Genomic DNA, 56,557 nt, shown 5'->3' on the forward strand with positions numbered 1-56,557 from the left:
CGGGTAAAGCCGCCGGAGGCGATCGCCACTGTCCAGCCAGCCTGCTTGAGGGTGTCGACCATCAGCTGCAAGCCGGGCATCCAGGGCATGGCGGCCGCCACCTCATCGAGGATGACGACAGGGGCGCCCTTCAGCAGGGCGACCCGGCTGCGCAGGCTGTCGGCAAACTCCAGCTTGCCCTGCATGGCCGCCGCCGTCACGGCCGCCACCTGCTCACCCACCCCGGCCAGACGGGCTATCTCGTCGATGCACTCGATCTGGATAGCGGTGGAATCCATGTCCATCACCAGCAGCCCGGGAGCCCCCAGGGTGGGCAAGGTGGCGAGATGGCAGGCATCTATGTCCCACTCCTGCCCCTTGAGGGCCAGCACCAGCTCGGGGGAGAAGCGGCTAGCGCCGAGCAGCAGCAGGGGCACACCGGCCTGATCCCCCACGGGGTAGAGGCTGGCCTCGACCCTATGGTCTGCCAGCAGCGTTGCCACCTGTGTCAGGTGGCGGGCACCTAGCGCCTTGCCAAACAGCACCAGCCAGGCGCCGTCATGGGCACTGGCCGCGGGCAGCAGGGCTTCGGGGGAGAGCTGCCAGCAGGGAGCACCGCACAGAGCCTGGGACCAGTCGTGCGGGGAGCGGGGAAGTTGGGACAACAACATAAGAGAGACGCCTTCCTTGGGGATCATGGGGTTCATCATGCGGGCCCAGAGTAGCGTATTGCTTTTTGTACAGGCAAGCGCCAAGATCCCGCCACCATTGTCCATTCACCCCAAGAGGCTCAGCGCTGTGCGTCATCTCCCCATCAAACGTGTTATCAGCCTGGCAGCGGGGATCCTGCTCGGTCTCTGGGTGCTGGTGCTGATGATCCACATGCAGGGAGCAAGCCAGGCCGCATTGCACAGCGCGGCGCGGGATAGGGCTCAGGCGCTGGTCGCCTACGCCGCCCGGGACATGCGGCGCTGGATCAAGGAGGACAAGGAGAGCGAGCTGGAGCGCCTGGCACAGGATCTGGCCGCCGAGCCCGACATCCTCGACGTCACCCTCTACGACGCCCGCGGCATCCCCCTCGCCCAGTCGGATCAGGCCGTTCCCCTCGAGAACCTGTTGCCCATCGGCACCGACAACAAGTCACTGCCGGAGCAGGGCAAGGGGCGCACCCAGTTCGTGCAGGAGATCCAGGAGGGAAACCTGACCCTGGGCTACCTGAGGATCACCCTGGAGGAGCAACGGCTGCTCGCCGCGCAGGATACCCATCTCAAGGTGAGTCAGGAGAAACAGCGGCTGATGCTGCTGGTGATGCTGCTGGCTGGCCTGCTCATCTCCTACGGGGTGCGCCGCAACTACATGCGGGTCCGCAAGCACAAGAAGAGAGCTGTGCAGAGCCAGGCCTCCGCCGACAACGCCCCGCCGCCCGGCATCGAATAAGGCGCCGTTCGCGAAACGCCTTGCTCTTGTTATTACCCCCAGCGGTTCGAGTAGCTGATCGAGCAGAGTATCGAGTAGCTTGGTTCCGCCGTCGTCGCTGAAGCGCTCGTTGACCAAGTGGCGATCCACGATCACTTCATGCCGCAGTTCCTTGACCCGCCTGTCCAGCCATTTGCGCTGCATCCGCAGTCCCATTGTGCTGCGCCTAGATCCTCTCCATCCCCAAGTACATTGGTTGAATCTCTAGCGCCACCGAAGGCGGTATCCCATAGCCCTTCACTTCTCAGATTTGTCCATCTGATTTTGGTCACGTTAAGGTGTTCAGGGGTAGCTTGAGACAGAAGCAAACGAATTTTTCACGCCTTTCCAGCCGGTTTTGGGTGTGATCTCGATTAGTGGTTTATGTTTTCGGTATGAAACGCCCGCATTGAATGCATTGAGATACAACATTTGTGGAAATCATCAGGCAAGAGGCGCATCAGCCACTCCAGCAGAAGGAAGCAAGATCATGAAGCAACCCCTATTTCGCCGTAGCGCGTTGGCGGCCGTGATCGCCCTCAGCACGGTATTGGCTGCATGCAAAGAGGACCCCCCCCCCGTCGCGCAAAGCGTCCAGCCCAGCGCGGCCGCCAGCACAGCCAGCGCTGCGGTCGCACCGCAAGCGCAGCCTCAGCCGATTAACACACAAGCATCGAAATATACCCCAGAGGCTCTCGAGACCCTGCTTGCGCCCGTAGCCCTTTACCCTGATGCGGTATTGGCTCAGGTGCTGGCCAGCGCCACCAATCCGCAAGAGGTGCTCGATGCCGGCAACTGGCTGGTCGCCCATCCCAATCTCAAAGGGAAAGAGCTGACCGCCGCCATTGCGCCGCTGGGCTTTACACCGCCCACCATGTCGCTGATGCACTTCCCGACCGTCATGGACATGATGTGCCTGAAGATGGAGTGGACGACTGAGCTGGGCAGCGCCTTCCTGGCCGATGAACCGGGCGTGCTGGCAGCCGTTCAGCGCCTGCGTCAACAGGCGATGGAGGTGGGCAACCTGAAAGACTCGGAACAAATGAAAGTGGCCAAGGATGAGCAGAACAATCAGCAGATCGTCACCATTGCGCCTGCCAACCCTGACGTCGTTTACGTCCCGCAATACGACCCAACCGCCGTCTATAGCGCGCCAGCTGCCGGGCCGACCTCAGCACCGGTGACCACAGCAACCACGACAACGACTGTGCCTGCGGCAACGACCACGACAGTGGTGGACGACAACGATGATGAATACGACCGCGGTGATATGGTCGTGACGGGCTTGCTCGCCTTTGGTGCGGGCATGTTGGTCAACGAGGTCTTCAACGACGATGATGATGAGGGCGATTATTATTACCCGCGGTGGGGATCTGATTATCCCGGCGGTTACGCTCCCTATCGTTATAACCCCAACTATGGCAATGGTTTTCGTCCCGCCAATGGCTACAACCGTCCGGCCAACTATCAGCGGGGCTCCAACAACAATATTTATATCAATGCCAAGGGGAACGATTACTTCAACAAGTTTGAGCGCGGCCCCAATAACTACCTGCGCCAAGCCGACAGCCCCATCACAGCGGCGCGCCCCCAGCGTGCTGAGCTGGCTACCCTGGAGCCACGCTCGCTGAATAACGAGGCAGGGGGCCGACGAGATGCCACACCTAAGGGGACTTATGCGGGGGCCAATCGCCAACCTAAAAGCGAATACGCCGGCGCACCACGCGCAGTCAATGAGGTGAACAGGGAGGCTCGCGCAACAGCACCGAAGGGGAGCTATGCGGGAGCCAACCGCCAGCCCAAAAGCGAAACTGCCAACGCAACACGCGACGCTAGACAGGTGAGCAGGGAGGCGAATGTGGCTCAACGCACGCCGCGCCAGGGCAACTACGCAGGAGACAAGGTCAAGCGGCAGCAAATCACTCCACAGACAGCTGGGGCTCGTGATCGCGGCCATATCCAGCCACGCGCTACCCACAGCAAGAGCGCAACACAGACGGCGACACGCAGAGCACCAGCAGCCTCAAAGAGTGCCTTCCAAGGGGTGCAGAATTCGGGCAGAACCGAGCGCGCCGCCAGCCATCGTGGGCGTGAAAGTGTGGCTAGTAGCGCGCATGCCGGGCGCAACACTCAACCCAGACGGAGTACGCGATAATGAAGCGTTTGTTGAAATGGAGTTGGGCCCCCTCATGGGGGTTGGCCCTGCTGGCCCTGACCGCTGCCTGCGACGCAAGCGCCATGGCGCAACGCACCTTCGCCACCCCGGATGAGGCGGTGCAGGCCCTGATCACGGCCCTGGAGCGGAACGATGTCACCGCACTGACGCTGTTGCTCGGAGAAAATAGTGAGGAGGCCATCACCTCGGGGGATGAGGTGGCCGACGCCAATGATCGCACCGCCTTCGTCGCGAGCTTCAAGAGCAAGCACCAACTGGTGGCCGAAGGTAAGGATAAAATGATCCTGGTCGTGGGAGAATCGGATTGGCCACTGCCCATCCCCCTCGTGGCCGCAGATGGCAAGTGGTATCTCGATGGCGCCGCAGGTGCCAAAGAGATCGCCTATCGCCGCATCGGTCGGAATGAGTTGGGGGCGATTGCGGTGTGCCGTGGCTTTATCGACGCACAGATAGAGTACGCCGCCATGGGGCATGATGGCCAAACCGCGGGACTCTTCGCGGCCAAACTACGCAGTGATGCAGGACAACAAAATGGACTCTATTGGCCTGTGGGCGAGGGTGAACCAGCAAGCCCGGCCGGAGAGGAGGTCGTCAGTGCCGCGGCAGAGGGCTACAAGGCCGTGGTCGGTCAACGCACTCCCTATCATGGCTACTATTACCGTATCTTGTATGCTCAGGGAGCCGCGGCCAATGGGGGGAGTAAAGAGTACTTTGTCGACGGGCTGTTAAGAGACGGTGTCGCCCTGATTGCCTGGCCGGCCGATTATGCCAACAGTGGGGTGATGACCTTCATGGTGAATCACGAGGGGCGGGTTTATCAAAAGGATCTGGGGGCAGACACGGCAACGGCCGTTGAGGCGATCCAGCTGTTCGATCCCGATGAGAGCTGGTCGCTGGTGGTTAGCCAAGAGGGTGATTAGGGCTCTTTCTCTACCATAGAATCTTGGCGAATAGCAGGGGCCCAGAGCGGCGTGATTGAGATCAGAGGTGGTGATGCGGGGCCAGCCGCCCCCTCGCTGGCCCACGCGATGTTCGGCATCAGAATGAAGATCAGCTGAGTCAGGATATGCATTGGTTTCATGGTGCTGCTCTCGCGGTGCGCAACCAGAGTGTATAGACGGCACACCAGGCCCTCCGGGCTGACTCCCCAAATGAAGCATAAAAAAACGGCGACCCGAGGATCGCCGTTTTGCATGATGTGAATGGGGATTACTTGTCGCCCAGCAGGACGGAGTCCAGCGCGATTTCGATCATGTCGTTGAAGGTCAGCTGACGCTCTTCGGAGGTGGTCTGCTCGCCGGTACGGATGTGATCGGAGACGGTGCAGATGGTCAGTGCACGGGCACCGTACTCTGCGGCCACGCCGTAGATGCCGGCGGCTTCCATCTCGACACCCAGGATGCCGTATTTTTCCATGACGTCGAACATGGAGGGGTCCGGGGTATAGAACAGGTCGGCGGAGAAGATGTTACCCACGCGCACCGGAGTGCCCTTGTTCTTGGCGGCTTGCACGGCGTTGGCAACCAGATCGAAGTCGGCGATGGCGGCGAAGTCGTGATCCTTGAAGCGCAGACGGTTGACCTTGGAGTCGGTGCAGGCACCCATGCCGATCACCACGTCACGCAGTTTGACGTCTTCACGCACGGCGCCGCAGGAGCCCACACGGATCAGGGTCTTCACGCCGTAGTCGGTTATCAGCTCTTTGGCATAGATGGAGCAGGACGGGATGCCCATGCCGTGGCCCATGACGGAGATGCGACGGCCCTTGTAGGTACCGGTGAAGCCGAGCATGCTGCGCACGTCACACACCTGCTCGACGTTCTCCAGGAAGGTCTCGGCGATGTACTTGGCACGCAGGGGGTCGCCCGGCATCAGCACTGTGTCAGCAAAGGCGCCATCTTTTGCATTGATATGAGGAGTTGCCATTCTCTTGATTCCTTCACACTAGGTTGAGTTTTATTGTTTTTAAAATTGCCCGCCGCCGAAGTGGCGGGCGGGTCAGTTACAGGAAACTGGTACCGTATTGCAGCTTGGGCAGACCGTGGTAGGCCGCAATGCTCTGGCCGATGTCGGCGAAGGTCTCGCGACGGCCGACGGAGCCAGCCTTGACCGGCTTGCCGTAGAAGAGCACAGGAATGTATTCACGGGTGTGGTCGGTGCCGCTCCAGGTCGGATCGCAGCCGTGGTCGGCGGTCAGCACCACCACATCGCCATCTTGCAGTATCTCGAACAGCTCCGGCAGACGGGAGTCGAAATACTCCAGCGCATCGGCGTAGCCCTTGACGTCACGGCGGTGGCCGTAGGAGGAGTCGAAGTCCACGAAGTTGGTGAAGACTATGGTGTTGTCACCGGCGGCCTTCACCTCTTCCAGGGTTCTGTCCCACAGCTCGGTCAGGCCTGTGCCCTTCACCTGCTTGGTGATGCCCTGCTGGGCATAGATGTCGGCAATCTTGCCGATGGAGACCACCTGGCCACCCGCATCCTTCATGTAGTCCAGCACGGTCGGCGCCGGCGGCAGCACCGAGTAGTCGTGACGGTTGCCGGTGCGCTTGAAGTTGCCCTTGCCGCTGCCCACGAACGGACGGGCGATGACCCGACCGATGTTGTAGGGCTCCAGCAGCTCGCGCACTATGTGGCACAGCTCATACAGCTTCTCGAGGCCATAGGTCTCTTCGTGGCAGGCGATCTGGAACACTGAGTCGGCAGAGGTGTAGAGGATCGGCTTGCCGGTCCGCATATGCTCCTCACCCAAGTCATCAAGCACCTGGGTGCCGGAGGCGTGGCAGTTGCCGAGGTAACCCGGCAGGCCCGCCTTCTCGACGATGGCGTCCAGCAACTCCTGGGGGAAGCTGTTGTGGTGATCGTGGAAGTAGCCCCACTCGAACAGCACAGGCACGCCTGCGATCTCCCAGTGGCCGGACGGGGTGTCCTTGCCGGAGGAGAGCTCCTGGGCGAAGCCGTAGGCACCGACTACCTCAATATCTTTCTTCAAGCCTGCCGGGAAGTAGCCGGAAGCCTGCTCCCCTGCATGGCCCAGGCCCAGCTTGTTGAGGTTGGGCAGGTTGAGGGCACCACGGCCTTCAATCTCACCGGCGGCGCAGGCCTTGGCGATATGGCCAAGGGTATTGGCGCCCACATCTCCGAACTTCTCGGCATCGGCGGCAGCGCCAATACCGAAGGAGTCCATCATCAGAATAAAGGTACGTTTCATGGGTCTTCCCCTTGTTACAAATCGGCCAGACCGATGCGACGGTAAACCTCGGGCAGTGCCTCTGGTCGGGTGTCACCGATCTTGACGGCAGCCTGCACCATGCGGGCGGCCTCGGCAAATTGAGCTTCTGTCTGAGCGTGGATCAGCGCGAGCGGCTTGTCAGCCTCGACGCTCTGCCCCAGGCGGATAAAGTCGGTCAGACCGACCGCATAATCGAGTTTGTCCCCGGCGGCGCGGCGACCACCACCCATGGCGACCACGGCCAGGCCCAGTTCGCGGGTATCCATGGCGGTCACGAAACCGCTCTGCGCCGCATACACGGGGCGCACTATGCCGGCCTTGGGCAGATAAGCATCGTAACGCTCCATGAAGTCCGCCGGACCACCGAGGCCGGTCACCATGCGACCGAAGATCTCGGCAGCCTTGCCGTTGTCCAGCACCGCCTGCAGCTTGGCACGAGCGTCTTGCTCGTCGCTCGCAAGCTTGGCGGAGATCAGCATCTCGGCACAGAGCGCCATGGTCACTTCGTGGATGCGCGGGTTGCGATATTCACCGGTCAGGTAGCGTACCGCCTCGCGCACTTCTACCGCGTTGCCGGCGCTGGAGGCCAGCACCTGGTTCATGTCGGTCAGCAGAGCAGAGGTGCGGCAACCGGCACCGTTGGCCACGGCCACTATGCTCTTGGCCAGCTCTTCCGAGGCCTCGAAGGTCGGCATAAAGGCACCTGAGCCCACCTTGACGTCCATCACCAGGGCTTCGAGCCCGGAGGCGAGCTTCTTGGAGAGGATGGAGCCGGTGATCATGGCGATGGATTCGACGGTGGCCGTGATGTCACGCACCGCGTAGATACGCTTGTCGGCCGGGGCCAGATCGCCGGTCTGGCCTATGATGGCTACGCCCGCCTCTTTCACCACCTTCAGGAAGCGATCGTTGTCGACCGAGGTCTGGTAGCCGGGAATGGCGTCCAGCTTGTCCAGGGTACCGCCGGTGTGGCCCAGGCCACGGCCGGATATCATGGGCACGAAGCCGCCGCAGGCGGCGACCATGGGGCCCAGCATCAGGGAGACCACATCACCCACGCCACCGGTGGAGTGCTTGTCGACTATGGGGCCACCCAGGTTGAGGTGATCCCAGGTCAGCACCATGCCGGAGTCGCGCATGGCGCAGGTCAGGGCGACCCGCTCATCCATGGTCATGTCCTTGAAGTAGACCGCCATGGCCAGGGCCGCTATCTGCCCTTCGCCTATGCTGTTGTTGGTAATGCCCTGGACGAAGAATTGAATCTCTTGGGTACTGAGCGCTTCACCGTTGCGCTTCTTGCGAATAATTTCTTGAGGCAAAAACATCTTTCATTCCCTCCGTGCGCCTTGCACGAACACAGACCGAACAGGATCCGAAGAGGGGGCGGCAGGCCGCCCCCTGTCACCGCTTAGTAACCGCTGGTATTGGCCGGCTTGTCGCCGTGGCCCAGGGTCGCCAGCAGGCTGGCCAGCAGGCTGGAGGCGCCGAAGCGGAAGGTGCGCGGGGAGACCCAGTCCTTGCCCAGGATCTCTTCGGCCATGGCCAGGTACTGACCGGCAACGGCTGCGTCTTTCACGCCACCAGCAGGCTTGAAGCCCACCTTCGGGTTCTTGGCCTTGATCACTTCCATCATGATACGGGCCGCTTCCGGGGTCGCATTGACCGGCACCTTGCCGGTGGAGGTCTTGATGAAGTCGGCACCGGCATCGATGGAGATCTCGGAGGCACGACGGATCAGCGCCTCTTCTTTCAGCTCACCGGTCTCGATGATCACTTTCAGCAGCGCCTTGTCACCACAGGCTTCCTTACAAGCTTTGACCAGGCTGAAGCCGACCTGTTCATTGCCGGCCATGAAGGCGCGGTACGGGAACACCACGTCCACTTCATCGGCACCGTAGGCGACTGCGGCGCGGGTCTCGGCCACGGCGATCTCGATGTCGTCGTTGCCGTGAGGGAAGTTGGTAACGGTGGCGATGCGCACGTCGGCGGCGCCGATCTCACGCAGGGTCTTGCGAGCAATAGGGATGAAACGGGGATAGATGCAGACGGCGGCGGTGAGGCCGGCCGGAGACTTGGCCTTGCGGCACAGGTCGATGACCTTCTGATCGGTGTCGTCATCGTTCAGGGTGGTCAGGTCCATCAGGTTCAGGGCGCGTTGGGCGGCCAGTTTCAGATCAGTCATGCTATGTCTCCAAAGTCTCGATAAGTCCCCTCAGCCGCGATCCGCCGCCACCGAACACACAGGATCGGCAAACGAAGATCCCAGGCGAAAGGGATATGGAATTACAGCGCAAATGCACAGGCAATACGGCTGCAAATAAGGCAAGAGCCCTGTCACTTTCTTACAAAAGTGCGGACTTGGTTCCATGAAGACTTGAGAAAGGCCGACAACCGCAGACCCGACTTCCCAATCAATTCCATTTGACCGCCAACACCCACCTCATGTGGGCATTAGTCAATGCCAGCACCCTGCTGGCATCGCCTATTTCAGCCGAGATACCCCGTGTTTGCAAGCCGGATTTGCCAATTTCAGAGGTACCTCACACCCGGCAAATCCAGCACTGGAAGGTGCTTAAGAGAAGAAGCGGGTCAGGATCCAGGAGTAGGCAATCCCCCCCAGATAGACCCCCACAATCCCCATTACCCCGGACAGTACGGGAGGTGCCGGGATCGGCAACTTGAGGAAAGAAAACAACACGCCAACGATAAAGCCGGCAGCAATCGCCAGTAGCACTTCATTCATAAAACCTCCGATTTGACTCATTTTATTATTAGTCTAGAAAGGAAAACGGTTGTCACCGCCCCAAACGAGAACGCCACAGCTTTTCGCTGTGGCGCTCGTTTCAACTTGTCTGTCAGACAAGCATTACATGGCTGTCAGTGCCAGGAAGAAGCCTGCGATGGTGGCAGACATCAGGTTGGACAGAGAGCCGGCCAGCACGGCCTTCAGGCCGAAGCGCGCTATGGTGCCGCGACGGTTCGGTGCCATGGAACCCAGACCACCCAGCAGGATGGCAACGGAGGACAGGTTGGCGAAGCCGCACAGGGCGAAGGAGATGATGGCCTTGGTGTGGTCGGACATGGCCACGCCGTTGATCAGCACTTCATCCTTCAGGTAGGGGGCGAAGTTCAGGTAAGCCACGAACTCGTTCACCACCAGCTTCTGACCGATGAAGGAACCGGCCACCACGGCTTCGCTCCAGGGCACACCGATCAGGAAGGCCAGCGGGGAGAACAGCCAGCCCAGCAGCAGCTCCAGGGAGAGCTCAGGCATGCCGAACCAGCCACCCACGCCGGAGAAGATGCCGTTGATCATGGCGATGAGGCCGATGAAGGCCAGCAGCATGGCACCCACGTTCAGGGCCAGTTGCAGACCGGCGGAGGCACCGGCAGCGGCGGCGTCGATCACGTTGGCAGGCTTGTCGTCCAGCTCGCCATCGGCGGAGTTCTCGTCGTAGCTCGGGGTCTCGGTTTCCGGTACCAGCAGCTTGGCGAACAGCAGACCACCCGGGGCAGCCATGAAGGAGGCGGCGATCAGGTATTCCATCTTGACGCCCATGGAGGCGTAACCGGCCAGCACGGAGCCGGCAACGGAGGCCAGGCCACCACACATGACGGCGAACAGCTCGGAGTCGGTCATCTTGGAGATGAAGGGACGCACCACCAGCGGGGCTTCAGTCTGGCCGACGAAGATGTTGGCAGTGGCAGACAGGGATTCGGTACGGGAGGTACCCAGCACCTTCTGCAGACCACCACCCAGCAGCTTGATTACCCACTGCATGATACCGAGGTAATAAAGAACCGCGATCAGGGAAGAGAAGAAGATGATGACGGGCAGTACACGGAAGGCGAAGATGAAACCACCGCCACCGAACACTTCGAACATCTTGTTGCTGACCAGACCACCGAACAGGAATTCGATACCGTTCTGACCATAACCGATGACGCTGGAGACGGCATCGGACACGCTCACCAGAATATCCCGACCAACCGGGACATACAGCACGAAGGCACCCAGACCGGCCTGAATTGCGAAGGCACCACCCACGGTGCGGATTTTGATTGCCTTGCGATTGCTGGAGAACAGCACCGCGATAAGGATGAGCGTCGCCATCCCTACCAGACCCATTATCAGATTCATTATTAACACTTCCTCTTTAGTAGCACCTGCCAGCTTGTTAACGTTTTGTGTATGAAAGCCGCTAATCAAGGGTGCGCATTATACTAATTACGGTGCGACAAAATAGAATACTGGTCACATTTTATAAGCCTGAAATGGGCTGAACGTCGTTTAATTAGACCGCAAACGATTTTTATGGGTCCTGTTTTTTATCACACCGGCATCTGGCGTTAATCATCTGTTAAATTCGTGGTCGACCGCGGGAAAAGCCGCAGAGTGGATTCATGTAACACCGAAATAACATCCGCCAGCGGCTGCTGCCGTAATTGCGCCAACAGCCGGGCTATGGTCGGCAGACTGGCCGGGGTGTTGATCTCCCCCTGGCATCCCTGCAGCGGCATGTCGGGGGCGTCGGTTTCCAGCAGCAAGGCCTCCAGCGGCATGGCACGGATCGCCTCCCGGGTCTTGTTGGCCCGCTCATAGCTGATGACCCCTCCTATTCCCAGCCTGAAACCCAGCTGCCAGAACGCCTCGGCCTGATGCAGGGAGCCGCTGAAGGCGTGGATAACGCCCCCCCTCGCCGGTTTGAAGCGCCGCAGGATCTTGGCGACAGTGTCGTTGGCCCGCACCGAGTGGACTATGAGGGGCAGATCATGGGCCATGGCCAACCTCACTTGCGCCTCGAACAGCTCAAGCTGCCCCTCCTGGGGCACCTGGGTGCGCAAGTCCAGCCCGCATTCGCCGATGGCCACCAGCCCCCGGGGCTTGCCCGCCAGCAGGGCCTCCAGCCTTGTCAGCGCCCCCTCCGTCTGGGCCCCCACATACCAGGGATGCACCCCCAGACCATAACGAATGTCATGATGACGCTCGGCCAGCGCCATCACCCGTCCCCAGTTTTCCTCTCCCACGGCGGGGATGATATACTCGCCCACCCCCAGCTGGCGCCACTGGGCCAGCAATGCCTCCCGATCGGTATCGAAGACCGGAAAATCGAGGTGGCAGTGGGTATCTATCAGTTCCATGTCGCGCTTACCTGTTCGTCGTACTCAATGGGTTGATTCCATGCCAAAACACCTTTCCCACGGCTTTACCCTGCTAGAACTGGTGCTGGTCATCGTGGTGCTGGCCATACTGGCTGTCACCGCCCTGCCCCGCTTCATCAACATTCAGGATGATGCACTCAAGAGCAGCGTCTCGGCGACCGCGGGCAGTTTTGCCAGCGCCGTGCAACTCGCCCATGCGGGCTGGGCGGTCAAGGTGAAGGGGGAGCCGCTGGCACTCTATAACTTTAGCGGCATGGGCAAGCAGGATCTCGACATCAACAGCCACGGCTGGCCGGTGGGCACCAAGGAGGATCAGGGTGGTCAACTCCCTGATGCAGTCTTCCCCGGTGGCGACAGCGATCAGATCTCCGTCAGCAGCCGGGATGACTGCGAGAGCCTGTTCGGCGCCCTGCTCGATACCGATCTGACGGCGGCCGATGAGCTCGATACCGATTCAAAGAGTGACTACATTTCCCGGCTCATCCCGGTAGACGGGCAGGCTGATGGCAAGCTTCGCCACGACAACTGCCGCTATACCCTGCGCGACTCCATCGGCCGCTTCCCCGCTTATCCGGACGGGTTGGGATTTGAGTACAACAGCGTTAACGGGGCCGTGACGCGCAATTTTCAGTGAGGCCAGCCTCGCCCCTGTCTGAGGCTTTCTCGTCCTCATCATGTCGCACCGGCGCGCAGCAGCGCCGGTTCTCGGGCACCAGTCCCCACTCCTGGCACCAGGCATCGTAGCGAGCCAGCCAACGCAGCAATATCCCCTTCACGGGCCCTCCTCGTCTCTATTATTCTCCCGATACAGCCTGCCTCAATCGCGCGCGCCGGACCAGCCTCACGGGCCCAGCGGCGTCATGGGGCCATGAACGGCAACAGCAGCCCCATGCTGATCTCGTCGACATAGCCCTCGTCCAGCCGATACGCCTGCCGCCGCAGCCCCTCATCCCGGAAACCGCACTTGCGATAAAGTGAATGAGCCACCTCGTTATGGGCCATCACCCCCAGCTCCAGTCTGCTGATGCCGCAATCCGGCGCGCTCGCGATCAGGGTTCGCAGCAGCCGCTCGCCCCAGCCCTGGCCGCGCGCACTCGACCGCAATCCCATCACCACCAGGGCGCAGTGGCGGTTGCGCGCCAGGCCGCCTCCGATGAGCACGGCAAACCCCTGCACCTCTCCGGCCAGCACCAGCAGCCACATTCGCTGGTTGGCCGTTCCCTGCATGGCGGCCAGACGCTGGCGCTGCCCCTCGATATTTGAGGGGCGCTCCCCCGCCTCGTGGAGCATGAAGCGGGTCTCCCGATCCAGTTGTCCAAAGAAGTGATCCAGCGCCGCCGCATCCTCCACGTCCGCCAAACGAATCATCACCCTGCTCTCCCTGCCTGGTTGTCATGCCGGTCCACGGCCATAAAAAAACGACTCCAACGGGAGTCGTTTTATCAGAGCCATCTGGCTAATGCCATGCCCTCATGGCGCAGCAGCCTGCTCAGTCTTTCGCTGGCAGGCTCAGGCGGGCGACTGCTTCCACGTGCATGGAGTGCGGGAACATGTCCACCGGCTGTACCTCGTCCAGCACGAAGCCCTGCTTGACCAGCCAGGCGAGATCCCGGGCCAGGGTCTGGGGGTTGCAGGAGACATAGACCAGACGACGCGGCGCCATGGCGACCAGGGTCTGCAGCACCGCCTTGTCACAACCCTTGCGGGGCGGATCCATCACCACCACATCGGCGGTCACGCCCTGGGCGTGCAGCTCGGGCATCAGTTGCTCGGCCTTGCCCACGTGGAATTCGGTGTGCTCTATGCCGTTCAGGGCGGCGTTGCGGCGGGCATCGCTGATGGCGCTCTCCACCGACTCTATGCCCACCACCTTGGCGGCCTTGCCAGCCAGGAACAGGGAGATGGTGCCGATGCCGCAATAGATGTCGAACACAGTCTCGTTGCCGGTCAGCTCGCTGTATTCCAGCGCCTTGGAGTAGAGCACATCGGTCTGGCTCGGGTTGTTCTGGAAGAAGGAGAGGGGCGAGATCTCGAACGCGAGCTCGTGGATCTTGTCGCGGATCACCCCTTCCCCCAGCAGCACGCGGTTGCTCGTTCCCAGGATGCGGTTGGTGCGCTCGTCATTGATGTTCTGCACCAGGGTGGTGATGGGCAGATCGCTTAAGATAGCCAGCAGTTCGGCCTCGAAGGGCAGCGCTTCACCCAGGGTCACCAGCACCACCATCAGCTCGCCGCTCTTGAAGCCCTTGCGGGTCATCAGGTTGCGCACGCAGCCGGTGTGGGCCACCTCGTCATAGGCGGCGATGTCGTGCGCGCGCATCCAGCTGCGCACCCGGGCATTGAGCTCCACATGCAGGGAGTCCTGCACCGCGCAGTCGTCGGCGGTGATGAGATCATGGGAGTGCTTGCGGTAGAAGCCTATTTCGGCGCCGGCCTCGCTGCCACGCACGGCGTACTGAGCCTTGTTGCGGTAGGCGAACGGGCTGTCCATGCCGAGGATGCGGTTGACCTGGGTCTCACCCAGGCCGACCTGCTCCAGCGCGCTCTGCACCAGGGACTGTTTCAGCTTGAGCTGGGCCGGATAGGCCAGCGGGCGCACCTGGCAGCCGCCGCACTCGGTGTTCGGGCAAAAATCGGCGACCCGATCGGCGGACGGCAGGGTCAGCTCGACCAGCTTGCCGTGCAGATAGTTCGGCTTGACCTCGGTCAACTCGACCAGCGCCTGCTCACCGGGCAGCAGACCCTCGACAAACAGGGGGCGATCGAACAGGCGACCCTTGCCATCCCCCTTGTCGGTCAGTTCCTGAATATCGATCTGATGTTGGTGTCCCACTAACGGCATGAGCGGCTCCGAAGGCATAGAAGAAAGGGTGGAAGCAGGGCTGACCCGGCAACCCCAAATAAAGGGTGGCAGAGTTTAGCGGAGATCCGGCCAAATTGCAGGCATAAAACATCCCTTGAAGGAAATAACAACGGCGGGATCTGGGGACTCTGGATGGGTGGCGCCTCATGGGTCGCCATAAAAAAACCGCCGGACAAGGCCGGCGGCAGGTGGTCAACGGTAGCCTGAGGGGATCACAGGCTGTAGGCTTTCTCCCCATGACTGGTGACATCCAGCCCTTCCCGCTCGGCATCTTCCTTGACCCGCAGGCCAATCAGCAGATCCACCAGCTTGTAGGCCACGGCGGAGACCAGGGCAGTCCATGCCACAGTCACCAGCACACCGATGACCTGGATCTTCACCTGGGTCAGGATGGAGTAGCCCTCGGCCACCTGATTGGTCACATAGTCCCAGACCCCGGTGCCACCCAGATCCGGGCTGGCGAACACCCCGGTCAGCACGGCCCCCAGGATGCCGCACACCCCGTGCAGGCCGAACACGTCCAGACTGTCATCGGCCCCCAGCAGGCGCTTGAGACCATGCACGCCCCACAGACCGGCCACGCCGCTCAGCAGACCTATGATGAGGGCACCACCGACACCGACGAAACCGGCGGCGGGGGTGATGGCCACCAGGCCCGCTACCGCACCGGACACGGCGCCCAGCAGGGAGGGGCGACCCTTCATCACCCATTCGGCCAAGGTCCAGGAGAGCGCGGCACCGGCCGGCGCCAGCCAGGTGTTGACGAAGGCCAGGGCGGCCGTGCCGTTGGCTTCCAGCGCGGAGCCGGCGTTGAAGCCAAACCAGCCGAACCAGAGCAGGGCGGCCCCTATCATGGTCATGGTCAGGCTGTGGGGGGCCATGGGATCACGACCGTAGCCAACCCGCTTGCCGACCATGAAGGCACCGACCAGACCGGCGACAGCCGCGTTGATGTGCACCACAGTGCCGCCGGCGAAATCGAGGGCGCCGTGCTGGAACAGATAGCCTGCGGTGGCACCGGCAGCCTCGGCGGCCGCGGCATCCGTGTAGGCATCCGGACCGGCCCAGTACCACACCATGTGCGCCATCGGAATGTAGGCGAAGGTGAACCAGATCACGGCGAACAGCAGTACGGCCGAGAACTTCATCCGCTCGGCGAAGGCACCGACGATGAGCCCGCAAGTGATGGCGGCAAAGGCCCCCTGGAACACCACATAGATGAACTCGCTGATCCCCACCCCTTTGCTGAAGGTGGCGGCGATCGACTCAGGTGTCACCCCGACCAGCAGCAGCTTGTCGAAGGAACCGTAGAAGGCCCCGCCCTCGGTGAAGGTCAGCGAATAACCGTAGATGACCCAGAGCACAGTGATCAGGCAGAACAGGGTGAACACCTGCATCAGCAAGCTCAGCATGTTCTTGGCGCGCACCAGGCCACCGTAGAACAGGGCCAGCCCCGGGATGGACATCAGGATCACCAGGGCGGATGCCAGCATCAGCCAGGTGTTGTCCCCCTTGTTGATGGTCACGGTCGCGGCAGCCTGCACCACCTCGGCCTGCGCGGCCACCTCTTCTGCCCAACCTGGGGCGGCCATGGTGGCGCCCAGCGCCAGCAGACCAGTCATTACGAGTCTCTTGAACATACAGCCCTCTCCTTGTCGTCCCGGCGCCCGGCCGGGTCCATTTCCTGATATGAATGTCAAACTTGGCCACTTGCACGCATCGTCACATCCAGCTTGCCCACCACCTCGGGCATGACTCGGCGGGCTCTTCATGGCGACCTAGCTTATCTAAAGCATAAAGCAGGCCAAAAAATATAAACCTTTATTTTCAATTAGTTGACTTTGGCTGCGCGATTTGATGCACCATATTGGCGCATCCTGCCCACTATCAGTAAGGGGGGCGCACTTCGGCTGTGCAGCGCCGGGCAACTGCACCAAGATGGCACCTAGGCATGCCAAACGGGGAGGATCCCGGGACAATGGGGGCCCGGCTGACCCGTTTTGCCCTCGAGATCATTTATTGAACAAATGAAAGATGCGTTTGCATTAAATAATCAAATGATGACAGAGGGGGGAGCTCACCTATCCGAGGGGAAGGAGGGGATCACAAAGGGGGATGCAGCACCTGATCTGGCCTGTGCCCGATCTTCCGGGCCATACTGGCGCAACCAGGTTTGCCCTGTCACCCGAACGAGGAACCCATGCCCAATCTCACCGTGACCGAAATCAAGGCATTCGTGCCTGCCCGCGACTTCAGCCTCTCCAGGCAGTTCTATCAGGATCTCGGGTTCACCCTGGCCTCCGACGGCGACGGGGTGGCCTACTTCCATTTCGGGGAGGTGAGCTTCCTGCTGCAGGACTATTACCACGAGGCACTGGCCGAGCACTTCATGATGCATATCCTGGTGGAGGACCTGGCCGCCTGGCGGGCCCAGGTGGAGGCGAGCCAGGTCGTCTCTCGCTACGGCGTCAAGGTGACCGAGATCGCCACCCAGCCCTGGCGCATGAAGGAGTTCTGCCTGTACGACCCCTCCGGCGTGCTGTGGCGCATCGCACAAAATATCGACTGAAGGGCCGCGAGCGCAGAAAAACAAAAGGCCATCCGCGAGGATGGCCTTTTGTCATGGAATCTGATGGTGCCCGGGGTCGGACTCGAACCGACACGTCTTGCAACGGCGGATTTTGAATCCGCTGCGTCTACCGATTTCGCCACCCGGGCAACTGCGAGGGATTATACGAATGGCGTTTTGGCATGCAAGGTGTTTTTCTTGCGCGGCCACCGTTTGCTCAATTATTCAACGCCTTGCCGATGTTCGGCCAGTTACATAGAATGCCCGCATCATATTAATGGAATAATCATCATGGCCAAGCGCAAGACCCCCTCCTCTCTCCAGCCTCCCCCCCAGCACCAGCACCCTTCGGCCGGCCTGCTGCGGCGCCTGGGTGCACTGCTCTATGACTACCTGGTGGTCATCGCCTTGCTGATCATCGCCGGTTTCATCGGCATGGGGGTAGCCTACCTGCTGCTGGCCACCGGGATGGCGACAGTCCCCGAGGGCAAGGATGCGGCCTGGCTGCTGACCAGCCCCCTCTACAGCGCCTGGCTCGCCCTGGTGATCTGCGGCTTCTACACCTGGTTCTGGACCCGTGCCGGCCAGACCATAGGCATGCGTGCCTGGCGCCTGCGCATCCAGAATCTGGACGGCAGCAACATTCGCATCACCCAGGCCCTGATCCGGCTCGCGACCTCGGCCTTCGGCCTCGGCAACCTGATGTGCGTGTTCAATCGCGAGCGGCCCCGCGCCTTCCAGGACATCTGGGCCGAGTGTGAAGTGGTGGTGCTGAGCAAGCAGGAGAACCTGGAGCAGCTGAACAAGTGACCCAGTGAGTACGAGATGAGAAACAAGAAGGGCACCCACTGGGTGCCCTTCTTGTTGGCCAATACAGGCCGCTACTGCTTGCGGTTCAGGATGTAGAAGGAGATGCCGCCAAACAGCAGGCTGGGGGCTATGGCCGCCAGCATAGGGCTGGCACCGCCGCACTTCTCCTTCTCTCGCTACTGCTTGCGGCTCAGGATGTAGAAGGAGATGCCGCCAAACAGCAGACCGGGGGCTATGGCCGCCAGCATAGGGTTGGCACCGCCGCACTTCTCATTCTCTCGCTACTGCTTGCGGCTCAGGATATAGAAGGAGATGCCGCCAAACAGCAGACTGGGGGCTATGGCCGCAAGGATGGGGGGCACCGCATACACCAGGCTGACGGGGCCGAATACCCGATCGCTCACATAGACCGCGAAGCCGGTCATGATCCCCATCAGCATCCGGGCCCCCATGCTCACCGAGCGCAACGGGCCGAAGATGAAGGAGGAGGCGAGCAAAATCATGGCCACCACGGAGAGCGGCGACAGCAGCTTGCGCCACATCTCCAGCTTGTAGCGCCCGGCATCCTGCTTGTTGGCATCCAGATAGCCGATGTAGTCCCGCAGCCCCGAGATGGGCAGGTTCTCGGGGTCTATGCTCACCACCCCCAGCTGCTTGGGGGTCAGCTCGGATTGCCACGCCATCTGGGCATGTTTCTCGTCCAGGATCTGCTTGGGATCGTCGAAACGGGTGATGTGCACCTGCTTGAGCAGCCAGTGATGCTGCTCGAACACCCCCTCCTGCGCCTGGACCACGTCGATCAGGTTGCGAGACGGGGTGAAACGATACAGGGTGATGCCGGTGAGGGCGCCGTCGTTGCGCACCCCGTTGATGTTGACGAAGTTGTTGCCATCCCGCGCCCAGACCCCGTAGGCCGAGACGGTCAGCCGCCCTTCCGACATGGCGCCCGCCTTGATGTCATCCGCCATCCGCTTGGCGGCCGGGGCCACGTATTCGCCCATCAGGCCCACCAGCAGCATCAGGGGAATAGCCGTCTTGAGCGCCGCCATGACGATGCTGATCTTGGAGCGGCCCGATGCCTGCATCACCACCAGCTCCGAACTGGTCGCCAACTGGCCGAGGCCGATGAGCCCCCCCAGCAAGGCCGCCAGCGGGAAGAAGAGCACAGCCTCCTTGGGCATGGAGAGCAGCACGAAGTAGAGGGCATTGAGCATGTCGTAGTTGCCCTCCCCCACGGCCCTGAGCTGCTCCACATATTTGATGAGCGCCGCCAGCCCGACCAGGGTCAGTTCGCACAGCAGGATCGACATGAAGATGACCCTGCCGATATATCTATCGAGAATGCCGAACATCAGCAGAAACTCCCAGGTTGCAGCATCATGCTGACTTGCCTTTGACAAAGTGGCCCTTGACCCCGTTCCACCAGCTGGTGCCCTGCAGGTTGAGCGGCACCCCGATCAGCAGCAGATAAATCAGCGGCACCAGGAACATGCCAGGCCAGTGGGGCAGACGCCCGCTGTCGATGGCCGAACGAGCGGCGCTGAGCAGCAGGAAATAGGAGAGATAGAGCAGTATGGCCGGCAGCAGCTTGGCGTAACGCCCCTGGCGGGGGTTGACCCGGGCCAATGGCACCACCAGGAAGGTGAGCACCAGGATGGAGAAGGGCAGCGACAGGCGCCACTGCAACTCGGCCATCAGCTGGTTGTCCTGGGTGCCGAGCAACTCCAAAGTCGGCTTGGCCGCCGCCTTGCGATTGGATCGCTCCATCTCCTGCTGACGGATCACCAGACTGTATTCACTGAAATCGGAGACCTGGAACTGCTTGCCGGTGAACTGGCCCTCGTAGCGGGAGCCATCCTTCAGGGTCAGCCACTGCAGACCGTTGCTGTCGGCCGTCACCTGCCCCTCGTTGGCCACCACCACTGAAGGGGGCGAGCCCCCTTCGGCGCGCTGCAGCACGAAAATCTTCTGCAGCTCGGAGCCCTTGTCGTTCAGATCCTGGATGTAGGCCACCAGGCGCCCCTTGTCGAGCTCCATGAAGCGACCGGCCTGCAGGAAGGAGATACCCGGATCGGCCTTGAACTCGTCGATCACCTGATACTCGCGCTCCTTGGCCTGGGGGGCTATCCAGCCGGTGTTGAAGGCCGCCACGGCGGCCGTCAGCAGGGCCAGCAGCAGGGCGCTGCCCATCACGAAACGGTGGCTGAAGCCCACCGCATGCATCACCGTCATCTCGCTTTCCGCATACAAACGACCGTGAGCAAACAGAATGGCTAAAAACAGACTGATAGGCAGCATCAACAGGGCCATATTCGGCAGGTTGAGCAGCAGCAGGGTGGAAACCAGGCGCGTCGGCACCTCGCCATCGGCGGCGTCGCCAATGATCTGGATAAATTGCTGGCTGACGAAGATAAGCAGCAGTACGAACAGCACCGCCAGCTGGGTTTTCAGGGTCTCCCTGAACAAATATCGGAAAACGATCACAGTCATTCCCAAGTAAACTTGTGTTTTTAGTCGAATGCCTGAAAAATAGGGCCCTATATTGGATTTTTACCAGTTTGAACTGCGGAGCCTGTGGCTGTTCGCTCCGCCTCTGATACCCCAACAAGCACCGCATTATTCAATAAATGGTGCCTTTTGTCTTTAGGATGTAGGAGATTCCATGGAGTTCAGTGTAAAGAGTGGCAGTCCTGAGAAGCAACGCAGCGCCTGCGTCGTGGTCGGCGTTTTTGAGCCTCGCCGCCTCTCTCCGGTTGCCGAACAGCTGGACAAGATCAGCGACGGCTACCTCAGTTCGCTGCTGCGCCGCGGCGATCTGGAAGGCAAACCAGGCCAGATGCTGTTGCTGCATCAAGTACCGGGCGTGCTCAGCGAGCGCGTACTGCTGGTCGGTTGCGGCAAGGAGCGGGAACTCGACGAACGCCAGTACAAGCAGATCATCAACAAGACCATCACCACCCTGAACGAGACCGGGTCCATGGAAGCCGTCTGCTTCCTGACCGAGCTGCACGTCAAGGGCCGGGATACCTACTGGAAGGTGCGTCAGGCGGTGGAAACCACCAAGGCGGGCCTCTACAGCTTCGATCAGTTCAAGACCAACAAGGCCGAGCCGCGCCGCCCGTTGCGCAAGCTGGTATTCAACGTGCCGACGCGTCGGGAACTGACCATAGGCGAGCGCGCCATCACCCACGGCCTGGCCGTGGCCAAAGGGGTTCGCATCTGCCGCGACGTGGCGAACATGCCGCCCAACGTCTGCAATCCGGCCTACCTCGCCTCCCAGGCCCGCCGTCTGGCGGATGCCTATGACAATATCACCACCAAGGTGATCGGCGAGCAGGAGATGGCCGAACTCGGCATGAACTCCTACCTGGCGGTGGCCCGTGGCTCCGAGAACGAAGCCATGATGGCCATCATAGAGTACAAGGGCAATGCCGACGCCAAGCCCATAGTGCTGGTGGGCAAGGGGCTGACCTTCGACTCCGGCGGCATCTCCATCAAGCCGGCGGATGGCATGGACGAGATGAAGTACGACATGGGCGGCGCCGCCTCCGTGCTCGGCACCATGCACGCCCTGGCCCAGTTGCAGCTGCCCATCAACGTCATAGGCGTGCTGGCGGGCTGCGAGAACATGCCGGGCGGCAACGCCTATCGCCCGGGTGACATCCTCACCACCATGTCCGGCCAGACCGTCGAGGTGCTCAACACCGACGCCGAGGGTCGCCTGGTGCTGTGCGATGCCCTCACCTATGTGGACCGCTACGATCCCGAAACCGTGATCGACGTGGCGACCCTGACTGGCGCCTGCATCATAGCCCTGGGTCACCACACCTCGGGTCTGCTGGCCAACCACAACCCCCTGGCCCACGAGCTGCTCAACGCCTCCGAGCAGGCCGGTGATCGCGCCTGGCGTCTGCCGCTGTTCGACGAGTATCAGGAACAGCTGGAGAGCCCGTTTGCCGACATGGCCAACATAGGCGGCCGGCCGGCCGGCACCATCACGGCCGCCGCCTTCCTGTCGCGCTTCACCAAGAAGTACAACTGGGCCCACCTGGACATCGCAGGGACCGCCTGGAAGAGCGGCAAGGATAAAGGCTCCACCGGTCGCCCCGTGCCCCTGCTGACCCAGTTCCTGCTCAATCGAGCTGGCGTGGCAGACGTTGAGGATAAAGAGTAAAACCATCCTTGCCCGACAGTCCGTTGCCCCTGCCGAGCCAGCATTTTCCTGCTCAATCGAGCCGGCGTGGCGGATGTCGAAGACAAGGAGTAACCCCTCTCTTCGGATGCCCGCATCAGGGGAATGGTACCACAAGGAAGAGGCCTGCCTCTTCCTTGTTTCATTGAGAGAATCCGGGAAGACCGTGCCTGGCACGGCTCCCCGCAGACGGCCAATCGCTGTCCGTCACAGCCAAACGGGACCAACCTGATGAGCCAAGTGACCTTTTACCTGATGAGTGAGCCGGACGATGCGCAGGCGTCTGCGGTCGAACGGCTCGCCTGCCAGCTGGCGGCCGATGGCTGGAGTGCCAGCCACCTCTATCTGTTTTGCAACGACGAGGCCCAGGCCCTGCGCCTGGACGAGCTCTTGTGGCAACTGCCACCGGATCGTTTCGTGCCGCACCAGCTGCAGGGGGAGAGCGGCCAGGCCCCGGTGGAGATAGGCCATCAGCCACCGAAGCGGCGCTATGCCCGCCTCATCAACCTGGCCGAGCAGACACCTTTGTTTGCAGGACACTTCGCTCAAGTGGTAGATTTTGTCCCCACTGACGAAACGCAAAAGCAGCAAGCCCGCGAGCGCTACAAGCACTATCGCCAGGCGGGCCACACCCTCGAGATGAGGGATCAGCCCGTCCTTGCCGCACCGGATCCGGCGCAGCCCTGACTACGCCACCCTCGATCCACGACGAATCAACACCAGAATCCATCCATCCAGAATACGGCGAGACCATGGAAAAGACTTTTAATCACAACGCCATCGAACAGGCGCTCTATCAGCACTGGGAAGCCCAGGGTTACTTCAAGCCCCACGGCGACACCAGCAAAGACTCCTTCTGCATCATGATCCCGCCGCCGAACGTCACCGGCAGCCTGCACATGGGTCACGCCTTCCAGCAGACCCTGATGGACACCCTGATCCGTTACAACCGCATGCAGGGCAAGAACACCCTGTGGCAGGCGGGCACAGACCACGCCGGTATCGCCACCCAGATGGTGGTTGAGCGCAAGATCGCCGCCGAAGAGGGCAAGACTCGCCACGACTACGGCCGTGATGCCTTCATCGACAAGATCTGGCAGTGGAAGGAAGAGTCCGGCGGCACCATCACCCGCCAGATGCGCCGCCTCGGCGACTCCGTGGACTGGGAGCGCGAGCGCTTCACCATGGATGAGGGCCTCTCGGCGGCCGTGCAGGAAGTCTTCGTGCGTCTGTATGAAGATGGCCTGATGTACCGCGGCAAGCGTCTGGTGAACTGGGATCCCAAGCTCAACACCGCCATCTCCGATCTGGAAGTGGAAAACCGCGAGATCAAGGGCCACATGTGGCACCTGCGCTACCCGCTGGCCAACGGCGCCAAGACCGCCGAAGGCCAGGATCACCTGATCGTCGCCACCACCCGTCCGGAAACCATGCTGGGTGACACCGCGGTCGCAGTGAACCCGGAAGACCCGCGCTACAAGGCGCTGATCGGCCAGCACATACTGCTGCCGCTGGTGAACCGCCTGATCCCCATAGTCGCCGACGAACACGCCGACATGGAGAAGGGCACAGGTTGCGTGAAGATCACCCCGGCCCACGACTTCAACGATAACGAAGTGGGCAAGCGCCACAACCTGCCGATGATCAACATCTTCACCCTGGACGCCCACGTGCGCGCCGAGGCCGAAGTGGTCGACACCAACGGCAACCCCAGCACCGCCTATGACGCCGCCCTGCCGAGCGAGTTCGCCGGCATGGAGCGCTTCGCCGCCCGCAAGGCCATCGTCGCCAAGCTGGACGAGCTGGGTCTCTTGGCCGAAATCAAGGATCACGTGCTGCAACAGCCTTACGGCGATCGCGGTGGTGTGCCCATCGAGCCCATGCTGACCGACCAGTGGTACGTGCGCGTGGCCCCCATGGCCAAGACCGCCATCGAGGCGGTGGAAGATGGCCGCATCCAGTTCGTGCCCAAGCAGTACGAGAACATGTACTTCTCCTGGATGCGCGACATTCAGGACTGGTGCGTCTCCCGTCAGCTCTGGTGGGGTCACCGCATCCCGGCCTGGTATGACGACGCCGGCAACGTCTACGTGGGCCGTGACGAGGCGGAAGTGCGTGCCAAGCACAGCATACCGTCCGTGACCACACTGCGTCAGGACGAAGACGTGCTCGACACCTGGTTCAGCTCCGCCCTGTGGACCTTCTCCACCCTGGGCTGGCCGAACAACACAGAGGCGCTCAAGACCTTCCACCCGACCGACGTGCTGATGAGCGGCTTCGACATCATCTTCTTCTGGATTGCCCGGATGATCATGATGACCATGCACTTCATCAAGGACGAAAACGGCCAGCCGCAAGTCCCGTTCAAGACCGTCTACATCACTGGCCTTATCCGCGATGAAGAAGGGCAGAAGATGTCCAAGTCCAAGGGCAACGTGCTGGATCCCCTCGACATGATCGACGGCATCTCCCTGGAAGATCTGCTGGAGAAGCGCACCGGCAACATGATGCAGCCGCAGATGGCCGAGAAGATCGGCAAGCGCACCGCCAAGCAGTTCCCGGAAGGGATAGAGGCCCACGGCACCGACGCCCTGCGCTTCACCCTGGCGGCGCTGGCCAGCACAGGTCGTGACATCAACTGGGACATGAAGCGCCTGGACGGCTACAACAACTTCTGCAACAAGCTGTGGAACGCCTCCCGCTACGTGCTGATGAACACCGAAGATCAGGATTGTGGTCTGCACGGTGGCGAGATGCAGTTCAGCCTGGCGGATCGCTGGATCCAGTCCCAGCTGCAGGTGGCCATCCGCGACTTCCGCACCGCGCTGGATACCTACCGCTTCGATATCGCGGCCGGCGTCTTGTACGAATTTATCTGGAACCAGTTCTGCGACTGGTATCTGGAGCTGACCAAGCCGGTGCTGGGCAAGGGCTCAGAGGCCGAGCAGCGTGCCACCCGTCACACCCTCGTGACCGTGCTGGAGACCCTGCTGCGTCTGGCGCACCCTATCATCCCCTTCATCACCGAGACCATCTGGAAGTCGGTGGCCCCGCTGGCCGGTGTCAACGCCGACACCATAATGCTGCAGGCCTTCCCGGAATTCGATGCCGCCAAGGTAGACGATGCCGCCATGGCGGATCAGGAGTGGGTGAAGGAGTTCATCGTCGGCATCCGCAACATCCGCGCCGAGATGAACGTGGCGCCGAGCGTGGCCCTCAACGTGCTGCTCAAATGCGATGGCAAGGATGCCCAGCGCGCCGGTGACAACGAGGCCTTCCTCAAGTCCCTGGCCCGTCTGGAGTCCATCCGCGTGCTGGCGGACGGCGAAGTGGCCCCCCTGTCGGTGAAGAAGCTGATTGGTGCCACCGAGCTGATGATCCCCATGGCCGGTCTCATCGACAAGGAGGCCGAACTGGCCCGTCTGGCCAAAGAGGTTGCCCGTCTGGTGGGTGAGTGCGGCCGTATCGAAGGCAAGCTCGGCAACGAGGCCTTCGTGGCCAAGGCGCCGGACGCCGTCATCGCCAAGGAGCGCGAGAAGCTGGACGATTACCGTCTCCAGCTGACCAAGCTGGAAGCCCAGCAGGCCGAGATCGCAGCGCTCTAAGTGCCCATCGCCAGTCCAAAAAGCCCCCGACTATCGGGGGCTTTTCATTTTCCGCCCCCGGATGACAAGCCCGTTTATATAGTCCCGCGGCCAGTCTGACGACGAGCCAGCGAGGTCCATATGCCCCCTTGCACTGGACGAAATTGAAAAATTCACGGGCCAAATCACCTCCTTTCACAAGCGCATCGCCCGCAAATTCATTACACTGCCAGCGATCTTTTCTACCGGGAGTGCTGCTGCAGTATGGAAATATTGATCCTGCTTGGATTGATTTTGCTCAATGGCGTCTTCGCCATGTCGGAAATCGCCATCGTCACCGCACGCAAGGCCCGTCTCAGCAAGATGGCCAGCGAGGGGAGCCGCTCTGCCGCCATCGCCCTCAAGCTGGGGGAGAATCCGACCCATTTCCTCTCCGCCGTCCAGATCGGCATCACCAGCATAGGCCTGCTCAACGGTATCTACGGTGAGTCCCTGCTGGCCCAGCCCTTCGCCCAGTGGTTGCAGGAGTGGGGCCTCTCCCCCAAGAGCAGCAGCCTGCTCGCCACCGTAATCGTCGTAGTGCTGGTGACCTACCTCTCCATCGTGGTGGGGGAACTGGTGCCCAAGCGCCTGGGTCAGCTCAGTGCCGAGCGCATCGCCTGCCTGGTAGCCCGCCCCATGCTCTGGCTGGCGACCCTGACCCGTCCCTTCGTCTGGCTGCTGTCCGCCTCCACCCACGCCAGCCTGCGCCTGCTGCGGGTCGATCAGAACAACAGCAACAACGTCACCCAGGAGGAGATCCACGCCATGCTGGTGGAGGGCTCCGAAGCCGGCGTGATCGAAGACCACGAACACACCATGCTGCGCAACGTGTTCCGCCTCGACGAACGCAGCCTCTCCTCGCTGATGGTGCCCCGTAGCGACATCCGCTACCTGGATCTCTCCCTGCCGCTGGAGACCAACCTGCAGCGCCTGGTGGAGTATCGCCACAGCTTCTTCCCGGTCTGCGACGGCAGCCTCTCTGACCTGGTGGGCATCCTCAACGTCAGCAAGGTGCTGCACGCCTACATCAAGGGGGAGCCCATCGATCTGGCTGCCCTCACCCAGGACGGCAGCCTGCTGCCGGAGACCCTCAACGGCCTGGAGCTGCTCAACCACTTCCGCGCCCACGCCGAACACATGGTGCTGGTGGTGGATGAATACGGCGAGCTGCAGGGGCTGGTCACCCAGCAGGATCTGCTGGAGACGCTGGCGGGCGACTTCCAGCAGGAAGACGGGGAGGACAACTGGGCCTTCCAGCGTGCCGATGGCAGCTGGCTGCTCGACGGCCTGATCCCGCTGCCGGAATTGAAGGACTGTCTGGAACTGGTTCGCCTGCCGGAAGAAGAAAAACATCACTATCACACCCTCGGAGGGCTTATCATGCTGCTCCTTGGCCGCCTTCCCCAGACCGGAGACCTGGTCACCCTGGAACAGTGGCAACTGGAAATCGTGGATATGGACGGCCTGCGCATCGACAAGGTGCTTGCCATGCCCTTGACCGACCAACCCAGCTAACCTGCGGAGTTTGCATGTATGGAGCAGTTTTACCACCTGGCTCACGCCTTCATTAATCAGGATCTGGCGACCCTGTCCGACCCCAACATGGTCTTCATGGTCTACATAGTCCTGCTGACCTTCCTGGTGCTGGAAAATGGCTTCATCCCGACCGCCTTCCTGCCCGGTGACACCCTGCTGATCCTGACCGGCGTGCTCATCTATCAGGGGGTACTGCCGCTCGCTGTCGTCCCGCTGCTGATCCTGGCCACCTTCGTCGGCACCTGGCTCGGCTACATGCAGGGGCGTTTCCTCGGCCACACCCAGATGTACCACAGGCTGATGTCCCACCTGGATGAGAAGCACAAGGAGAAGGTGCACTACCTGCTCAACAAGTACGGCATCATCACCCTGATCACCGCCCGCTACATCGCCTTCGTGCGCACCGCCTATCCCTACATCGTCGGCGCCAACGAGATACCCCAGGGTCGCTTCCTGGTGGTGAACCTCATCAGCTCCATCATGTGGATCTGCCCCCTGGTCGGGCTGGGTTACTACCTGAGCCACACCAAGCTGGCCGCGCAGTATGAGTCCCAGTTCCTCAGCATCATCCTCTGCCTGCCGCTGGTGCTGCTGGTGGGCGGCTTGATAGCGCTGGTCTGGCGCTGGCTGAGCAGACGCAAGGTCCACATCTCCAGGGATTGAGAGAAATCACAGGGGTCGCCGGCAGGCGGCCCTTTTTTATGGAAAATAGTGACGAATTCCTCCCTCCCGCTCTTGTAAAGCGAGGGCAAAAATGAGTGAATCTAGCGCCTTTTTTCGCTGTGGATGGAGTCGGTTGTATGGGGTGTCGGATTCGCGCAATCGCGCTGGTATGTGGATTGATAGGACTGCTCGGATCGCAGGCAGCCCTGGCGGCGCCCAACCCGGCCAAACTGCAGATCAAGTCGGGCAGTGCCCTGGTCATGGACATCAACACGGGCAAGACCCTCTATCAGAAGAACCCTGCCCAGGTGCGCCCCATCGCCTCCCTCACCAAGCTGATGACGGCACTGGTGGTGCTGGATGCCCGCCAGAACCTCAATCAGACCCTGACCATAGATCAGAACGACAGGGACAACATCAAGCACACCTACTCCCGGGTTCGTTTCGGTACCAAGGTGAGCCGTCGCGACGCCCTGCACCTGGCGCTGATGTCCTCCGAGAATCGCATGGCCTCTGCCCTCGCCCGCCACTACCCGGGTGGCCGCTCGGCCTTCATTCGCGCCATGAACAACAAGGCCAGGCAACTCGGCATGCGCAACAGCCGATTCTACGACTCCACCGGTCTGTCGACTCGCAACGTCTCCACCGCCCGGGATCTCGCCAAGCTCATCACAGCCGCCTATCGCCAGCCGCTGATCCGCCAGTTCACCCAGGACACCAACAAGGAGATGCGCTTCAGCACGCCGGCCTACAGCCTGATGTTCAACAACACCAATCCCCTGGTGAAGAACCCGGACTGGGACGTGCGCCTCTCCAAGACCGGCTACACCGACGAGGCGGGTCGCTGCCTGCTGATGCGCGCCAAACCGGACCGTCAGGAGCTCGCCATAGTGCTGCTCAACTCTGTGGGCAAACGTACCCCGATCGGCGATGCCAACCGCATTCGCAAATGGCTGAAGAGCTGAGTGAACGATTCAAGTAAAAAAGGATGCCTCGGCATCCTTTTTTGTTGCCCGCCAAAGACCCCTGCCGGCCGCCAAGGCGTTCAACGTCCAGAGCCTGGGTCCATACCGCCCTCGTGATGCCCGCGGGCACAGAGCGTGCCTGCAGCAGCGCCTGTGTGTGGCTGGAGGTGACATTGGGCGGGGATGACAAGACGCCGAGTAGCAGAGCCTGATAGGGATCGGGGAGAAGATAGGACGACGACGGAGAGTGATGTGGCGGGAACGGCAAGCGTCGTTCAATGCGGCGGCACATCAACCGCCATCAGGGCAGCAGAGCCCCACGGCCGGGGGAATAGCGCCCATAAAAAAACAGCCCCGACTGACGTCGAGGCTGTCTGTATGGTGCGCCCGAGAGGATTCGAACCTCTGACCACCTGGTTCGTAGCCAGGTACTCTATCCAGCTGAGCTACGGGCGCTCATCAACTTTTGGTACTGCTAAAATGGTGCGCCCGAGAGGATTCGAACCTCTGACCACCTGGTTCGTAGCCAGGTACTCTATCCAGCTGAGCTACGGGCGCTCACAAACTTTTGGTACTGCCTAAAATGGTGCGCCCGAGAGGATTCGAACCTCTGACCACCTGGTTCGTAGCCAGGTACTCTATCCAGCTGAGCTACGGGCGCTCATAAATCGTTGATTTCACTTTAAATGGTGCGCCCGAGAGGATTCGAACCTCTGACCACCTGGTTCGTAGCCAGGTACTCTATCCAGCTGAGCTACGGGCGCCCTGATTTAAAGCGATAAAAAAAGCTTACTCAACAGTAAGCCTTTTCTAGCGTACCAACCTGCTGACGGTCGATACATGACTCATCATGAGTCGAATATGGTGCGCCCGAGAGGATTCGAACCTCTGACCACCTGGTTCGTAGCCAGGTACTCTATCCAGCTGAGCTACGGGCGCAAATGGCGGAGAAGGGGGGATTCGAACCCCCGATGCGGGTATAAGCCGCATACTCCCTTAGCAGGGGAGCGCCTTCAGCCTCTCGGCCACCTCTCCGTTTGCGGGGCTGATAATACTTCACAGGGATTTTTAGTCAAACACTTTTTTGGAGAAAACAGCGTGTTCGCTCAGCATTTGGTCAAAGCGTGGAATATTCAAGCAATATCGACACTTACCCCCTGCTTTCGGGCCCTGCAAGACGATTTGCAGGGCCCGGAAAAACAAAAGGCGACACCTGAGATGTCGCCTTGAGGCTGCCAATGGGATGGCTTAGAAATTCGGTTGGCCCGGTACTTTCTCGGCCTGTATCCGCATGTAGATCTCTTCGCGGTGTACGGAGACCTCTTTGGGTGCGTTCACACCGATACGAACCTGGTTACCCTTAACGCCCAGCACGGTGACAGTCACTTCGTCACCGATCATCAGGGTTTCCCCTACACGACGAGTCAAAATAAGCATTCGCTTGCTCCTGTATCCTGTTTTGTATTTATATCGATATGCGCCATTATCTTACAAAGATACCGATATGGTAAATGGTTGAAACTAAATCAATCAGGGATTGTTCCCCAAGGGCTGCTCATGAGGCTCATTATCCAGCCCGAACGCTGAGTGCAACGAACGCACGGCCAGCTCCAGGTACTTCTCGTCAATCACCACGGATATCTTGATTTCAGAAGTGGAGATCAACTGCATGTTGATCCCCTCCTCGCCCAATACCTTGAACATGGTGCGCGCGACCCCGGGATGATTCCACATGCCGACCCCGACGATGGAGACCTTGGCGATCTCCCCGTTGCCCTGCACGCAGGCTGCCCCCAACAGGGTGGCGGTCTCCTCCAGCAAGGCGCGAGCCCGGCGATAGTCATCGCGATTCACCGTGAAGGTGAAGTCGGCGGTGCCATCCCCCATGGTGTTCTGCACTATCATGTCGACATCTATGTTGGCGTCGCTGATCGGATTCAGGATCTGCGCGGCCACCGTCGGCCTGTCCGGCACACCCAGAATGGTCAGGCTGGCCTCGTTGCGATTGAACGCAATGCCGGATACCAGGGGTGCTTCCATTCTCTCACCTCCATATGTGATTAAGGTTCCCTCTCCGTCGACAAAACTCGACAGCACCCGCAGCGGTACGCGGTACTTGCCCGCGAATTCCACCGAACGGATCTGCAGCACCTTGGCCCCCAGACTCGCCATTTCCAGCATCTCCTCGAAGGTGATGGTGGAGAGGCGGCGTGCCTTGGGCTCGATGCGCGGATCCGTGGTATAGACCCCATCCACATCGGTAAAGATCTGGCATTCATCGGCCTTGATGGCCGCCGCCACGGCAACCGCCGTGGTGTCCGAACCACCTCGCCCCAGGGTGGTGATGGCGTTGTGTTCATCACGGCCCTGGAAGCCGGCGATCACCACCACCTTGCCCGCACCCAGCTCGGCCTGAACCTGCCCGGTGTCGATCTGGGTGATACGCGCCTTGCCATGGGCGGAATCGGTGTGGATACGAACCTGATCACCGGTCATTGAGACCGCAGGACAACCCCGTTTGTTCAACGCGATGGCCAGCAGCGCTATGGTGACCTGTTCACCGGTCGAGACCAGCACATCCATCTCGCGCCGGTTGGCATCCGGATCCAGCTGCTGGGCCATGCCCAGCAACCGGTTTGTTTCGCCCGACATGGCGGACACGACCACCACCACATCATGCCCCTGGGCGCGGCTCAGCTGAACACGATCAGCTACCGCCTCGATCCGCTCCAGCGTGCCGACCGAGGTGCCGCCGTACTTCTGTACATAGAGTGCCACAGATCACCTCGCCCGTTTACAGGCGCTCTTCCAGCCAGGAGTGAACGGATTGCAGGGCCGCCGGCACCGCATCAGGCTGGGTACCACCCGCCTGGGCCATGTCAGGACGACCACCCCCCTTGCCACCCACTTGCTGGGCCACCAGGTTGACCAGCTCACCGGCCTTCACCTTGGCGGTCAGATCGTTGGTCACGCCGGCGATCAGGTTGACCTTGTCCTCGCTGCTGGTTGCCAGCAGTACGACGCCGGACTTCATCCGGTTCTTCAGCTCGTCCAGCATGCCGCGCAGGGACTTGGGATCGGCCCCGTCCAGCGCCGCGATCAGCACCTTCTGGCCCTTGATCTCGATGACCTGGCTCAGCAGGTCGCTGCCAGCCTGAGCGGCCAGCTTGGCCTTGAGCTGCTCCAGCTCGCGCTCCATCATCCGGGACTTGTCCAACAGCTGGCGCACCTTGCTGCCGATGGAGAACTGGTCCCCTTTCACCAGGGCCGCGGCTTCTTCAAACTGCTCTGCCAGCTGGTGCATGAAATCGATGGCGCCCTTGCCGGTCACAGCTTCGATGCGGCGCACCCCGGCGGCAACACCGCTCTCGGCGATGATCTTGAAGAAGCCGATGTCACCGGTACGCTTGGCGTGAGTACCGCCACACAGCTCGGTGGAGTAATCACCCATGCGCACGACACGCACGTCGTCTTCGTACTTCTCGCCAAACAGCGCCATGGCACCAGCGGACTTGGCCGCTTCCAGATCCATCACCTGGGTGACGACATCGTGGTTGGCACGGATCTGGGCGTTGACCAGCTCCTCGACCCGGCGAATGGTCGCCATGGTCAGGCCTTCGAAGTGGGAGAAGTCGAAGCGCATGCGCTCCGCCCCGACCAGGGAGCCCTTCTGGGTCACGTGATCACCCAGCGCCTGGCGCAGGGCCGCGTGCAGCAGGTGAGTGACAGAGTGGTTGAGGGCCACGGCCTGACGGCGATCCCCGTCGACCACAGCTTCCACCTCGGCGCCCTTCTCCAGGGTACCCAGCTCCATATAGCCCTTGTGAATGATGGCATTGCCCGCATACTGGGTGTCGGTCACGGCGAAGATGCCGTCATCCACTTTCAGAATGCCGCTGTCGCCCACCTGGCCACCGGACTCGGCGTAGAAGGGGGTCTCGGCCAGCACGATCACCGCTTCTTCACCGGCGATCAGCCCACTCACTTCGACAGCATCCTTGTAGATGCCGACCACCTGAGTCGTTTGGCTCAGCTGCTTGTAACCGGTAAATGGGGTCTCGAAATCGAGTTTCAACACCTCGTTATAGTTCACACCGAAGCTGGAGGCCTCCTTCGCACGGGCGCGCTGCTTCTCCATCTCGGCCTTGAAGCCTTCCTCGTCGATACCGATCTCGCGCTCGCGGACCACGTCGGCGGTAAGATCTGCCGGGAAGCCGTAGGTGTCATACAGCTTGAACACCACCTCGCCCGGGATGACCTTGGCATCGCCCAGGTTCGCCAGCACCTCTTCGAGCAGCAGCAGGCCCCTGTCCAGGGTACGGACGAACTGCTCTTCCTCGATGCGCAGCACGCGCTCGACCAGCGGCAGCTGGGCGATGAGTTCGGCAGCCACGTCCTTCATCTGCACCGCCAGCTCGGCGGCCAGCTTGTAGAAGAAGATCTCGGTGGCACCCAGCTTGCGACCGTGGCGAACGGCGCGGCGGATGATGCGACGCAGCACATAGCCACGGCCTTCGTTGGAGGGCATGACGCCGTCAGCCACCAGGAAGGCGCAGGAACGGATATGGTCGGCGATGACGCGCAGGGACTGGTTGCTCAGATCCTCGGTGCCGACGATCTCGGCGGCCTTCTTGATCAGCGCCTGGAAGATGTCGATCTCGTAGTTGGAGTGCACGCCCTGCATGATGGCGGAGATACGCTCCAGGCCCATACCGGTGTCCACGGACGGACGGGGCAGCGGCTCCATGGTGCCGTCAGCCTGACGGTTGAACTGCATGAAGACCACGTTCCAGATCTCGATGAAACGGTCGCCGTCTTCCTCCGGTGAACCGGGAGGACCACCCCAGAGGTGATCGCCGTGGTCGTAGAAGATCTCGGTGCAGGGGCCGCAGGGACCCGTATCACCCATCTGCCAGAAGTTATCTGAGGCAAAGGCGGCACCCTTGTTGTCGCCGATGCGCACTATGCGCTCGACCGGCACGCCGATCTCGTTTGCCCAGATGTTGAAAGCTTCGTCGTCCGTTTCATAGACGGTCACCAGCAGGCGCTCTTTGGGAAGCTTGAGGGTACCGGTCAGGAATTCCCAGGCAAAACGGATGGCGTCCTGCTTGAAGTAGTCACCGAAGCTGAAGTTGCCCAGCATCTCGAAGAAGGTGTGGTGACGAGCGGTATAGCCGACGTTTTCCAGGTCATTGTGCTTGCCGCCGGCCCGCACACAGCGCTGGGCCGTGGTCGCGCGGTTGTAGGCACGCTTCTCTGCGCCAAGGAACACGTCCTTGAACTGGTTCATCCCTGCGTTGGTGAACAGCAAGGTCGGATCGTTGTGCGGCACCAGCGAGCTGGAGGAGACAACCTGGTGCCCCTGGGAGCGGAAATACTCGAGAAACGCTGCGCGTAACTCTGACGTGGACATATACATGGAAAATCCTGCTTGATTCGGATACGGACTTTTAATCGCAATAATGTAAGTTTTCTGCGGGGTAAAGTAAAACGCGCGGGCCCGTCACGGGTGAAAAAGCCCCCAATGGACGGGGCAGCGGCAGGACGCCGTGCAGGAGCAGGCCGAAAGGGGAGTCGGCTGGGTGGCGGATCATGGCGCCGCGGCCATCAGAAACAGGATAAAACAGGGAAAAGGCCCTCTCTTATCTGCACGCATCGCAGGAACACGCCACGGCTCCATGGCCAGCACCGGCCCTTTATTCCTCCCCCTGCTGCAGTGCCGAGATGGCGTAACGCGCCTGATCCTGGGTAAAGCCTCGCCCAAGCAGGTACTTGAGCCATTTCATCCGCAGCTTGAAATCCCCCAGATCGGCGACTCTGGCACGCCGCTCCAGCAGGGCGAACGCCAGCTCGAACCAATCCAGCTCCGGCTGGTCGAATGCGGCGTCTATCTGCATATCGTCCAGCCCCTTGCGGCGCAGATCGAAGCGGATCTTGATGGGACCATGACCCTTGGCCGCACCGGCCCGCACTGCCATGGCGCCGTAACGATCGTCATTGACCCAGTTGTAGCCGCGGCAATACTCGACAACCGCCTCGATCACCTCTTCATTGAAGCCCTGCAGCCGTAGCCGCTTGGCCAGCTCGGACTCGGCGCTCTCACGGCGAGCCAGACTGCGCATGGCAAAGGCGCGGGCGGCGGCAAACAGTTCTTCAAAGGAGAGTTCAACGGGTTCGGGGGAGGATTCATCGACCATAAATGACAAGGCCGGGTATTAACCCGGCCTTCCTTATTCCTTATTCGAACTCTTGTTCGCTTTCGTCTTCAAACTCTTCGGCGACCGCGGCCACCGGCTTCTCGACCGGCACGGCACCGGAGAGCAGCAGCTCACGCAGGCGGGCTTCCACCTCGGCAGCCATCACCTTGTTCTCGGCGAACAGTTTCATCACGTTGGCCTTGCCCTGACCGATCTTCTCGCCGTTGTAGCTGTACCAGGCACCGGCCTTGTCGATCAGCTTGTGCTTGACGCCCAGATCAACCAGCTCGCCCTCTTTGGAGATGCCGGCACCGTAGAAGATCTGGAACTCGGCCTGCTTGAAGGGCGGGGCCACCTTGTTCTTGACCACCTTGACACGGGTCTCGTTACCGACCACTTCGTCGCCGTCCTTGATGGCGCCGATACGACGGATATCCAGACGGACGGAGGCGTAGAACTTGAGCGCGTTACCACCAGTGGTGGTCTCGGGGCTACCGAACATTACTCCGATCTTCATCCGGATCTGGTTGATGAAGATGCACAGGCAGTTGGCGTTCTTGATGTTGGCGGTCAGCTTGCGCAGCGCCTGGGACATCAGGCGGGCCTGCAGACCGACGTGGGAGTCACCCATCTCACCTTCGATTTCCGCTTTCGGCGTCAGGGCCGCTACCGAGTCGACGATGATGACGTCAACGGCGTTGGAGCGCACCAGCATGTCGCAGATTTCCAGCGCCTGTTCACCGGTATCCGGCTGGGAGATCAGCAGGTCGTCGACGTTGACCCCCAGCTTGGCAGCATAGATAGGATCGAGTGCGTGTTCCGCATCGACGAAGGCACAGGTCTTGCCTTTCTTCTGGGCTTCCGCGATCACCTGCAGGGTGAGGGTGGTTTTACCTGACGATTCCGGGCCGTAGATCTCGACGATACGACCGCACGGCAGACCGCCGATGCCCAGCGCCACATCCAGGGAGAGGGAGCCGGTGGAGATGGCTTCGATGTCCATGGTCTTGCTGTCGCCCAGACGCATGATGGAGCCTTTGCCAAACTGCTTTTCGATCTGGCCCAGCGCAGCCGCCAGTGCCTTCTGTTTGTTCTGATCCATGCCAATCTCCGCTGGGAATCGTGATGTAGAAGTGAAGTTGGGCTAAGTATACTGTTTATGCATACAGTATCAAGCCCAATTTATCTGAGCAGGGCCAGCAGTCCCGACAAGGCCTGTCTGACCGCCTGCTGGCGCACCTGATGGCGGTCGCCATCGAAGCGGGCGAGCAGGGATTGATGGCGACCCGTGCGATCCGCCCAGGCGAACCAGACGGTGCCGACCGGCTTGTCGTCACTGCCGCCACCGGGTCCGGCAATGCCGCTGATGGCGACGCAGATCCCCGCATCGGAACGGGCCAGGCCCCCTCTGGCCATCTCCAGCACCACGGCCTCGCTGACGGCGCCATGGCGCAGCAGGCTGTCGATGCTCACCCCCAGCATCTGCTGCTTGGCCTCGTTGGTGTAGGTGACAAAGCCGCGGTCGAACCAGCCTGAGCTGCCCGCAATATCCGTGATGGCCGTGGCAACGCCGCCCCCGGTACAGGACTCCGCCGTGGCTGCGAACCAGCCTCGTGCCTGCAATGCCTCGCCGAGCTCCCGGGATAAACGGTCGATCTCTGCCTCAAGCCCCATCATCATGCCCTCTCTGGCCCCTTGCGGGGGAAACATGGGGGTCATTATGCAGTCGCCCCGAATCGCGAGCAACCGACCCGGAGCCGGCTGCGTCAGCGACCGACCGGCATGGCCCTGCCGAACATTGGACGCAAGTGCGCCACAGCGGCAAGTCGCCAACGCTTAAGCTCCAGTACATGGGGGCTTCCTATAATCAGCAGGCACCGCCCTGTATGCGGTTTCTATCTTTTTGGATACTGGAGAAAGCAGATGAAGCATCAATTTAAAGTCGCCATGACTGCCCTGGCGATCTGTTTTGCCACCAACACCTTCGCCGCCGAGAGCGCCCCCGAGCTGCAGAGCGAAACCACCCTGGCGCAAGAGCTGAACCTCTCCACCGCACAGGTTGAGCAGATCAAGAGCCTGCGTGAGAAAGCGGCCAAGGAACTCGGTTCGGTCAAGCTCGACGCCATCGGTCAGGACGTCATCATCAACATGATCAAGACCGGCAAGTGGGACGAGGCGGCCGCCAAGAAGCAGCTGCAGACCATCAGCAGCGTGCAAGCCGAGGCCCGCTACTACCGTGCCCATTACCTGTTCGAAGTCAGCAAGGTGCTGACCCCGGAGCAGAAAACCAAGCTGCACGAGATGCTCAGTGGCAACGAAGCCATGTATTGAGAGACGGCTCCCGTTTCTGTGACGCCAAATCCCCGCGCTGATGGCGGGGATCTTGCCCCTCCCCCCTCCACGCCTCGCACCCCCGCCCCTCCTCGCTTCTGATCCCGGTGACGCCCTGCCAACGCCACCCGGCCCCTGAAACCTCAGGACTGCCTTCCCCAAAGCGAGATAACCCCTCACCATCTCGGCCCGACCATGTAGAATGGCCACCAGATTCAGACCCATTACGGCAGACGCTTGCCCGCAAGAGCACCTTCTGGAATAGAACATGACAGCACAGCACCAAGCCACCAGCGCCAACCTGAGCGCCCACACCCCCATGATGCAGCAGTACCTTGGCCTCAAGGCCGAGAACCCGGAGATCCTGCTGTTCTACCGGATGGGCGACTTCTACGAGCTGTTCTATGACGATGCCCGCAAGGCGTCCCAACTGCTCGACATCTCCCTGACCAAGCGCGGCCAGTCCGCGGGCAGCCCCATTCCCATGGCGGGGGTGCCCTATCACGCCATCGAGGGCTATCTGGCCAAGCTGGTGCAGCTCGGTGAATCCGCCGCCATCTGCGAGCAGGTGGGGGATCCCGCCACCAGCAAGGGGCCGGTGGAGCGCAAGGTCATTCGCATCATCACCCCGGGCACAGTCTCCGACGAGGCGCTGCTCTCGGAGCGACAGGACAACCTGATCGCCGCCGTCTACCACGACGGTCGTCGCTTCGGCTACGGCACCATGGACATCGGCTCGGGCCGCTTCTTCATCAACCAGTTCGATAAGGAAGAGACTTTACTAGCGGAGCTGCAACGCACCAACCCGGCGGAGCTGCTCTACCCGGAGTCCTTCGAGTTCCTGCGCCACGTCGAGGGTCGCCGCGGCCTGCGCCGTCGCCCGGAGTGGGAGTTTGAGCTGGGCACAGCCCGCAAGCTGCTCTGCCAGCAGTTCGGCACTCAGGATCTGGTGGGCTTTGGGGTCGAGCAGAGCGAGACAGCCCTGTGCGCCGCTGGCTGCCTGATGCAGTACGTGAAAGACACCCAGCGCACCGCCCTGCCCCACATCCGCAGCGTGCGCCTCGAGCAGCCCGATCATGCGGTCATCATGGATGCCGCCACCCGCCGCAATCTGGAGCTGACCCAGAACTTGGCGGGGGGCTATGAAAATACCCTGGCCGAGGTGCTGGACCGCACCGCCACCCCCATGGGCAGCCGCCTGCTCAAGCGCTGGATCCACCAGCCGATCCGCGATCGGGTGATCCTCAAAGGTCGCCAGAGCACCATCAAGGAGCTCATCGAGCAGAACCTCTATGACGAGCTGGGCAACTTGCTGCGTCAGGTGGGCGATGTGGAGCGGGTGCTGGCCCGCCTCGCCCTGCGCTCGGCCCGTCCGCGCGACCTCACCCGTCTGCGTCAGGCCTTCGCCCAGTTGCCCGAGTTGCAGCGCCTGCTGGCGGATAACGAGCACGAAGCGGTGCAGCAGTTGGCCGAGCGCGCCAGCACCTTCCCTGAGCTGCTCGACCTGCTGGAGCGCGCTGTGATGGAGGTGCCGCCGGTGCTGATCCGCGATGGCGGCGTCATCCGTGACGGCTTCAATCAGGAGCTGGACGAGCTGAGGGATCTGGCCAACGGCGCCACCGCCAGCCTCGCCCGCATCGAGGAGCGGGAGAAGCTGCTGACCGGCATCAACACCCTCAAGGTGGGTTACAACAAGGTGCACGGCTTCTATATCGAGGTGAGCCGCGCCAACAGCCATCTGGTGCCGGCCCACTACATCCGCCGCCAGACCCTCAAGAACAATGAACGTTACATCATCGATGAGCTGAAGAAATACGAGGACAAGGTGCTCACCGCCCAGGCTCAGGCGCTGGCGCTGGAGAAGCGGCTCTACGAAGAGCTGCTCGATGCCCTGCTGCCCCACCTCGGCGATCTGCAGGAGTCCGCCGCCGCACTGGCGGAGCTGGACGTGCTGGCCAATCTGGCGGAGCGGGCCGAGACCCTCGACTACCGCTGCCCCACCTTGATCGATGAGGATCAGATCCTGATCGAGGCGGGCCGCCATCCGGTGGTGGAGCAGGTGATGAGCGATCCCTTTATCGCCAACCCCATCCGGCTTGAGCGGGAGCGGCGGATGCTGATCATCACAGGCCCCAACATGGGTGGTAAATCCACCTACATGCGCCAGACCGCGCTGATCGTGCTGCTGGCCCACATCGGCGCCTTCGTGCCCGCCGACAGCGCCCGCATCGGCCCCATCGACCGCATCTTCACCCGCATCGGGGCCTCGGACGATCTGGCATCAGGCCGCTCCACCTTTATGGTGGAGATGACCGAGACCGCCAACATCCTCAACAACGCCACCGCCCGCAGTCTGGTGTTGATGGACGAGATTGGCCGCGGCACCAGCACCTACGACGGCCTCTCGCTGGCGTGGGCCTGCGCCGAACAGCTGGCGAGCAAGATCGGCGCCTACACCCTGTTCGCCACCCACTATTTCGAGCTGACCCGCTTGCCGGAGCTGATGAGCGGACTGGCCAACGTCCATCTGGATGCAGTTGAGCACGGCGACACCATCGCCTTTATGCACGCGGTGCAGGAAGGGGCGGCCAGCCGCTCCTACGGTCTGCAGGTAGCGGCGCTGGCGGGGGTGCCGAAATCGGTGATCCATCAGGCCCGTCACAAACTGCACGAGCTGGAAAGCGCCACCCCGGTCGCAGCCGGTGAAAGCCGCCCGGCTCCGGTGACTCTGGCCCCGCAAATCCATCCGGTGGTGGAAGAGCTGGAGGCTGTGCGCCCGGACGAGCTGAGCCCCCGTCAGGCGCTGGACCTGCTCTATCGCCTCAAGCAGATGCTCTGACGGCAACACCGGAACACAGGCAATGAAAAAGGGGAACCTCGCGGTTCCCCTTCGTTTTGCCTCAATGGCACTGGGCCATCAGCCCGGACCTATGCGATCCAGCAGGCTCAGATTAACCGAGCCGGGATGGCGCTTGAGCTTCTGCCGGTATTCGAACTGGTGCTGACTCTCCTGCTTGAGCCCCTGCATCAGCGAATAGCACATGGCCAGCATGATCAGCGAGAAGGGCAGCGCGGCTATGATGCTGGCCGCCTGCAAGGCCGCCAGGCCGCCAGATACCAGCAGAATGGCCGCCACCAGCCCCTGACCCAGCCCCCAGATGGCGCGGTGCAGCACGGGGGGATCCTGATCGCCGATGGAGAGCAGGGTGGTGATGACCAGCGTGCCCGAGTCGCTGGAGGTGATGAAGTAGGTGCAGATGAGCAGGGTCAGCACCCCTTTCGCAATCCAGCCGAAGGTCTCCCAGTGCAGCAGCTCCACCGTCTTGTAGAGCGCCAGGGTCACGTCCTGGTTGACCGCCGCCACCACGCCACCGCCGCCGAACAGCTCCAGATGCATGGCAGTACCGCCGAATACTGTGAGCCAGAACATGCCGAGCAGGGAGGGTACCAGCAGCACGCCGAGCACAAACTCACGAATGGTGCGTCCCTTGGAGATGCGGGCGATGAACATGCCGACGAAGGGGGCCCAGGCTATCCACCAGCCCCAGTAAAAGGCGGTCCAGCTCGATTGCCAGGCCGAGGTGCCGTTCGCCTCTGTGTTGGTCCAGAAGCTCAGTTTGACGATGTTTTGCAGGTAATCACCGATGTTCTGCACATAGGCGTTGAGGATATAGGTGGTCGGCCCCAGCACCAGGAAGAGGACGAGGATGAAGGCGCTGAGCCAGATGTTGAGCTCGGAGAGGATCTTCACCCCACGCCCCACGCCGGAGATGGCCGACAGGGTGGCGATCAGGCTGATGCCACCGATGAGCCAGAGCTGGCTGTGCTGGGAGACTTCCATGCCGAACATCTGGTTGAGGCCGGTGTTCATCTGGGAGACGCCAAGTCCTAAGGAGGTGGCCACCCCGAACACTGTGCCGAACACCGCCAGCACGTCGGCGGCATGGCCCCAGAAGCCGTAGATCCGCTCGCCGAGGATAGGGTAGAGCACGGAACGAATGGCCAGCGGCAACTTGCGGCGGTAGCTGAAGAAGGCCAGCGACAGGCCGACGATCACATAGATGGCCCAGGGGTGCAGACCCCAGTGGAAGAAGGTGAGGCGCATGGCGATCTGAGCCGCTTCCGGCGTCATCCCTTCGGTGACGAAGGGGTTGCCCTGCAGGTGATACATGGGCTCGGCTATGCTCCAGAACACCAGGCCTATGCCCATGCCGGCGCTGAACAGCATGGAGAACCAGGCGAAGTAGCCGAACTCCGGTACCTGGTCGTCGTCGCCCAGTCGAATGCTGCCAAAACGGCTGAACATCAGGTAGACGGCGAAGAACAGGAACAGGGCAACCACCAGAATGTAGTACCACTTGAAGCCTGCAATGATGGTGTCCTTGGCGCCGGTGAACCAGGTTCCCGCGGTATCCGGGTCAAACACCCCAAACAACAGGAACAGGGTCACGACGGTGAGGGCCGTCATGGCCATGGTGGGATTGAGGCCTTTCAATAGCCCTTTGGTTGCTCTCATCGGGCCTCCTTAGTCATTGTTGAAAAAATCTTCACCCACGTGATCCCCCGCTCCACCGATGGCGCGATAGACCAGTCGACCCGCCACCCGCTCGCGGTGATCCACCAGGGTGACCGAAGGCTGGCCGTTCACGGCGTGACGCTTGCCGAGGAAGATGGCCATGGGCACCCCCAGACTGGAGATCCCGCTGGTGATCCAGAGCCGGTTGAAGTCATAGGAGCCGCCGATGAACTCGAGCTGGGCCAGGCCATTGTCCAGACCGGCCAGGTAGAAGTTCATTGCACTCTCGTCGGGGAAGAGGTGCACCAGCACATAGGCGTAGCGCAATTCGTTCACCAACTCCTTTAGACTGAAAGAACCTGTGTCGCTGCATGAGAGCGGCAGCTCACCATCGTAGTGATGCACCTGCAGGTTGTTGGGATCCTCGTCATAGGCGGGCTGATAACGCACGAAAGCCGAGGTATCTGGCAGTTCATAGCGGACCCTGACCACGCGAAGGTCGGCAACCAGGGACTTGATATCCAGGTCGTCATTCATGATGTCACTCCTCAAATATCGGGTTTAAATGCGGCAATTGTCCAATAACCTAACATAAAATTCATTAGAGCAGAAATGATTACACCAAAAACCATATTGACCTTGTTGGGGATTAGGCGGAGAATTTTGCGCCTCTCCACTGCCCTGCGATGACCCCGACTCCATGGAAAAACATGATGAAGTGCTGATTGCTCTGCGCCAGATCATCCGTGCCATCGACATGCACTCCAAGCGCCTGATCAAGGAGGCCGGGCTGACGTCGCCGCAGCTCCTGCTACTCAAGGGGATCAACGAGCTGGGCCAGATCTCCATGCGCCAGCTCGCCGATCACACCAACATGAGCCAGGCCACCGCGACCACCATCATGGACAGGCTAGAGAGCCGCCAGCTGGTGCAGCGCATCCGCAGCGAAACCGACAAGCGCAAGGTGCATGCGACACTGACTGACGCGGGTCGCGCCCTGCTCGCCCAGGCCCCCACCCCGCTGCAGGAGAGCTTCATCCAGCGCTTCCAGGCCCTGGAGAACTGGGAACAGGGACTGCTGCTCTCCTCCCTGCAACGGATCTCGGCCATGATGAATGCCGACGGCATAGACGCGGCTCCCGTGCTGAGCGTCAGACCGCTCACCGAAGAGCGTGCCTGAACAAACGACGGCCATAAAAAAAGCTCCCGAATGGGAGCTTTTTTTATGGGAAGCGTGCGGGGAGATCACTCTTCCAGGCTGATGCCTATGTTGGAGACGCCGCCCTGGGCCGCAAAGGTGCGGATGGCCAGGATGCGATCGCTGTCGCGCTCATGGGCGACCTGCTTGAGCAGCTCGACCTGGAACTCCAGTTCTGCCTCGATGTATTCGTGCTCGTAGAGCTCTTCGTCACTGAGATCCCGCTCTTCCAGCATCTCGATGAAACCCGCCACTGTACCGACCGAAGCGTGGCTGGCATCCATGGCTTCTTCCCCCACCCGGCAGATCACCGAGTTGTAGGCACAGCCCAGCGCCACGCAGGCATCCAGCGCCGGGTAGGCTCCGTAGGATTCAAACTTGCCAGGCTCGGGAATATAGACCTCGAACGCCTCCAGGATGGCCCCCAGATTGACACGGGATCCCTTCACGGTGAGGTAGTTCCACATCTGATCCAGCGCGTGGCGAAACGCCTTCGCATCCCCGAAACCGGCTGCCTGGGTAAACAGCACATAGTTGGGGTACATGCGCTCTGCCAGCGCCAGGGTGTAGACGGTCTGCTGCCAAGGCTGCAGCTCGGCCAGTCGCTTATAAAACTTGTCACCAAACACTGGAGTCGGATCCTTTGCAAAATGTGGGGCAGATTGTAGCCCACGAGGGGCGTGGCGAAAACGAAAAAGCGCCCTGGTCGACTATCTTGCCCGATCAACTGGGGTAAGATGAGGACAGACCCCTCCTCCGCCGTGCCGCAAACATGATTAAGGAACAAGAGTATGAGCCAACGTACCCTGCTTCTGCTCAGCCAGGACAACAACCACTATGAGCGCCTGCTCAAGGCCGCCCGCCTTCCCCATCTGCACATACTGCGAGCCGACAACCAGAGCGATGCCGAGAAGCTGATCGGTGATGCCCACATCCTGATGGCAGAACCGGCACGGGCCAGACCCCTGCTGGCCAAGGCCGACAGGCTGAGCTGGCTCCAGTCCACCTACGCCGGGGTCGACGTGCTGCTGGATGCCAGCTGCCGCCGCGACTACCTGCTCACCAATGTGCGCGGCATCTTCGGGCCGCTGATGAGCGAGTACGTGTTCGGCCACCTGCTCAACCTGTCGCGCCAGTTGCCGCTCTACCGCGAACAGCAGCAACAGCGACTGTGGCAGAGCCATCCCTATCAGGGGCTCAAGGGACGCACCATGCTGATCCTGGGCACCGGCAGCATAGGCCAGCACATAGCCCACACCGCCAAGCACTTCGGCATGCGGGTGCTCGGCATCAGCCACAGTGGCAATGAGCGCGCCGGCTTCGATCAGGTGTATCAGCTGCCGACGCTGAACAAGATGCTGGCCCAGGCCGACGTCATCGTCAGCGTACTGCCGGCGACCCGCGAGACCCGCCATCTGTTCACCGCCGATCGCTTCAACCACTGCAAGCCGGGGGCCATCTTCTTCAACGTCGGCCGGGGCAATGCGGTCCATGAAGGGGATCTGCTGGCGGCATTGCGCGGCGGCAAGCTGGGCACTGCGGTGCTGGATGTGTTCGAGCAGGAGCCCCTGCCCGCTGACAGCCCGCTCTGGCATCAGCCCAATCTCATCATCACCCCCCACAACAGCGCCTACAGCTTCCCGGAAGATGTGGCCCAGATCTTCATCCGCAACTACATCCGCTTCATCGACGGTCAGCAACTCGATGGCCGCATCGACTTCGACAAGGGTTACTGAGCCCAACCACCAGCAAAAAGGCCCCGCCAGATTGGCGGGGCCTTTTTTGTATCCGCTGTCCCGTCCTGAATATGGTTTACACCTTTCCCCCACATAAATGGAGAGCCCGATGGGACAAGGTGTGAAACGGACACAGCGCGATTACTCGCTGACTTTTAAACTGGCGCTGGTCGAGCAGATCGAAAAAGGCGAGCTCACCTACAAACAGGCGCAGACTCGTTATGGCATTCAGGGCCGCTCCACCGTTCTGGTATGGTTGCGTAAACATGGTCGGCAAGATTGGAGCCAGGGGGCTTCTGTGCGCGCCGGCAGGAGCATCACCATGCCTGACCCCGACAACCAGACACCCGAACAGCGCATCAAGGAGCTTGAGCAGCAGCTGGCGTTGATGAGCCAGAAGGCCCAGTTCTTTGAGGCCGTCGTCGATGTGCTGAAGAATGATTACGGCGTCTCCATCGTAAAAAAGCGACCCGGCAAGTCCTCTCGCAGCGGCAAGTCCAGAGGCTGACCATCGTCAGGGCTTGCCTGTTTCTGGGAATAAGCCGTCAGGCTTACTACAAGCGCAATCGAGTTGCAGACGTGCGCCACGCACAGGGACTGCAGGTGGTGCGCTTCGTGCGTCAGGTACGGTTACGCCAACCGCGGGTGGGCACCCGCAAGCTGCATTATCTGCTGCAGGGTCAGGATGATGGCGGGCTCAAGGTCGGGCGGGACAGGCTGTTTCAGATATTGGCCGAGCACCGCCTGCTGGTGCAGCCAAAGCGGGCGTATCACAAGACCACCCACAGTTTTCACCGCTTCTACCGTTATCCCAACTTGCTCAAGGCAGGGTCGGAGCAGGTCACACCGGTGGCAGCGGAGCAGGTCTGGGTCGCCGATATCACCTATCTGCCAGCCAGGAGCGGGCCGCTGTACCTGAGCCTGGTGACGGATGCGTACTCACGCAAAATAGTGGGCCATCACGTGCACGAAGGGATGCACGCCGAGTCGGTGGGCATGGCGTTCAAGAAAGCGCTGAAGCAACGGCGTGGCGGCGAGGGGCTTATCCATCACTCGGACCGCGGCGTGCAGTATTGCTCGGGCCTGTATCAGTCATTGCATGAACGGCACGGGGTCCGGTGCTCGATGACGGATGGCTATGACTGTTACCAAAATGCGTTGGCGGAGCGGGTGAATGGGATTTTGAAAGGAGAGTTGCTGTTACAAAGCCCGCAGGACCTGGCGCAAGCGCGGGAGATGGTGCGCGAGGCGGTAGATATTTACAACCTGGAGCGGCCGCATCATGCCTTGAAATACAGAACCCCCGATGCGGTGCATCGGGGGTTCTGAGTCGCGTGAAGCTAGACGAAAATGTGTAAACCTATTTCAGGACTAGACACGCAGAGAGGGGCTCAACCCGCCTCCATCTCCTTGCGATAGCTCTTCACCTTGGCAAGGAACTGGCGCTTGTCCTTGCCGGAGAGCGGCTCCGCCATCGGCAGCTTGACCTTCATGGGGTCCACCGGGCGATTGTTGACTCGCACCTCATAGTGCAGATGGGCACCGGTAGAGCGGCCCGTGTTGCCGGAGAGCGCTATCTTGTCCCCCATCTTCACCTTCTGGCCGGGTTTGACCAGCAACTTGCTCAGGTGCAGATAGCGAGTCATCAGGGTGCGGCCGTGCTTTATCACCACATAGGTGCCCGCGAGGGGGTGGCGGGTCGCCTTGAGTACCACACCGTCACCGGTCGCCATCACGGGCGTCCCCACCGGCAGGGCGAAGTCAGTCCCCTCATGGGGGCGGACCTGGCCGGTAATGGGGTGGCGTCGGGCCGGGTTGAAGTTGGAGCTGACCCGATAGCGACTATGGGTCGGATACCGGCGGAAGCCGCGCTCCAGGCTGTTCGCCTGGCCGTCATAATAGTTGCCATCTTCCGACAGCCAGGCCGATACCGCCTTGCCCTGGCTGAACACTTCGACGCCCAGCAGTTGGGTGTTGCCCGTGCTCTTGCCCTCGACAGTCTCCTGTCTCACCAACACCTTGAACTTGTCGCCTCTTTGCAGATCCTTGGCGAAATTCAGGCGCCACTGGAACAGGTTGGCAATCTTCTGGATGTGGTTGGCCGGGATCCCCGCGTTGCGGGCGCTGACGTAGAAGCTGCCATTGATGACGCCGTCATAACTCTTCTGCTGCCACTGCACCTCTTCATTGAGCATGTTGGCGCTGTAAGTGTCGTCGGTACGCTCCAGCACCAGAGTCTGCTTGATGTTCAGGCGGATCTTCAGTTGCTGCAGTATGTTGTCCTGATCGATCAGCAACTCTATGGTCTGGCCAGGCTTGAGGCGGGCCAGATTGTTCTTGGCATCCGCATCCAGCACCTTGTAGAGGGTGGTGGTGGAGAGGCCGAGATTGTTGAAGATGGTGGTCAGGTTCTCGCCGTTGCGTACCCGGTAATCCTGCCACTGGGGCGTGGCATCGGCCGGAATGTCATCTTCCGGCGCCGCGGCTTCCACCAGTTCGTGATCCGGGATGTCGTTAAAATCCGTATTGTCTTCGTTGGTTGCCGTGCCAGTGGTGGCAATGGGCAACTCCAGACGCAATGGCCGCTCAAGGATGTCACCTGGAGCTGGCAATACGGCTACCGCTGACAGCGTCATGGCCGTGAGCAATAGCATGGCGTAAAAATGTTTGCGGGGAACCGGGGGTTCCCAATTGGCAGCCTGTGCTACCAAGGGACGGAGACGTTTCATCCGCTATCCTGTTATTAGATCTAAGGGTGGTAGTTGTGGGTCTGTTTTTATGATTTTTTATTATGAAAACCGAATATCTGGGTTTTAGACCTAAATACTTACAAAAAGTTCATCGCGATATGCACGAAACTCACATTTTATGCATAACCTTCCTGCATGGGCAGAAATGATCGCCTTTTTCAGCCATTTTTTTCTATTTTTAAGAACCAAGTCCGGTTGCGTTCACCCCCGGACCATCAGATGTTGCAAAAACATTTCCAGGGAGTGGGTATGTCATTGGCAAGATTGTTAAATGTAATCATCCTGATCCTGTTCACCATTGGTGCCATTCTGCTGCTCATGCTGGAGATCACCACGGTACGGCAGTCCATCCTCGATCAGATGTCGGCCAACCTGGAGACGGCCATCACGGCCCTGGGTCTGGTACTGCAAGGCACCCTGCTCAACGATGACAAGGTGCTGGCGGAAACCATAGTCAACGCCATGTTCGATGGCGGCTTCGTCAGCTCGGTCACGCTGCTGGATCCCGATGGCCAGTTGCTGTTCCAGAAAGTCTTCCACACGGCCCAGCAAAATATCCCCAGCTGGCTGCCCGCTGTCGTCCACATGCCACCTGTCAAGATCGAGCAGGAGCTCACCGATGGCTGGCGCATTCTAGGCACCCTCACCCTCGAAGGCCACGAGGGATACGCCTACCAACACCTCTGGAACGCCATCAGCCGCACCGGACTGGCACTGCTCGCGGGGCTGCTGGTATTCACTCTGGTGATCACCTGGGTATGCGGCCGCCTGCTGCGCCCCCTCGAACAAGTCAGCCTGCAATTGGTGCAGATCCGCAAACGCCAGTTCAGCGGCAATCTGCCAACCCCATGGCTTCGCGAGTTGCAGGAGGTCGTGGTCTCCATCAACCAGCTGGTCTCCGAGCGCAAGCGGGATCTGCTGCAGCAAAGACTCAAGATCACCCAGCTCGGCAAACATGACAGCCTGCTGGCACATCAGAAACTCGCGGGGTTGACCGACATCGCCAACGGCATGTACCTGCAGCACTTTTTCTCCACTCAGGGAAACATCCGCCTCTATAGCCGGTTACTGCCCCAGACCCCACCTACCACGGACAGCTCGCCGGATGAGATCCGGGCGCTGCTCAACGACTGGCTGACTCAGAAGACGGAAGGGCTACAGCTCCCCCTCAGCCTGCTCAATCACCCCGACTGGGCACAGTTCGCCTCCTCCCTGGCCAGCGCCAGGAGCAAGACCCTGGACTGGCGCTGGGATCTGGCAAGCTTCCCTCCCCTGGCCGAGGAGCGCCTGGGGGCGCTTCAGGCTCAGGGGGTCGAGATGGCATTCAGCAATGTGCCCATGAACAACGACAACCTGACAAAGCTAGACCCCATCAAGCCGGTCTTCATCAGCTGCCAGCTGACCCAGGCCCCCCTCTACTGGAACCTGCTTTCCCAGTGTCTGCATGCCTCCGGCTATACCCTGCTGGCGGAAGCTGGCGACATCAACGACACGGATACCCTGCGCAGTTGGGGCATCGATGGCTATGCCAGCCAGGAGGCATCATGAGAATCCCTATCCTATTGCTTGCCCTGCTGTGGCAGCCCGGCTCGCATGCAGTGTCCATGACCATAGGCACGGGGGGAGAACAGGGTATCTATTACCAGGTCATCAAGGAGTTCTGTCGACTGGCTCACAAGAGCGACCCCACACTGCAATGCAAACCCCAGGCCAGTTCGGGCTCCATCGAGAATCTGCGGCAGTTGCAAGCCGCAGAGATCCCCTACGCCCTCGTCCAGTCTGACTGGCTCTATCAGGCCAGCCAGGGCACGGGACCCTTTGCCAAGCAACCCCAGCCCGAATTGAGAACCCTCTTTGCCACCCATGCTGAGCCTTTCACCATAGTGGTGCGAGCCGATGGCGACATCACCACCCTGGAGCAACTCAAGCTGGCCCCCATCGACATGGGACTCAAGAGTTCGGGCACTCGCCAGACGGCGCTGGCACTGTTCAACGTCTTGGGGGCAAAGGAACAGGATCTCGATCTGAAGAGCGTGGCCAATCTGTCCGAAGCCTTGTGCAGCAAACAGATCGATGCCTATGGGTTGGTGATGGGGCACCCGAACCGGATCGTGCTGGAGACATCCAAGCGCTGCGCCATCCGTTTCATGGCCATCGAAGGTGCGACTCGGGATCAACTGCTGCAAGGCGTCAAATTCTACCAGCGTAGCCAGGTACCGGCCCGCATCTATCCCGGCAACCTGAAAGCCACCCCCACCTTTGCCATCGCCGCCACCCTGGTGACCAATGCCGCCACGCCGGATGAAGACGCCTATCGCCTGACCAAGGCCATGCTGAGCCAGCAGACCAGTTTCAACGAGCAGACCTATGGCTATGCCAACCTGTTCCACAAGGCGCGCAACAAGATTGGTCCTGTGCTGAACGCCCCGCAACATCCGGGGGCGGCAAGGTATTTCGAGGAGTTGAAGGCCGCAGGCAAGCTATAGCTGGCGGCGGGGGGCACGCAGATGTTCGCTGGAGAAGCGGCTCTGCATCGACTTCCATTGGGTCAGGCGATCGGCACTCCCGGCCAGGGTCCCCTCACGACGTGACTTCATGACCCAGATGCTCTTGGCGTCGAAGCTGTACACGGGTTGCAGGTCATTGCGCTTGCTGCCGGGCAGGATGCGACCATTGATGTTGTCCAGCACCAGAGGGTCGGACTTGGTCGTCGGGAAATAGAGCGTCACCATGTGAAACTGGTTGTAGCGGATCGCCTTCACATAGGCCAGCCGCAGTTTCTTCTCGTCGACGCCGAGCTCCATCAGGGTGTAGTACTTGGAGATGCTGTAATCCTCGCAGTCACCCCCTCTGGCCCCGATGAATTCCAGCGGATTGGCCCAGTAGTCCTCGTCCCCCCAAAGCCTGGGATCCTCGCTGTAGGTCAGATTGTTGAAGTAGTTATTTACCAGTTCCAGCTTCTGCTGATCCGTGGTGCCCGCTCTGGGCGCGAGCAGGCGTGAAAAGGCCTCGGCGCGCTGGATAGCCCTGGCACCATAGACTTCCTGCATTTTTGCCTTCAGCTCGGGGCTGGCAATGTGCTCGGACAGGCGGGAGGCCTGCACGCTGGCACAGAGCAGTGCCAGGGTGCAGGTGGGGACAAGCAATAATTTCATAACTGACGCTCCATATCAGACGCTGGAGGTCAGTATAGTTGGCCGCGGCCGCCCCATAGGGCGAGTCTGGGATGACTCAGCGGCACTGGGCGAAGGCGTCGGCCAGCTGTTGCATGAAGTGAGGATAAGCATCGGGACCAAGCGTCACCTGCTCACCCACTTCATCGAGCAGCAACACCTTGGCGCCTGTGTTGCGGGCGACCGATTCGATCACCGCAGGCGAGAATTGCGGCTCGGCATAGATGCAGCTCGCCTGTTTCTCTTCAAGCGCCTTGCGGATCTCCACCAAGGTCTTGGCGCCGGGGCGACGCTCCGGGCTCACGGTGAAGTGGCCCTTGGAGTTCATGCCGTAGTGACGCTCCCAGTATCCATAGGCCTCGTGAAACACGAAATAGCCCTTCTGGTTCACCGCCTTCATCTGTTCGGCGATCACCTTGTCCTTGGCGTCCACCTTGGCATCGAATGCGGCAAGGTTGGCGGCATAACGGGCCTGATTGACCGGATCCTGCTTGCCAAGCTCGGTCGCGATCGCCTTGGCAATCACCTTGGCCTGGGTCGGCCCCAGCCAGATATGGGGATCCACCCCCTCATGGTGATGCCCCTCATGACCTTCATCGTGGTCATCGTGCTCATGGGCGGCGTGATCATGGTCGTGGTCGTCATGATGAGCGGGATCCTGGCTGCCCTGAGTCGCGTAGTTGAACAGCGGCATCCCCGGAACCTGGGTCAGGGTCAGCTTGTGGGGATGATCGGCCAGCGGCTTGGCCATGAAACCTTCCAGCTCGGGGCCGACCCACACCACCAGATCGGCGTCATTGATGCTGCGAATATCGGAAGGGCGCAGGGAGAAGTCATGGGGAGAGGCGCCGGTTGGCAGCAAGACTTTGGGCTCGCTCACGCCATCCGTGATGGCCGCCGCGATAAAACCCAGGGGTTTGATGGTGGTCAGCACCTCGAGGGCGCGGACAGGCAGACTCACCGCCAGCAGCGCAGTGATCAGAGTAAGAATTCGCATAGAGGTCTCGTCAGGGAGTGAGTGTGTGATAATATAACAAACCAACGTCGCTGTTATATTATAACTCTCACAGGCTGTAAACCCCGGAGCTGTCATGACCCAACTGGTGGAGCTGAAAGAGGTCTGTCTGTCATTTGACGGACGGTCCGTGCTCGACAAGGTCTCCTTTACCCTGAACAAAGGCAAAATCACCACACTAGTCGGCCCCAACGGGGCGGGCAAGAGCACCCTGAGCAAGCTGGTGCTGGGCCTGCTCAACCCGGACTCCGGCAAGATCATTCGTCGTCGCGATCTGCGGGTCGGCTATGTTCCCCAGCGCCTCTATCTGGATCCCACCCTGCCACTGACGGTGCGCCGCTTCCTGCAGCTCGGCAAGAACAGCCGCCTCTCCATCGAGGAAGCGCTGGAGCGGGTCGGTGCCCAGGAGCTGCTGGACAACCGGATGCAGAAACTCTCCGGCGGCGAGATGCAGCGAGTGCTGCTGGCCCGCGCCCTGCTGGTCAAGCCCGAGCTGCTGGTGCTGGACGAACCGGTCCAGGGGGTGGATATCACGGGCCAGATCGAGCTCTACGCCCTCATCAGCCAGCTGGCGGCCGAGTTCAACTGCGCCGTATTGATGGTCTCCCACGATCTGCACCTGGTAATGGCCAGCACCCACGAGGTGATCTGCCTCAATCGCCACATCTGCTGCCACGGCGAGCCGGAGAGCGTGGCGCGCCACCCCGAATTTGCCCGCCTGTTCGGCCGCCCGGAGCGGGAGGTGCTGGCGGTCTATACCCACCATCATCACTGCGACGGCGAACACCATCATCATGAGCCGCAGGCCCCCGTCATCCGCCTGCCGTCTCGCAATACATAAGCGCAGTTAAGGACATTCAAGTGGACAGCTTTCTGTTATATGCCCTCGCGGCCGGCCTCGGCATCGCCCTGCTGGCCGGGCCCCTCGGCAGCTTCGTGGTGTGGCGCAAGATGGCCTACTTCGGCGACACCCTCTCCCACGCCTGTCTGTTCGGCATCGCCCTCGGCATACTGCTGCAGGTGGATCTCACCCTGGCGGTGGTAGTCTGCTGCCTCGCCATGGCCATGCTGCTGGTGATCATGAGCCGCAACCAGCAGGTGGCGACCGATACCCTGCTCGGCATCCTGGCCCACAGCGCCCTCTCCCTTGGCCTGGTTACCTTGAGCTTCATGGACAACGTGCGGGTGGATCTGATGGCCTACCTGTTCGGCGACCTGCTCTCGGTACAACCCATGGATCTGCTCTGGATCTACGGCGGCGGCGCCCTGGTGCTGCTCACCCTGTGGCGGCTGTGGGATCCCCTGCTCTCCATGACCATCTCGGAGGAGCTGGCGCGAGTGGAGGGAGTGCGGGTCGACGTGCTGCGCTGCGTGCTGATGCTGCTGATAGGCCTGGTGATCGCCGTGGCCATGAAGTTTGTCGGGGCGCTGATCATCACATCCTTGCTGATCATTCCCGCCGCCACCGCCCGCCGCTTCAGCCAGACGCCGGAGCAGATGGCCGGCTTCGCGGCCCTGATCGGCTGTCTCGCCGTACTAGGGGGCCTGACCCTCTCCTGGTACCAGGACACACCGGCAGGCCCCTCGGTCGTGGTCTGCGCCACCAGCCTCTTTATCCTGAGCCAGTTCAAGAAAGCCTGAGCCTGGAGTGGCCTGATCCTAGTTGTCAGGCCGCTCCAACCCTCGGCCCCTCGTTCATCCCCTGCCCCCTGTTTATCCTGAGCCGGCAGCCCGCCGGCTAGAGCGGCATGCTCTGGCGCGTCTCCATCATCAGCCACTGGCGCAGCCGGCTGATGGCGGGCTCATGGGCCCGGGATCGCTTGCAGGTGAAGTAGAAGGCATCCCCCGTCTCCAGCTGGTGCACCGGCAAGGCCACCAGCTGGGGATCGTCCGGTCGCAGCATGTAATCGTTCACGAACGCCACCCCCTGATCCCAGGCCGCCGCCTCCATCGCCAGCAGCACATGACTGAAGTGGTGCATCCGCGCCTCGTCCGGAATGACCAGCCCCCCCGCCTTGGCCCAGCGCTGCCAATCCTCCCCCCGCGCCTTGTAGATGGACTGCACCGAGAGCAGCGGCAACTGCCAGATGGCGGCAGGCCACTCTCCCTCCACCTGCTGCAACAGGCGACGGCTGCAGACCGGAAAGAGCCGCTCCCGATAGATGAGATCGTGGCAATAGCCGCGCCCGTGGGGGGAGACGGTAATGAAGCAATCCGCCACCCGATCGGAGAGTTCGGGATCTTCCGCCACCATCTCGAGGCTCAGATCCAGCTCGGGGTAGAGCTGGCGCAGCCCGGCCAGCCTGGGGATCAGCCACTTCACCGCGAACGAGCTGTAGACCGCGAGCCGCAGCCGCATCTCGCCGCCACCGCGCAGCTGTTCGCTGCTCTGGGCTATCTGGCCGAGCCCGGCGGAGATCCCCTCGAAATAGCTCTCCCCCTGGGCGGTCAGTGACAGCAGGCGCCCCTGGCGCAGCAGCAGCCGCTCCCCCAGAAAGTCCTCCAGCAGGCGGATCTGGTGGCTGACCGCGCTCTGGCTGACATTGAGCTCCAGGGCCGCACGGGAGAAGCTGAGCAGGCGGGCAACCGCCTCGAAGTATTGAACGGCGCGCAGGGGAGGTAGCTTCATTATCCAAAATTCTCATGGATGGTGATTTTTTATCATTTTACTGGATAACGGGCGTCAGACTACCCTTCCCTCATCTAACGTGGGAGGTGGTATGAACGCAGTCGGGATTGGCATCCTCTATCTGGTGCTGGGCAACATGGTGGCGGTCTTCTCCGATGCGCTGGTCAAGGTGCTGGAGCCGAGCCAGCCGGTGTTCCAGTTCGTCTTCTTCCGCCAGCTCTCCGCCGCCCTCCTGCTGGCACCCTGGCTGCTCTGGTCCTGGCGGCGCAACCCGCCGGTGGCCATCAAGTGGCACCTGCTGCGGGCTCACATCTGGGCAATCGGCGTCTGCCTGATGGTGGTCGCCCTCACCCGCTTGCCGCTGGCCACCGCCAACGCCCTCTTCTATGCGGCCCCGCTGCTGATGGTGCCGCTCGCGGTCTGGCTGGCAGGGGAAGCGCTGTCGCGCCAGAAGGTGCTGACGGCCCTGGTGGGTTTCATCGGTGTGCTGATAGTGCTGCGCCCGACCGAGGTGAACTGGGCCGCCCTGGCGGCGCTTGGGGTAGCCCTCTCCATGGCGGTCAACAACCTGCTGATCAAGCGGATCCCCCTCAAGCAGCCCATAGCCCAGACCCTGTTCTTCACCAACGTGCTGAGCATGCCGATCATACTGGCGCTGGCCTGGTGGGAAGGGGGAGCCTGGCAGTGGCAGATGTGGTGGCCCGCCTTCGGCTCCTCGGCGCTGATCATGGTCTATGCGGGCTTGTGCGTGGTGGCCTATCGCAAGGCGGAGGCGAGCAAGATCGCCTCGGCGGAATACACGGGCCTGCTGATGGCGGTCGCCATCGGGGTCTGGTTGTTCGACGAGCAACCGGGTCTGCCGCTGCTGCTGGGGTGCCTGTGCATCATACTGCCGCTGGTCGCCATGGCGCGCGGCAAGTCAAAGCCGCTGGCAGAGCCGGCGGTCTGAATCAGAGCAGCAAGGGGGCAACCCTCTGCTGCAGATGGGGGATCACGGCCTGCTCGAACCAGGGATTCTTCTTGAGCCAGAAGGTGTTGCGGGGCGAAGGGTGCGGCAGCGGCAACCAGGCCGGGCCATAGTCAGCCCAGTTGCGCACCGTCTCGGTAAGCGAATCCTTGCCCGCATCACGCAGATAGTGCCGCTGAGCGTACTGGCCGATCAGCAGGGTCAGCTCTATGTTGGGCAACAGCATCAGCACCTTGTCGTGCCAGGTGGGCGCGCACTCGGGTCTGGGCGGCAGATCCCCCGACTTGCCCTTGCCGGGGTAGCAGAGCCCCATCGGCATGATGGCGATGCGGGACTCGTCGTAGAAGGTGGCCTTGTCCACCCCGAGCCAGTGGCGCAGCCGATCGCCGGAGGGGTCATCCCAGGGGATGCCGCTGGCATGGACGCGGGTACCGGGCGCCTGACCGATGATCAGCAGGCGAGCGCGCTCGCTGCCGCGGATCACCGGCCTCGGCCCCAGCGGCAGGTGGGCCTCGCACAGGCGGCAGGCCCGGATCTGTTCAAACAGCAGGTCGAGTCGGTTCATGGCCTGATGGTAACAGAGTTTCCGGCAGGATCCCGCTTGTGGAACCGGCGGCAGATACTTATCATGCGGCCACATTTGTTTAATTTAATAAACGGAAAGCGATGAAGAACTGGCTGGGCCCCGGCAGTGCGGCCCTCTCCTTCGTGCTCTGGGGCATGCTGCCCCTCTATTACCAGTTCATGCCCGAGATCAACATGTGGGAGCTGCTCTCCCACCGGGTACTCTGGTCTGTCATCCTGCTGGGCGGCCTC

The 56,557-nt window shown here is 61.2% G+C and carries 50 protein-coding genes and 7 tRNA genes (2 of these 57 cut by a window edge); 23 read left to right on the forward strand and 34 right to left on the reverse strand.

Annotation, left to right across the window (positions count from 1 at the left end; genetic code table 11):
* Positions 1–650 carry the 5' portion of a phosphoserine phosphatase SerB gene (gene serB, locus ACFWHB_RS18635; protein WP_395949022.1) on the reverse strand. It extends 355 nt beyond the left edge of the window, so only the first 650 of its 1,005 coding nucleotides appear in the window; the start codon lies at positions 648–650; its stop codon lies beyond the left edge, outside the window.
* A gap of 127 nt (positions 651–777) precedes the next feature.
* Here serB and ACFWHB_RS18640 point away from each other — a divergent pair, with 127 nt between their 5' ends.
* The 3 genes from ACFWHB_RS18640 (at position 778) to ACFWHB_RS18650 (ending at position 4,530) form a co-directional block, all read left to right on the forward strand.
* Positions 778–1,416: an AhpA/YtjB family protein gene (locus tag ACFWHB_RS18640; protein WP_106887793.1), complete on the forward strand. Its 639-nt coding sequence runs from the start codon at positions 778–780 to the stop codon at positions 1,414–1,416.
* A gap of 508 nt (positions 1,417–1,924) precedes the next feature.
* Positions 1,925–3,589: a DUF3300 domain-containing protein gene (locus ACFWHB_RS18645; RefSeq protein ID WP_395949023.1), complete on the forward strand. Its 1,665-nt coding sequence runs from the start codon at positions 1,925–1,927 to the stop codon at positions 3,587–3,589.
* Entirely contained in the window at positions 3,589–4,530 is a 942-nt protein-coding gene (locus tag ACFWHB_RS18650; protein WP_395949024.1) for a DUF2950 domain-containing protein, read from the forward strand. The genes ACFWHB_RS18645 and ACFWHB_RS18650 overlap by 1 nt, the downstream gene beginning before the upstream one ends.
* 289 nt (positions 4,531–4,819) lie before the next feature.
* On the opposite strand, the gene deoD is transcribed toward ACFWHB_RS18650, so the two are convergent.
* The 7 genes from deoD to ACFWHB_RS18685 form a co-directional block, all read right to left on the reverse strand.
* Positions 4,820–5,536, reverse strand: a complete 717-nt coding sequence (deoD, locus tag ACFWHB_RS18655) for a purine-nucleoside phosphorylase (RefSeq protein ID WP_106885030.1) — start codon at positions 5,534–5,536, stop codon at positions 4,820–4,822.
* A 76-nt stretch (positions 5,537–5,612) separates the two neighbouring features.
* Positions 5,613–6,821, reverse strand: a complete 1,209-nt coding sequence (locus tag ACFWHB_RS18660; protein WP_025325642.1) for a phosphopentomutase — start codon at positions 6,819–6,821, stop codon at positions 5,613–5,615.
* 14 nt (positions 6,822–6,835) lie between these two features.
* A complete protein-coding gene (deoA, locus tag ACFWHB_RS18665) occupies positions 6,836–8,167 on the reverse strand; it encodes a thymidine phosphorylase (RefSeq protein ID WP_025325641.1) in 1,332 nt (443 codons plus the stop codon).
* An 83-nt stretch (positions 8,168–8,250) separates the two neighbouring features.
* The gene (gene deoC / locus ACFWHB_RS18670) at positions 8,251–9,024 is read right to left on the reverse strand and encodes a deoxyribose-phosphate aldolase (protein WP_106885033.1); all 774 of its coding nucleotides are present in this window, start codon (positions 9,022–9,024) and stop codon (positions 8,251–8,253) included.
* 390 nt (positions 9,025–9,414) lie between these two features.
* Complete coding sequence (locus ACFWHB_RS18675; protein ID WP_005332215.1) at positions 9,415–9,585, reverse strand: XapX domain-containing protein; 171 nt, start codon at positions 9,583–9,585, stop codon at positions 9,415–9,417.
* A 123-nt stretch (positions 9,586–9,708) separates the two neighbouring features.
* The gene (locus ACFWHB_RS18680) at positions 9,709–10,983 is read right to left on the reverse strand and encodes a NupC/NupG family nucleoside CNT transporter (protein WP_106885034.1); all 1,275 of its coding nucleotides are present in this window, start codon (positions 10,981–10,983) and stop codon (positions 9,709–9,711) included.
* 209 nt (positions 10,984–11,192) lie between these two features.
* The gene (locus tag ACFWHB_RS18685; RefSeq protein ID WP_395949025.1) at positions 11,193–11,984 is read right to left on the reverse strand and encodes a TatD family hydrolase; all 792 of its coding nucleotides are present in this window, start codon (positions 11,982–11,984) and stop codon (positions 11,193–11,195) included.
* Between the two features lie 40 nt (positions 11,985–12,024).
* On the opposite strand from ACFWHB_RS18685, the gene tppF reads away from it, so the two are divergent.
* On the forward strand, positions 12,025–12,639 hold the full coding sequence (gene tppF / locus ACFWHB_RS18690; protein WP_395949026.1) for a type IVa pilus pseudopilin TppF: 615 nt from the start codon (positions 12,025–12,027) through the stop codon (positions 12,637–12,639).
* 224 nt (positions 12,640–12,863) lie between these two features.
* On the opposite strand, the gene ACFWHB_RS18695 is transcribed toward tppF, so the two are convergent.
* The 3 genes from ACFWHB_RS18695 to amt all read right to left on the reverse strand — a co-directional run bounded on the left by ACFWHB_RS18695 (position 12,864) and on the right by amt (position 16,508).
* Entirely contained in the window at positions 12,864–13,373 is a 510-nt protein-coding gene (locus ACFWHB_RS18695) for a GNAT family N-acetyltransferase (protein WP_395950223.1), read from the reverse strand.
* A 121-nt stretch (positions 13,374–13,494) separates the two neighbouring features.
* A complete protein-coding gene (gene rlmD, locus ACFWHB_RS18700) occupies positions 13,495–14,847 on the reverse strand; it encodes a 23S rRNA (uracil(1939)-C(5))-methyltransferase RlmD (RefSeq protein WP_395949027.1) in 1,353 nt (450 codons plus the stop codon).
* A 233-nt stretch (positions 14,848–15,080) separates the two neighbouring features.
* Positions 15,081–16,508, reverse strand: a complete 1,428-nt coding sequence (gene amt, locus ACFWHB_RS18705) for an ammonium transporter (protein WP_395949028.1) — start codon at positions 16,506–16,508, stop codon at positions 15,081–15,083.
* A 560-nt stretch (positions 16,509–17,068) separates the two neighbouring features.
* Between amt and ACFWHB_RS18710 the strand changes: the two genes are divergently transcribed.
* The gene (locus tag ACFWHB_RS18710) at positions 17,069–17,437 is read left to right on the forward strand and encodes a VOC family protein (RefSeq protein WP_395949029.1); all 369 of its coding nucleotides are present in this window, start codon (positions 17,069–17,071) and stop codon (positions 17,435–17,437) included.
* Between the two features lie 64 nt (positions 17,438–17,501).
* On the opposite strand, the gene ACFWHB_RS18715 is transcribed toward ACFWHB_RS18710, so the two are convergent.
* Positions 17,502–17,586, reverse strand: a tRNA-Leu gene (locus ACFWHB_RS18715).
* 142 nt (positions 17,587–17,728) lie between these two features.
* Here ACFWHB_RS18715 and ACFWHB_RS18720 point away from each other — a divergent pair.
* Positions 17,729–18,247 (forward strand): RDD family protein, encoded by a 519-nt coding sequence (locus ACFWHB_RS18720; RefSeq protein ID WP_162520007.1) that lies wholly within the window; start codon positions 17,729–17,731, stop codon positions 18,245–18,247.
* Between the two features lie 281 nt (positions 18,248–18,528).
* On the opposite strand, the gene lptG is transcribed toward ACFWHB_RS18720, so the two are convergent.
* Positions 18,529–19,599, reverse strand: a complete 1,071-nt coding sequence (lptG, locus tag ACFWHB_RS18725) for an LPS export ABC transporter permease LptG (protein ID WP_395949030.1) — start codon at positions 19,597–19,599, stop codon at positions 18,529–18,531.
* Between the two features lie 25 nt (positions 19,600–19,624).
* Positions 19,625–20,737, reverse strand: coding sequence for an LPS export ABC transporter permease LptF (lptF, locus tag ACFWHB_RS18730; RefSeq protein WP_234568649.1), 1,113 nt, complete (start codon positions 20,735–20,737; stop codon positions 19,625–19,627).
* A gap of 172 nt (positions 20,738–20,909) precedes the next feature.
* Between lptF and pepA the strand changes: the two genes are divergently transcribed.
* The 6 genes from pepA to pbpG all read left to right on the forward strand — a co-directional run bounded on the left by pepA (position 20,910) and on the right by pbpG (position 29,229).
* Complete coding sequence (pepA, locus tag ACFWHB_RS18735) at positions 20,910–22,421, forward strand: leucyl aminopeptidase (protein ID WP_041206455.1); 1,512 nt, start codon at positions 20,910–20,912, stop codon at positions 22,419–22,421.
* Between the two features lie 249 nt (positions 22,422–22,670).
* Positions 22,671–23,126 (forward strand): DNA polymerase III subunit chi, encoded by a 456-nt coding sequence (locus ACFWHB_RS18740; RefSeq protein WP_395949031.1) that lies wholly within the window; start codon positions 22,671–22,673, stop codon positions 23,124–23,126.
* Positions 23,127–23,191: 65 nt separating this feature from the next.
* Positions 23,192–26,044, forward strand: coding sequence for a valine--tRNA ligase (locus tag ACFWHB_RS18745; protein ID WP_395949032.1), 2,853 nt, complete (start codon positions 23,192–23,194; stop codon positions 26,042–26,044).
* Between the two features lie 243 nt (positions 26,045–26,287).
* Complete coding sequence (locus tag ACFWHB_RS18750) at positions 26,288–27,580, forward strand: hemolysin family protein (protein ID WP_025325627.1); 1,293 nt, start codon at positions 26,288–26,290, stop codon at positions 27,578–27,580.
* Positions 27,581–27,598: 18 nt separating this feature from the next.
* Entirely contained in the window at positions 27,599–28,264 is a 666-nt protein-coding gene (locus tag ACFWHB_RS18755; protein WP_106885044.1) for a DedA family protein, read from the forward strand.
* Between the two features lie 137 nt (positions 28,265–28,401).
* Entirely contained in the window at positions 28,402–29,229 is an 828-nt protein-coding gene (gene pbpG, locus ACFWHB_RS18760; protein ID WP_106885045.1) for a D-alanyl-D-alanine endopeptidase, read from the forward strand.
* A gap of 379 nt (positions 29,230–29,608) precedes the next feature.
* Here pbpG and ACFWHB_RS18765 read toward each other — a convergent pair.
* The 12 genes from ACFWHB_RS18765 to pncC all read right to left on the reverse strand — a co-directional run bounded on the left by ACFWHB_RS18765 (position 29,609) and on the right by pncC (position 37,100).
* Positions 29,609–29,685 (reverse strand) — tRNA-Arg (locus ACFWHB_RS18765).
* Between the two features lie 25 nt (positions 29,686–29,710).
* Positions 29,711–29,787 (reverse strand) — tRNA-Arg (locus tag ACFWHB_RS18770).
* Between the two features lie 26 nt (positions 29,788–29,813).
* Positions 29,814–29,890 (reverse strand) — tRNA-Arg (locus ACFWHB_RS18775).
* Between the two features lie 26 nt (positions 29,891–29,916).
* A tRNA-Arg gene (locus ACFWHB_RS18780) sits at positions 29,917–29,993 on the reverse strand.
* A 98-nt stretch (positions 29,994–30,091) separates the two neighbouring features.
* Positions 30,092–30,168: transfer RNA gene (locus tag ACFWHB_RS18785), tRNA-Arg, on the reverse strand.
* 3 nt (positions 30,169–30,171) lie between these two features.
* Positions 30,172–30,264 (reverse strand) — tRNA-Ser (locus tag ACFWHB_RS18790).
* A 213-nt stretch (positions 30,265–30,477) separates the two neighbouring features.
* Positions 30,478–30,666: a carbon storage regulator CsrA gene (csrA, locus tag ACFWHB_RS18795; protein ID WP_005315760.1), complete on the reverse strand. Its 189-nt coding sequence runs from the start codon at positions 30,664–30,666 to the stop codon at positions 30,478–30,480.
* Between the two features lie 93 nt (positions 30,667–30,759).
* Positions 30,760–32,007: an aspartate kinase gene (locus ACFWHB_RS18800; protein WP_139744991.1), complete on the reverse strand. Its 1,248-nt coding sequence runs from the start codon at positions 32,005–32,007 to the stop codon at positions 30,760–30,762.
* 16 nt (positions 32,008–32,023) lie between these two features.
* Positions 32,024–34,648, reverse strand: coding sequence for an alanine--tRNA ligase (alaS, locus tag ACFWHB_RS18805; RefSeq protein ID WP_139744992.1), 2,625 nt, complete (start codon positions 34,646–34,648; stop codon positions 32,024–32,026).
* A 277-nt stretch (positions 34,649–34,925) separates the two neighbouring features.
* The gene (locus ACFWHB_RS18810) at positions 34,926–35,426 is read right to left on the reverse strand and encodes a regulatory protein RecX (RefSeq protein WP_111913721.1); all 501 of its coding nucleotides are present in this window, start codon (positions 35,424–35,426) and stop codon (positions 34,926–34,928) included.
* Positions 35,427–35,466: 40 nt separating this feature from the next.
* A complete protein-coding gene (gene recA / locus ACFWHB_RS18815; protein ID WP_106885048.1) occupies positions 35,467–36,528 on the reverse strand; it encodes a recombinase RecA in 1,062 nt (353 codons plus the stop codon).
* Positions 36,529–36,608: 80 nt separating this feature from the next.
* Positions 36,609–37,100, reverse strand: coding sequence for a nicotinamide-nucleotide amidase (pncC, locus tag ACFWHB_RS18820; protein ID WP_106887795.1), 492 nt, complete (start codon positions 37,098–37,100; stop codon positions 36,609–36,611).
* A 249-nt stretch (positions 37,101–37,349) separates the two neighbouring features.
* On the opposite strand from pncC, the gene ACFWHB_RS18825 reads away from it, so the two are divergent.
* Both ACFWHB_RS18825 and mutS read left to right on the forward strand, forming a co-directional pair.
* Entirely contained in the window at positions 37,350–37,757 is a 408-nt protein-coding gene (locus tag ACFWHB_RS18825; protein WP_234569625.1) for a Spy/CpxP family protein refolding chaperone, read from the forward strand.
* A 268-nt stretch (positions 37,758–38,025) separates the two neighbouring features.
* The gene (gene mutS, locus ACFWHB_RS18830) at positions 38,026–40,596 is read left to right on the forward strand and encodes a DNA mismatch repair protein MutS (RefSeq protein ID WP_395949033.1); all 2,571 of its coding nucleotides are present in this window, start codon (positions 38,026–38,028) and stop codon (positions 40,594–40,596) included.
* 78 nt (positions 40,597–40,674) lie between these two features.
* Here mutS and ACFWHB_RS18835 read toward each other — a convergent pair whose 3' ends face one another.
* Together ACFWHB_RS18835 and ACFWHB_RS18840 are read right to left on the reverse strand one after the other, a co-directional pair.
* A complete protein-coding gene (locus ACFWHB_RS18835; protein ID WP_025325617.1) occupies positions 40,675–42,273 on the reverse strand; it encodes a BCCT family transporter in 1,599 nt (532 codons plus the stop codon).
* Between the two features lie 9 nt (positions 42,274–42,282).
* Complete coding sequence (locus tag ACFWHB_RS18840) at positions 42,283–42,810, reverse strand: hypothetical protein (protein WP_111913441.1); 528 nt, start codon at positions 42,808–42,810, stop codon at positions 42,283–42,285.
* Positions 42,811–42,973: 163 nt separating this feature from the next.
* Between ACFWHB_RS18840 and ACFWHB_RS18845 the strand changes: the two genes are divergently transcribed.
* On the forward strand, positions 42,974–43,453 hold the full coding sequence (locus tag ACFWHB_RS18845) for a MarR family winged helix-turn-helix transcriptional regulator (RefSeq protein ID WP_025325615.1): 480 nt from the start codon (positions 42,974–42,976) through the stop codon (positions 43,451–43,453).
* A gap of 65 nt (positions 43,454–43,518) precedes the next feature.
* Here ACFWHB_RS18845 and ACFWHB_RS18850 read toward each other — a convergent pair whose 3' ends face one another.
* Positions 43,519–44,100, reverse strand: a complete 582-nt coding sequence (locus ACFWHB_RS18850; protein ID WP_106885051.1) for a YjaG family protein — start codon at positions 44,098–44,100, stop codon at positions 43,519–43,521.
* A 162-nt stretch (positions 44,101–44,262) separates the two neighbouring features.
* Here ACFWHB_RS18850 and ACFWHB_RS18855 point away from each other — a divergent pair, with 162 nt between their 5' ends.
* Positions 44,263–45,207 (forward strand): D-2-hydroxyacid dehydrogenase, encoded by a 945-nt coding sequence (locus ACFWHB_RS18855; RefSeq protein ID WP_163147990.1) that lies wholly within the window; start codon positions 44,263–44,265, stop codon positions 45,205–45,207.
* Positions 45,208–45,316: 109 nt separating this feature from the next.
* Positions 45,317–46,536 (forward strand): IS3 family transposase gene (locus tag ACFWHB_RS18860; RefSeq protein WP_395949034.1). Its coding sequence is split into 2 segments (ribosomal slippage): positions 45,317–45,665 and positions 45,665–46,536, totalling 1,221 coding nucleotides; the frame shifts between segments, so codons are not numbered across the junction.
* A 62-nt stretch (positions 46,537–46,598) separates the two neighbouring features.
* Here ACFWHB_RS18860 and mepM read toward each other — a convergent pair.
* Positions 46,599–47,936 (reverse strand): murein DD-endopeptidase MepM, encoded by a 1,338-nt coding sequence (mepM, locus tag ACFWHB_RS18865; protein ID WP_111913439.1) that lies wholly within the window; start codon positions 47,934–47,936, stop codon positions 46,599–46,601.
* A 270-nt stretch (positions 47,937–48,206) separates the two neighbouring features.
* Here mepM and ACFWHB_RS18870 point away from each other — a divergent pair, with 270 nt between their 5' ends.
* Together ACFWHB_RS18870 and ACFWHB_RS18875 are read left to right on the forward strand one after the other, a co-directional pair.
* Positions 48,207–49,505 carry a LapD/MoxY N-terminal periplasmic domain-containing protein gene (locus ACFWHB_RS18870; RefSeq protein WP_395949035.1) on the forward strand — a complete coding sequence of 433 codons (1,299 nt, stop codon included), beginning with the start codon at positions 48,207–48,209 and terminating at the stop codon, positions 49,503–49,505.
* Positions 49,502–50,443, forward strand: coding sequence for a TAXI family TRAP transporter solute-binding subunit (locus ACFWHB_RS18875; protein ID WP_168236355.1), 942 nt, complete (start codon positions 49,502–49,504; stop codon positions 50,441–50,443). The genes ACFWHB_RS18870 and ACFWHB_RS18875 overlap by 4 nt, the downstream gene beginning before the upstream one ends.
* On the opposite strand, the gene ACFWHB_RS18880 is transcribed toward ACFWHB_RS18875, so the two are convergent.
* Together ACFWHB_RS18880 and znuA are read right to left on the reverse strand one after the other, a co-directional pair.
* Positions 50,438–51,112: a transglutaminase-like cysteine peptidase gene (locus tag ACFWHB_RS18880; RefSeq protein ID WP_111913433.1), complete on the reverse strand. Its 675-nt coding sequence runs from the start codon at positions 51,110–51,112 to the stop codon at positions 50,438–50,440. The genes ACFWHB_RS18875 and ACFWHB_RS18880 overlap by 6 nt on opposite strands.
* A 76-nt stretch (positions 51,113–51,188) precedes the next feature.
* Positions 51,189–52,127, reverse strand: coding sequence for a zinc ABC transporter substrate-binding protein ZnuA (gene znuA / locus ACFWHB_RS18885; protein WP_395949036.1), 939 nt, complete (start codon positions 52,125–52,127; stop codon positions 51,189–51,191).
* Positions 52,128–52,221: 94 nt separating this feature from the next.
* Here znuA and znuC point away from each other — a divergent pair, with 94 nt between their 5' ends.
* Both znuC and znuB read left to right on the forward strand, forming a co-directional pair.
* Entirely contained in the window at positions 52,222–52,986 is a 765-nt protein-coding gene (znuC, locus tag ACFWHB_RS18890) for a zinc ABC transporter ATP-binding protein ZnuC (RefSeq protein ID WP_395949037.1), read from the forward strand.
* 20 nt (positions 52,987–53,006) lie between these two features.
* Complete coding sequence (gene znuB, locus ACFWHB_RS18895) at positions 53,007–53,786, forward strand: zinc ABC transporter permease subunit ZnuB (protein WP_025325606.1); 780 nt, start codon at positions 53,007–53,009, stop codon at positions 53,784–53,786.
* Positions 53,787–53,883: 97 nt separating this feature from the next.
* Here the strand turns inward: znuB and ACFWHB_RS18900 are convergent, their stop codons facing one another.
* The gene (locus ACFWHB_RS18900; protein WP_025325605.1) at positions 53,884–54,774 is read right to left on the reverse strand and encodes a LysR substrate-binding domain-containing protein; all 891 of its coding nucleotides are present in this window, start codon (positions 54,772–54,774) and stop codon (positions 53,884–53,886) included.
* 91 nt (positions 54,775–54,865) lie between these two features.
* On the opposite strand from ACFWHB_RS18900, the gene ACFWHB_RS18905 reads away from it, so the two are divergent.
* Positions 54,866–55,723 carry a DMT family transporter gene (locus ACFWHB_RS18905; RefSeq protein WP_005331061.1) on the forward strand — a complete coding sequence of 286 codons (858 nt, stop codon included), beginning with the start codon at positions 54,866–54,868 and terminating at the stop codon, positions 55,721–55,723.
* Position 55,724: 1 nt separating this feature from the next.
* On the opposite strand, the gene ACFWHB_RS18910 is transcribed toward ACFWHB_RS18905, so the two are convergent.
* Positions 55,725–56,306 carry a uracil-DNA glycosylase family protein gene (locus ACFWHB_RS18910; RefSeq protein ID WP_111913429.1) on the reverse strand — a complete coding sequence of 194 codons (582 nt, stop codon included), beginning with the start codon at positions 56,304–56,306 and terminating at the stop codon, positions 55,725–55,727.
* A 101-nt stretch (positions 56,307–56,407) separates the two neighbouring features.
* On the opposite strand from ACFWHB_RS18910, the gene rarD reads away from it, so the two are divergent.
* On the forward strand, positions 56,408–56,557 hold the beginning of the coding sequence (gene rarD, locus ACFWHB_RS18915; protein ID WP_395949038.1) for an EamA family transporter RarD. Its footprint extends 744 nt past the window's final position; 150 of the gene's 894 nt are visible here — the first part of the coding sequence; its start codon is at positions 56,408–56,410; its stop codon lies beyond the right edge, outside the window.

It is taken from the genome of Aeromonas mytilicola subsp. aquatica (genome assembly GCF_044336385.1).
In the GTDB taxonomy this organism is placed as follows: Bacteria; Pseudomonadota; Gammaproteobacteria; order Enterobacterales; family Aeromonadaceae; genus Aeromonas; species Aeromonas rivipollensis.

Bases quoted from the DNA above. Each gene is read 5' to 3' on its own strand.
- ACFWHB_RS18645 (WP_395949023.1), top strand. From the start codon at position 1,925: ATGAAGCAACCCCTATTTCGCCGTAGCGCGTTGGCGGCCGTGATCGCC.
- ACFWHB_RS18650 (WP_395949024.1), top strand. From the start codon at position 3,589: ATGAAGCGTTTGTTGAAATGGAGTTGGGCCCCCTCATGGGGGTTGGCC.
- deoD (WP_106885030.1), bottom strand. From the start codon at position 5,536: ATGGCAACTCCTCATATCAATGCAAAAGATGGCGCCTTTGCTGACACA.
- ACFWHB_RS18660 (WP_025325642.1), bottom strand. From the start codon at position 6,821: ATGAAACGTACCTTTATTCTGATGATGGACTCCTTCGGTATTGGCGCT.
- deoA (WP_025325641.1), bottom strand. From the start codon at position 8,167: ATGTTTTTGCCTCAAGAAATTATTCGCAAGAAGCGCAACGGTGAAGCG.
- deoC (WP_106885033.1), bottom strand. From the start codon at position 9,024: ATGACTGATCTGAAACTGGCCGCCCAACGCGCCCTGAACCTGATGGAC.
- ACFWHB_RS18675 (WP_005332215.1), bottom strand. From the start codon at position 9,585: ATGAATGAAGTGCTACTGGCGATTGCTGCCGGCTTTATCGTTGGCGTG.
- ACFWHB_RS18680 (WP_106885034.1), bottom strand. From the start codon at position 10,983: ATGAATCTGATAATGGGTCTGGTAGGGATGGCGACGCTCATCCTTATC.
- ACFWHB_RS18685 (WP_395949025.1), bottom strand. From the start codon at position 11,984: ATGGAACTGATAGATACCCACTGCCACCTCGATTTTCCGGTCTTCGAT.
- tppF (WP_395949026.1), top strand. From the start codon at position 12,025: ATGCCAAAACACCTTTCCCACGGCTTTACCCTGCTAGAACTGGTGCTG.
- ACFWHB_RS18695 (WP_395950223.1), bottom strand. From the start codon at position 13,373: ATGATTCGTTTGGCGGACGTGGAGGATGCGGCGGCGCTGGATCACTTC.
- rlmD (WP_395949027.1), bottom strand. From the start codon at position 14,847: ATGCCGTTAGTGGGACACCAACATCAGATCGATATTCAGGAACTGACC.
- amt (WP_395949028.1), bottom strand. From the start codon at position 16,508: ATGTTCAAGAGACTCGTAATGACTGGTCTGCTGGCGCTGGGCGCCACC.
- ACFWHB_RS18710 (WP_395949029.1), top strand. From the start codon at position 17,069: ATGCCCAATCTCACCGTGACCGAAATCAAGGCATTCGTGCCTGCCCGC.
- ACFWHB_RS18720 (WP_162520007.1), top strand. From the start codon at position 17,729: ATGGCCAAGCGCAAGACCCCCTCCTCTCTCCAGCCTCCCCCCCAGCAC.
- lptG (WP_395949030.1), bottom strand. From the start codon at position 19,599: ATGTTCGGCATTCTCGATAGATATATCGGCAGGGTCATCTTCATGTCG.
- lptF (WP_234568649.1), bottom strand. From the start codon at position 20,737: ATGACTGTGATCGTTTTCCGATATTTGTTCAGGGAGACCCTGAAAACC.
- pepA (WP_041206455.1), top strand. From the start codon at position 20,910: ATGGAGTTCAGTGTAAAGAGTGGCAGTCCTGAGAAGCAACGCAGCGCC.
- ACFWHB_RS18740 (WP_395949031.1), top strand. From the start codon at position 22,671: ATGAGCCAAGTGACCTTTTACCTGATGAGTGAGCCGGACGATGCGCAG.
- ACFWHB_RS18745 (WP_395949032.1), top strand. From the start codon at position 23,192: ATGGAAAAGACTTTTAATCACAACGCCATCGAACAGGCGCTCTATCAG.
- ACFWHB_RS18750 (WP_025325627.1), top strand. From the start codon at position 26,288: ATGGAAATATTGATCCTGCTTGGATTGATTTTGCTCAATGGCGTCTTC.
- ACFWHB_RS18755 (WP_106885044.1), top strand. From the start codon at position 27,599: ATGGAGCAGTTTTACCACCTGGCTCACGCCTTCATTAATCAGGATCTG.
- pbpG (WP_106885045.1), top strand. From the start codon at position 28,402: ATGGGGTGTCGGATTCGCGCAATCGCGCTGGTATGTGGATTGATAGGA.
- csrA (WP_005315760.1), bottom strand. From the start codon at position 30,666: ATGCTTATTTTGACTCGTCGTGTAGGGGAAACCCTGATGATCGGTGAC.
- alaS (WP_139744992.1), bottom strand. From the start codon at position 34,648: ATGTATATGTCCACGTCAGAGTTACGCGCAGCGTTTCTCGAGTATTTC.
- ACFWHB_RS18810 (WP_111913721.1), bottom strand. From the start codon at position 35,426: ATGGTCGATGAATCCTCCCCCGAACCCGTTGAACTCTCCTTTGAAGAA.
- recA (WP_106885048.1), bottom strand. From the start codon at position 36,528: ATGGATCAGAACAAACAGAAGGCACTGGCGGCTGCGCTGGGCCAGATC.
- pncC (WP_106887795.1), bottom strand. From the start codon at position 37,100: ATGGGGCTTGAGGCAGAGATCGACCGTTTATCCCGGGAGCTCGGCGAG.
- ACFWHB_RS18825 (WP_234569625.1), top strand. From the start codon at position 37,350: ATGAAGCATCAATTTAAAGTCGCCATGACTGCCCTGGCGATCTGTTTT.
- mutS (WP_395949033.1), top strand. From the start codon at position 38,026: ATGACAGCACAGCACCAAGCCACCAGCGCCAACCTGAGCGCCCACACC.
- ACFWHB_RS18835 (WP_025325617.1), bottom strand. From the start codon at position 42,273: ATGAGAGCAACCAAAGGGCTATTGAAAGGCCTCAATCCCACCATGGCC.
- ACFWHB_RS18840 (WP_111913441.1), bottom strand. From the start codon at position 42,810: ATGAATGACGACCTGGATATCAAGTCCCTGGTTGCCGACCTTCGCGTG.
- ACFWHB_RS18845 (WP_025325615.1), top strand. From the start codon at position 42,974: ATGGAAAAACATGATGAAGTGCTGATTGCTCTGCGCCAGATCATCCGT.
- ACFWHB_RS18855 (WP_163147990.1), top strand. From the start codon at position 44,263: ATGAGCCAACGTACCCTGCTTCTGCTCAGCCAGGACAACAACCACTAT.
- mepM (WP_111913439.1), bottom strand. From the start codon at position 47,936: ATGAAACGTCTCCGTCCCTTGGTAGCACAGGCTGCCAATTGGGAACCC.
- ACFWHB_RS18870 (WP_395949035.1), top strand. From the start codon at position 48,207: ATGTCATTGGCAAGATTGTTAAATGTAATCATCCTGATCCTGTTCACC.
- ACFWHB_RS18875 (WP_168236355.1), top strand. From the start codon at position 49,502: ATGAGAATCCCTATCCTATTGCTTGCCCTGCTGTGGCAGCCCGGCTCG.
- ACFWHB_RS18880 (WP_111913433.1), bottom strand. From the start codon at position 51,112: ATGAAATTATTGCTTGTCCCCACCTGCACCCTGGCACTGCTCTGTGCC.
- znuA (WP_395949036.1), bottom strand. From the start codon at position 52,127: ATGCGAATTCTTACTCTGATCACTGCGCTGCTGGCGGTGAGTCTGCCT.
- znuC (WP_395949037.1), top strand. From the start codon at position 52,222: ATGACCCAACTGGTGGAGCTGAAAGAGGTCTGTCTGTCATTTGACGGA.
- ACFWHB_RS18900 (WP_025325605.1), bottom strand. From the start codon at position 54,774: ATGAAGCTACCTCCCCTGCGCGCCGTTCAATACTTCGAGGCGGTTGCC.
- ACFWHB_RS18905 (WP_005331061.1), top strand. From the start codon at position 54,866: ATGAACGCAGTCGGGATTGGCATCCTCTATCTGGTGCTGGGCAACATG.
- ACFWHB_RS18910 (WP_111913429.1), bottom strand. From the start codon at position 56,306: ATGAACCGACTCGACCTGCTGTTTGAACAGATCCGGGCCTGCCGCCTG.